The 57,671-nt window shown below is 57.7% G+C and carries 51 protein-coding genes (2 of these 51 running past the window's edge); 13 read left to right on the forward strand and 38 right to left on the reverse strand.

Features of this window, described 5'->3' with window-relative positions; translation table 11 throughout:
- The 3 genes in view from feoA to feoC are tightly spaced (at most 25 nt apart) and all read left to right on the forward strand, a layout consistent with a single transcriptional unit that may run on beyond the window.
- Positions 1-178, forward strand: the 3' portion of a protein-coding gene (gene feoA, locus ET34_RS0110390; protein WP_031521805.1) for a ferrous iron transporter A. The gene continues 47 nt to the left of window position 1, outside the view; 178 of the gene's 225 nt are visible here — the last part of the coding sequence; the start codon falls outside the window, past its left edge; its stop codon occupies positions 176-178.
- A gap of 25 nt (positions 179-203) precedes the next feature.
- The gene (gene feoB, locus ET34_RS0110395) at positions 204-2,501 is read left to right on the forward strand and encodes a Fe(2+) transporter permease subunit FeoB (protein WP_031521806.1); all 2,298 of its coding nucleotides are present in this window, start codon (positions 204-206) and stop codon (positions 2,499-2,501) included.
- 10 nt (positions 2,502-2,511) lie between these two features.
- Positions 2,512-2,751 (forward strand): [Fe-S]-dependent transcriptional repressor FeoC, encoded by a 240-nt coding sequence (gene feoC / locus ET34_RS0110400; protein ID WP_031521808.1) that lies wholly within the window; start codon positions 2,512-2,514, stop codon positions 2,749-2,751.
- 32 nt (positions 2,752-2,783) lie between these two features.
- Here the strand turns inward: feoC and ET34_RS0110405 are convergent, their stop codons facing one another.
- Both ET34_RS0110405 and bioH read right to left on the reverse strand, forming a co-directional pair.
- Positions 2,784-3,053: a YdgH/BhsA/McbA-like domain containing protein gene (locus tag ET34_RS0110405; protein WP_031521810.1), complete on the reverse strand. Its 270-nt coding sequence runs from the start codon at positions 3,051-3,053 to the stop codon at positions 2,784-2,786.
- Between the two features lie 135 nt (positions 3,054-3,188).
- Positions 3,189-3,965: a pimeloyl-ACP methyl ester esterase BioH gene (gene bioH / locus ET34_RS0110410; RefSeq protein ID WP_031521811.1), complete on the reverse strand. Its 777-nt coding sequence runs from the start codon at positions 3,963-3,965 to the stop codon at positions 3,189-3,191.
- 39 nt (positions 3,966-4,004) lie between these two features.
- On the opposite strand from bioH, the gene gntX reads away from it, so the two are divergent.
- Together gntX and nfuA are read left to right on the forward strand one after the other, a co-directional pair.
- Positions 4,005-4,688: a DNA utilization protein GntX gene (gene gntX, locus ET34_RS0110415; protein WP_031521813.1), complete on the forward strand. Its 684-nt coding sequence runs from the start codon at positions 4,005-4,007 to the stop codon at positions 4,686-4,688.
- A 58-nt stretch (positions 4,689-4,746) separates the two neighbouring features.
- Entirely contained in the window at positions 4,747-5,322 is a 576-nt protein-coding gene (gene nfuA, locus ET34_RS0110420) for a Fe-S biogenesis protein NfuA (RefSeq protein WP_031521814.1), read from the forward strand.
- Between the two features lie 72 nt (positions 5,323-5,394).
- Here the strand turns inward: nfuA and malQ are convergent, their stop codons facing one another.
- Positions 5,395-7,479 (reverse strand): 4-alpha-glucanotransferase, encoded by a 2,085-nt coding sequence (gene malQ, locus ET34_RS0110425; protein WP_031521816.1) that lies wholly within the window; start codon positions 7,477-7,479, stop codon positions 5,395-5,397.
- Between the two features lie 9 nt (positions 7,480-7,488).
- Entirely contained in the window at positions 7,489-9,891 is a 2,403-nt protein-coding gene (gene malP / locus ET34_RS0110430; protein WP_031521817.1) for a maltodextrin phosphorylase, read from the reverse strand.
- Between the two features lie 611 nt (positions 9,892-10,502).
- On the opposite strand from malP, the gene malT reads away from it, so the two are divergent.
- Complete coding sequence (gene malT / locus ET34_RS0110435) at positions 10,503-13,208, forward strand: HTH-type transcriptional regulator MalT (protein WP_031521819.1); 2,706 nt, start codon at positions 10,503-10,505, stop codon at positions 13,206-13,208.
- A 31-nt stretch (positions 13,209-13,239) separates the two neighbouring features.
- On the opposite strand, the gene ET34_RS0110440 is transcribed toward malT, so the two are convergent.
- The 5 genes from ET34_RS0110440 to glpE all read right to left on the reverse strand — a co-directional run bounded on the left by ET34_RS0110440 (position 13,240) and on the right by glpE (position 16,070).
- On the reverse strand, positions 13,240-13,569 hold the full coding sequence (locus tag ET34_RS0110440; protein ID WP_031521820.1) for a helix-turn-helix domain-containing protein: 330 nt from the start codon (positions 13,567-13,569) through the stop codon (positions 13,240-13,242).
- A complete protein-coding gene (locus ET34_RS0110445; protein ID WP_031521822.1) occupies positions 13,559-13,945 on the reverse strand; it encodes a type II toxin-antitoxin system RelE/ParE family toxin in 387 nt (128 codons plus the stop codon). Before ET34_RS0110445 ends, ET34_RS0110440 begins: the two co-directional genes overlap by 11 nt.
- Positions 13,946-14,051: 106 nt before the next feature.
- A complete protein-coding gene (locus tag ET34_RS0110450) occupies positions 14,052-14,810 on the reverse strand; it encodes a DeoR/GlpR family transcriptional regulator (protein ID WP_031521823.1) in 759 nt (252 codons plus the stop codon).
- A 35-nt stretch (positions 14,811-14,845) separates the two neighbouring features.
- On the reverse strand, positions 14,846-15,676 hold the full coding sequence (gene glpG / locus ET34_RS0110455) for a rhomboid family intramembrane serine protease GlpG (RefSeq protein WP_031521825.1): 831 nt from the start codon (positions 15,674-15,676) through the stop codon (positions 14,846-14,848).
- A gap of 64 nt (positions 15,677-15,740) precedes the next feature.
- Complete coding sequence (gene glpE, locus ET34_RS0110460; protein WP_031521827.1) at positions 15,741-16,070, reverse strand: thiosulfate sulfurtransferase GlpE; 330 nt, start codon at positions 16,068-16,070, stop codon at positions 15,741-15,743.
- A gap of 212 nt (positions 16,071-16,282) precedes the next feature.
- Here glpE and glpD point away from each other — a divergent pair, with 212 nt between their 5' ends.
- Positions 16,283-17,791, forward strand: coding sequence for a glycerol-3-phosphate dehydrogenase (gene glpD, locus ET34_RS0110465; protein WP_031521828.1), 1,509 nt, complete (start codon positions 16,283-16,285; stop codon positions 17,789-17,791).
- Positions 17,792-17,863: 72 nt separating this feature from the next.
- Here the strand turns inward: glpD and glgP are convergent, their stop codons facing one another.
- The 6 genes from glgP to asd form a co-directional block, all read right to left on the reverse strand.
- Positions 17,864-20,311 carry a glycogen phosphorylase gene (glgP, locus tag ET34_RS0110470; RefSeq protein ID WP_031521830.1) on the reverse strand — a complete coding sequence of 816 codons (2,448 nt, stop codon included), beginning with the start codon at positions 20,309-20,311 and terminating at the stop codon, positions 17,864-17,866.
- Between the two features lie 103 nt (positions 20,312-20,414).
- The gene (gene glgA, locus ET34_RS0110475; protein ID WP_031521832.1) at positions 20,415-21,848 is read right to left on the reverse strand and encodes a glycogen synthase GlgA; all 1,434 of its coding nucleotides are present in this window, start codon (positions 21,846-21,848) and stop codon (positions 20,415-20,417) included.
- Between the two features lie 147 nt (positions 21,849-21,995).
- Entirely contained in the window at positions 21,996-23,279 is a 1,284-nt protein-coding gene (gene glgC, locus ET34_RS0110480) for a glucose-1-phosphate adenylyltransferase (protein WP_031521833.1), read from the reverse strand.
- A 12-nt stretch (positions 23,280-23,291) separates the two neighbouring features.
- Positions 23,292-25,268: a glycogen debranching protein GlgX gene (gene glgX, locus ET34_RS0110485; RefSeq protein ID WP_031521835.1), complete on the reverse strand. Its 1,977-nt coding sequence runs from the start codon at positions 25,266-25,268 to the stop codon at positions 23,292-23,294.
- Positions 25,265-27,451: a 1,4-alpha-glucan branching enzyme gene (gene glgB, locus ET34_RS0110490; protein WP_031521836.1), complete on the reverse strand. Its 2,187-nt coding sequence runs from the start codon at positions 27,449-27,451 to the stop codon at positions 25,265-25,267. The genes glgX and glgB overlap by 4 nt, the downstream gene beginning before the upstream one ends.
- A gap of 261 nt (positions 27,452-27,712) precedes the next feature.
- Complete coding sequence (gene asd, locus ET34_RS0110495) at positions 27,713-28,819, reverse strand: aspartate-semialdehyde dehydrogenase (RefSeq protein WP_031521838.1); 1,107 nt, start codon at positions 28,817-28,819, stop codon at positions 27,713-27,715.
- Between the two features lie 177 nt (positions 28,820-28,996).
- On the opposite strand from asd, the gene ET34_RS0110500 reads away from it, so the two are divergent.
- Positions 28,997-29,590, forward strand: a complete 594-nt coding sequence (locus ET34_RS0110500; RefSeq protein WP_031521840.1) for a YhgN family NAAT transporter — start codon at positions 28,997-28,999, stop codon at positions 29,588-29,590.
- Positions 29,591-29,613: 23 nt separating this feature from the next.
- Here ET34_RS0110500 and ET34_RS22515 read toward each other — a convergent pair whose 3' ends face one another.
- The 6 genes from ET34_RS22515 to ET34_RS0110535 all read right to left on the reverse strand — a co-directional run bounded on the left by ET34_RS22515 (position 29,614) and on the right by ET34_RS0110535 (position 35,271).
- Positions 29,614-30,048 (reverse strand): hypothetical protein, encoded by a 435-nt coding sequence (locus ET34_RS22515; protein WP_152548381.1) that lies wholly within the window; start codon positions 30,046-30,048, stop codon positions 29,614-29,616.
- A 231-nt stretch (positions 30,049-30,279) separates the two neighbouring features.
- A complete protein-coding gene (gene gntU, locus ET34_RS0110515) occupies positions 30,280-31,620 on the reverse strand; it encodes a gluconate transporter (protein ID WP_031521846.1) in 1,341 nt (446 codons plus the stop codon).
- A 9-nt stretch (positions 31,621-31,629) separates the two neighbouring features.
- Entirely contained in the window at positions 31,630-32,151 is a 522-nt protein-coding gene (gene gntK / locus ET34_RS0110520; RefSeq protein ID WP_031521848.1) for a gluconokinase, read from the reverse strand.
- A 144-nt stretch (positions 32,152-32,295) separates the two neighbouring features.
- Positions 32,296-33,291 (reverse strand): gluconate operon transcriptional repressor GntR, encoded by a 996-nt coding sequence (gene gntR / locus ET34_RS0110525; RefSeq protein WP_031521850.1) that lies wholly within the window; start codon positions 33,289-33,291, stop codon positions 32,296-32,298.
- Between the two features lie 99 nt (positions 33,292-33,390).
- A complete protein-coding gene (locus ET34_RS0110530; RefSeq protein WP_031521851.1) occupies positions 33,391-34,086 on the reverse strand; it encodes a pirin family protein in 696 nt (231 codons plus the stop codon).
- Between the two features lie 147 nt (positions 34,087-34,233).
- Positions 34,234-35,271 (reverse strand): oxidoreductase, encoded by a 1,038-nt coding sequence (locus ET34_RS0110535; RefSeq protein ID WP_031521854.1) that lies wholly within the window; start codon positions 35,269-35,271, stop codon positions 34,234-34,236.
- A 395-nt stretch (positions 35,272-35,666) separates the two neighbouring features.
- Here ET34_RS0110535 and ET34_RS0110540 point away from each other — a divergent pair, with 395 nt between their 5' ends.
- The gene (locus ET34_RS0110540; RefSeq protein ID WP_051640516.1) at positions 35,667-36,167 is read left to right on the forward strand and encodes a bactofilin family protein; all 501 of its coding nucleotides are present in this window, start codon (positions 35,667-35,669) and stop codon (positions 36,165-36,167) included.
- A 274-nt stretch (positions 36,168-36,441) separates the two neighbouring features.
- Complete coding sequence (gene yhhY, locus ET34_RS0110545) at positions 36,442-36,939, forward strand: N-acetyltransferase (protein WP_031521857.1); 498 nt, start codon at positions 36,442-36,444, stop codon at positions 36,937-36,939.
- 200 nt (positions 36,940-37,139) lie between these two features.
- Here yhhY and ggt read toward each other — a convergent pair whose 3' ends face one another.
- Positions 37,140-38,888, reverse strand: coding sequence for a gamma-glutamyltransferase (ggt, locus tag ET34_RS0110550; protein ID WP_031521859.1), 1,749 nt, complete (start codon positions 38,886-38,888; stop codon positions 37,140-37,142).
- 126 nt (positions 38,889-39,014) lie between these two features.
- Here ggt and ET34_RS0110555 point away from each other — a divergent pair, with 126 nt between their 5' ends.
- Complete coding sequence (locus tag ET34_RS0110555) at positions 39,015-39,413, forward strand: DUF2756 family protein (RefSeq protein ID WP_051640525.1); 399 nt, start codon at positions 39,015-39,017, stop codon at positions 39,411-39,413.
- A gap of 13 nt (positions 39,414-39,426) precedes the next feature.
- Here ET34_RS0110555 and ugpQ read toward each other — a convergent pair whose 3' ends face one another.
- The 10 genes from ugpQ to livK all read right to left on the reverse strand — a co-directional run bounded on the left by ugpQ (position 39,427) and on the right by livK (position 49,617).
- Positions 39,427-40,164, reverse strand: coding sequence for a glycerophosphodiester phosphodiesterase (gene ugpQ / locus ET34_RS0110560; RefSeq protein ID WP_031521862.1), 738 nt, complete (start codon positions 40,162-40,164; stop codon positions 39,427-39,429).
- Positions 40,161-41,231, reverse strand: coding sequence for a sn-glycerol-3-phosphate import ATP-binding protein UgpC (locus ET34_RS0110565; RefSeq protein ID WP_031521864.1), 1,071 nt, complete (start codon positions 41,229-41,231; stop codon positions 40,161-40,163). The genes ugpQ and ET34_RS0110565 overlap by 4 nt, the downstream gene beginning before the upstream one ends.
- Before the next feature lies 1 nt (position 41,232).
- A complete protein-coding gene (gene ugpE / locus ET34_RS0110570; RefSeq protein ID WP_031521866.1) occupies positions 41,233-42,078 on the reverse strand; it encodes a sn-glycerol-3-phosphate ABC transporter permease UgpE in 846 nt (281 codons plus the stop codon).
- A complete protein-coding gene (ugpA, locus tag ET34_RS0110575; protein ID WP_031521868.1) occupies positions 42,075-42,962 on the reverse strand; it encodes a sn-glycerol-3-phosphate ABC transporter permease UgpA in 888 nt (295 codons plus the stop codon). Before ugpA ends, ugpE begins: the two co-directional genes overlap by 4 nt.
- Before the next feature lie 205 nt (positions 42,963-43,167).
- A complete protein-coding gene (gene ugpB / locus ET34_RS0110580; protein WP_031521870.1) occupies positions 43,168-44,484 on the reverse strand; it encodes a sn-glycerol-3-phosphate ABC transporter substrate-binding protein UgpB in 1,317 nt (438 codons plus the stop codon).
- 253 nt (positions 44,485-44,737) lie between these two features.
- Positions 44,738-45,451, reverse strand: a complete 714-nt coding sequence (gene livF / locus ET34_RS0110585) for a high-affinity branched-chain amino acid ABC transporter ATP-binding protein LivF (RefSeq protein ID WP_035891205.1) — start codon at positions 45,449-45,451, stop codon at positions 44,738-44,740.
- 1 nt (position 45,452) lies between these two features.
- Positions 45,453-46,220 (reverse strand): high-affinity branched-chain amino acid ABC transporter ATP-binding protein LivG, encoded by a 768-nt coding sequence (gene livG / locus ET34_RS0110590; RefSeq protein WP_031521873.1) that lies wholly within the window; start codon positions 46,218-46,220, stop codon positions 45,453-45,455.
- Positions 46,217-47,494: a high-affinity branched-chain amino acid ABC transporter permease LivM gene (locus ET34_RS0110595; protein ID WP_031521875.1), complete on the reverse strand. Its 1,278-nt coding sequence runs from the start codon at positions 47,492-47,494 to the stop codon at positions 46,217-46,219. Before ET34_RS0110595 ends, livG begins: the two co-directional genes overlap by 4 nt.
- Positions 47,491-48,417: a high-affinity branched-chain amino acid ABC transporter permease LivH gene (livH, locus tag ET34_RS0110600; RefSeq protein WP_031521877.1), complete on the reverse strand. Its 927-nt coding sequence runs from the start codon at positions 48,415-48,417 to the stop codon at positions 47,491-47,493. The genes ET34_RS0110595 and livH overlap by 4 nt, the downstream gene beginning before the upstream one ends.
- 66 nt (positions 48,418-48,483) lie before the next feature.
- On the reverse strand, positions 48,484-49,617 hold the full coding sequence (gene livK / locus ET34_RS0110605) for a high-affinity branched-chain amino acid ABC transporter substrate-binding protein LivK (RefSeq protein ID WP_031521878.1): 1,134 nt from the start codon (positions 49,615-49,617) through the stop codon (positions 48,484-48,486).
- 432 nt (positions 49,618-50,049) lie between these two features.
- Between livK and panM the strand changes: the two genes are divergently transcribed.
- Entirely contained in the window at positions 50,050-50,439 is a 390-nt protein-coding gene (panM, locus tag ET34_RS0110610) for an aspartate 1-decarboxylase autocleavage activator PanM (protein ID WP_031521880.1), read from the forward strand.
- A 274-nt stretch (positions 50,440-50,713) separates the two neighbouring features.
- Here panM and ET34_RS0110615 read toward each other — a convergent pair whose 3' ends face one another.
- The 6 genes from ET34_RS0110615 to ftsY all read right to left on the reverse strand — a co-directional run bounded on the left by ET34_RS0110615 (position 50,714) and on the right by ftsY (position 57,095).
- Positions 50,714-51,349, reverse strand: coding sequence for a hypothetical protein (locus ET34_RS0110615; RefSeq protein WP_031521882.1), 636 nt, complete (start codon positions 51,347-51,349; stop codon positions 50,714-50,716).
- A gap of 131 nt (positions 51,350-51,480) precedes the next feature.
- Positions 51,481-52,584: a branched-chain amino acid ABC transporter substrate-binding protein gene (locus ET34_RS0110620; protein WP_152548382.1), complete on the reverse strand. Its 1,104-nt coding sequence runs from the start codon at positions 52,582-52,584 to the stop codon at positions 51,481-51,483.
- A gap of 243 nt (positions 52,585-52,827) precedes the next feature.
- The gene (gene rpoH / locus ET34_RS0110625) at positions 52,828-53,685 is read right to left on the reverse strand and encodes an RNA polymerase sigma factor RpoH (protein WP_031521886.1); all 858 of its coding nucleotides are present in this window, start codon (positions 53,683-53,685) and stop codon (positions 52,828-52,830) included.
- 248 nt (positions 53,686-53,933) lie between these two features.
- Positions 53,934-54,989 carry a permease-like cell division protein FtsX gene (gene ftsX, locus ET34_RS0110630; protein ID WP_035891259.1) on the reverse strand — a complete coding sequence of 352 codons (1,056 nt, stop codon included), beginning with the start codon at positions 54,987-54,989 and terminating at the stop codon, positions 53,934-53,936.
- Positions 54,982-55,650, reverse strand: coding sequence for a cell division ATP-binding protein FtsE (gene ftsE, locus ET34_RS0110635; protein ID WP_031521889.1), 669 nt, complete (start codon positions 55,648-55,650; stop codon positions 54,982-54,984). The genes ftsX and ftsE overlap by 8 nt, the downstream gene beginning before the upstream one ends.
- Before the next feature lie 2 nt (positions 55,651-55,652).
- The gene (gene ftsY, locus ET34_RS0110640) at positions 55,653-57,095 is read right to left on the reverse strand and encodes a signal recognition particle-docking protein FtsY (protein WP_031521891.1); all 1,443 of its coding nucleotides are present in this window, start codon (positions 57,093-57,095) and stop codon (positions 55,653-55,655) included.
- A gap of 182 nt (positions 57,096-57,277) precedes the next feature.
- Here ftsY and rsmD point away from each other — a divergent pair, with 182 nt between their 5' ends.
- A protein-coding gene (gene rsmD, locus ET34_RS0110645) for a 16S rRNA (guanine(966)-N(2))-methyltransferase (RefSeq protein ID WP_031521893.1) crosses the window boundary here: on the forward strand, positions 57,278-57,671 show its 5' portion. The gene runs 203 nt beyond the window's last position; only the first 394 of its 597 coding nucleotides appear in the window; the start codon lies at positions 57,278-57,280; its stop codon lies off the right edge, out of view.

A 57,671-nucleotide genomic window follows, 5' to 3' on the forward strand; every position in this document is an offset into this window, starting at 1 on the left:
CGCTATTAGCCCGGCGTATCGTCAGAAGCTATTATCGCTCGGCATGTTGCCCGGCGCGTTATTTAATGTCGTGCGCGTCGCCCCCTTTGGCGATCCGATTCATATCGAGACGCGACGCGTTAATCTGGTATTACGCAAAAAAGACCTCGCATTATTAAACGTGGAAGCCAGCGGCTAAATTCGGCTTTTCAGAGTGCACCATCATGAAAAATATTACTATCGGCCTTATCGGTAATCCTAACGCCGGGAAAACGACGCTGTTTAATCAGCTCACCGGCGCGCGCCAACGCGTGGGCAACTGGGCTGGCGTCACCGTCGAGCGCAAAGAGGGCAACTTCACGACTACCGATTGCGCGGTGCGGCTGGTGGATTTACCCGGCACCTACTCCCTGACCACCATCTCGTCCCAGACCTCACTCGATGAGCAGATTGCCTGCCACTACATCCTGAGCGGTGAGGCAGACATGCTGATTAACGTGGTGGACGCCGCCAACCTTGAGCGCAACCTTTACCTGACGCTGCAGCTGCTGGAGCTGGGCATTCCCTGCGTGGTGGCGCTCAACATGCTGGATATCGCCGAAAAGCAGGGCATTCGCATCGATACGGAGGCGCTCTCCGCACGGCTGGGCTGTCCGGTAGTGCCGCTGGTGTCAACGCGCGGTCGGGGTATTCAGGCGCTGAAGCTGGCGATTGACCGTCATACCGGAAACACCCCGACCGAACGCGTGCACTATGCCGCGCCACTTCTGCGCGAAGCCGCGCAGCTGGCGGCAGCGATGCCTGCCACATTGAGCGAGGAACAGCGGCGCTGGCTGGCGATTCAGATGCTGGAAGGCGATATCTACAGCCATGCCCGATCAGGCGACACTACAGATGCGCTGGCTGCCGCCCGGAACCGGCTGGAACATGAGATGGACGATCCGGCGCTGCACATTGCCGACGCGCGATACCAGAGCATCGCCACTATCTGCGAGGCGGTTAGCAACAGCCTTACCGCCGAACCGCACCGCCTGACGGCCGCGCTCGACCGCGTGATCCTCAACCGCGTGCTCGGCCTGCCGATCTTCCTGTTGGTGATGTACCTGATGTTCCTGCTGGCCATCAATATTGGCGGCGCGCTGCAACCGCTGTTTGATGGCGGCTCGGTGGCACTGTTTATTCATGGTCTGCAGTGGCTGGGCGCCACGCTGCACTTCCCCGCCTGGCTGACGATTTTCCTCGCTCAGGGGATTGGCGGCGGCATCAACACCGTGCTGCCACTGGTGCCGCAGATAGGGATGATGTACCTGTTTCTGTCGTTTCTTGAAGACTCCGGCTACATGGCGCGCGCCGCGTTTGTGATGGACCGTCTGATGCAGTCTCTCGGCCTGCCGGGGAAATCCTTCGTGCCGCTGATTGTGGGCTTCGGCTGCAACGTGCCGTCGGTGATGGGCGCGCGTACTCTGGATGCACCGCGCGAGCGGCTGATGACCATTATGATGGCACCGTTTATGTCCTGCGGCGCGCGGCTGGCGATTTTCGCCGTCTTCGCCTCGGCCTTTTTCGGACAGCGCGGCGCGCTGGCGGTGTTCTCGCTCTATCTGCTGGGCATCGTGATGGCAATCCTCACCGGCCTGATGCTTAAATTCACGCTGATGCGCGGAGACGCGACGCCGTTCGTGATGGAGCTGCCGGTGTACCACGTGCCGCATCTTAAAAGCCTGCTGCTGCAAACCTGGCAGCGTCTGAAAGGCTTCGTGCTGCGCGCCGGGAAAGTCATCGTGGTGGTGAGCGTGTTTATCGGTGCGCTGAACAGTTTTTCGTTTAGCGGCCAGCCGGTGAACAGCATCAACGACTCGGCGCTGGCATCGGTCAGTAAAGTGCTGACGCCGCTGCTCAACCCGATCGGTGTGTCGCAGGATAACTGGCAGGCCACGGTGGGCCTGTTTACCGGTGCGATGGCGAAAGAAGTGGTGGTCGGCACGCTCAATACGCTCTACACCGCCGAGGACATTCACGACGCCGAATTCGACGTTAACCAGTTCAGCCTGCTGGATGAGCTGTCCGGCGCGGTCAACGATACCTGGGAGAGCCTGAAAGCCACCGCCAGCCTGAGCGTGCTGGCAAATCCGATTGAAGCCAGTAAAGGCGATGGCGAGATGGCAACCGGTGCGATGGGCATTATGAGCAGCAAGTTCGGCAGTCAGGCGGCGGCGTACAGCTATCTGATCTTCGTGCTGCTCTATATTCCCTGTATTTCGGTGATGGGCGCGATCGCCCGCGAGTCGAGCCGCGGCTGGATGACGTTCTCCATCTTCTGGGGGCTGACTATCGCGTACAGCCTGGCGACCGTGTTTTATCAGGCGGCGACCTTCCGCGAGCATCCCCACACCAGTGTGGTGGCGATGCTGTGCGTGGTGACGTTTAACCTGGTGCTGATCACCGCCCTGCGCCGGGCGCGTAGCCGGGTGAACGTCTCGCTGTTCACGGCGGATAACTCGCCGCAGCGGCAGTGCCACTGAGGAAGATGTCATGACAAGTCTGATGGCGATACGCGACATGTTAGCGCTGGAAGGGCGGCTACAGGCGGCGCAGATCAGTCAGCGCACCGCAACGCCGCTGCCGCTGGTGGAAGCGATGCTGATGCGTCTGGAGGCGATGGGCCGGGCGACATGTGTTGCCGTTGAGGTAGATGGCTGTTTTAGCGGGCAGTGTCGGACATGCCCAGAGGGGAAAGCCTGCCAGCCGCGCTGGTGGATGCTGCGCCAGTAAATAAGGCGGGAACTCCCGCCTTTGTACCGTTCTTACTTATACACTTCGGCGGTGGCGTGGATGTCTTTGCCGTGTTTCTGGCCGCTGGTGATGACGTAATATTTTCCGCCCAGCTCATCCGCTTTTTTGGACAGCTCTTCTTTGGCGTCCATCGGCGCTGAACCTTCCGCGATAGAGATATCCCCGACCTTGGTCAGATTCATCTCTTTAACTTTATCCTTCTGCAGCTCTTCTGCGGCATACGCGCCGGCAGACAGTGAGCCGATGAGCAGTGCTGCGACAATACCTGTTACACGTTTCATAGCCATGACTCTCCTTGAAATGGGTAATTGCGATGGGGCACCCTTGCCCTTCGTACCTGCTACGCAGGCAGAACGGCAGGCGATGCTCTTTTGAGTATTGTTTCACCAGGCGATATTTGCAACGCGGACGCTTTCTTAATTGCCGATGCGGCTTTTCAGCGCGGTCAGCGCCTCGCAGAACAGTTCAGGGTGCGAAATAAACGGCGCGTGCGCGGCTTTAGGGAAAATATGCGAGCTGCTGTGCGGCAGGCGCTCGTCCAGCAGCGGGGAGATAGCGCGCGGGACCAGCCCGTCCAGCCGTCCATAGAGCCGTAAAAATGGCAGCGTCAGGTTTTCCAGCGGCGCGCGCAGATCGGCGGTTTTCAGGATCTCCAGCCCGGCATTCAACACTGCCAGCGACGGAGCAGGCTGCGCCAGCACCACGTTTTTCAGCGCTCGCGCATCCTGACGCGCCGTTTCCGTACCAAGTGTTTGCAGCGCCAGGAAACGCTCCACCGTGCGCTGGAAATCCTCACTCAGCTGCTGCTGGAAGTTAGCCAGCACCTCTGGCTTGATGCCCGGCCAGTCGTCGCGGGCGCTAAAGCAGGGGGACGAGGCTACAGTTACCAGCGCCTGTACGCGCCCGGGATAGCGCAGCGCCACGCTGCTCGCCACCAGCCCGCCGAGGCTCCAGCCCAGCCAGATTGCCTGTTCCGGGGCGTGTTTCACCACGCAATCCGCCATCTCATCAAGCGACAGCGCACCGAATCCCTGACTGCGGCCATAGCCGGGCAGATCGACCAGATGCAGCGTGAAATGCGAGGCGAGTTCCTCAGTAATGCAATGCCATACCTCGGCATTCAGCCCCCATCCGTGCAGCAGCACAAGATGACATTTTCCCTCTCCTTTGGTCTGCCACCAGATGTCGTTCATCAGTTACTGTTCTCATTATTTCAAGCAAGGAAGCGCGTCATGCTATCAGTACCGGGGCTGTGCTGGCTATGCCATCTGCCGCTGCGGCTGGCGCAGTGGGGGATCTGCTCGTGCTGTGCCGCCGCGCTGCGTGCCCTCCCGTGCCTCTGCCCGCGCTGCGGACTGCCCTCGGCACATGCCAGGCACGCGTGCGGACGCTGTCTGCAAACGCCGCCACCGTGGGAGCGTCTGGTGTGCGTGAGCGATTACGCTGCGCCGCTCAGCGGGCTGGTGCAGCACTTTAAGTTCCACAATACGCCGGCGCTGGCCCCTGCCCTCGCCCGGCTGCTGGCCCTGCGGGTACTGGCGGCGCGGCGTGAATCCGGGCTGGGGCAGCCCGATATGATGGTGTGCGTCCCGCTGCATCGTCGGCGCGGCTGGTCACGCGGTTATAACCAGAGCCATCTGCTCGCGGCGTGGCTCAGTGCGCGGCTGTGCTGTGATTACGCGCCCGACGCGCTGACGCGCGTTCGCCCGGCAGCGGTCCAGCATCAGCTCAGCGCCAGGCTCAGGAAAAACAACCTGAAAAACGCCTTCCGCCTTGAATTGCCGGTAGCGGGTCGCCATATGGTTATCGTGGATGATGTCGTAACCACCGGCAGCACCGTCGCGGAAATCACGCGCCTGCTTAAGCGCAACGGCGCGGCGACGGTCCAGGTGTGGTGCCTGTGTCGAACCTTGTAGACCCTCGATGATGGGCGTATTATAACCAACTAAAATAGTCAACTATTAGGCCATTGCTATGATTCGTATTTCCGATGCAGCCCAGGCTCACTTCGTAAAACTCCTGGCAAACCAGGAAGAAGGAACGCAGATCCGCGTTTTCGTGATTAACCCGGGTACCCCTAATGCCGAATGCGGCGTCTCTTACTGCCCGCCGGACGCGGTTGAAGCCAGCGATACCGAGCTGAAATTCGAGCAGATCACCGCCTACGTGGATGAGCTGAGTGCCCCGTACCTTGAAGACGCCGAGATTGATTTCGTCACCGACCAGCTGGGTTCTCAGCTGACGCTGAAAGCTCCGAACGCCAAAATGCGCAAGGTGGCTGATGATGCACCGCTGATGGAGCGCGTGGAGTATCTGCTGCAGTCGCAGATCAACCCGCAGCTGGCAGGCCACGGCGGTCGCGTAACGCTGATGGAGATCACCGATGAAGGCTACGCCATCCTGCAGTTCGGCGGCGGCTGTAACGGTTGTTCGATGGTGGATGTGACGCTGAAAGAAGGGATCGAAAAGCAGCTGCTGAACGAGTTCCCGGAGCTGAAAGGCGTGCGCGATCTCACCGAGCACCAGCGCGGCGAGCACTCTTACTACTGAGTTATCGCCCGCCCGGCAGACAAAACGCCCGCTTATGCGGGCGTTGTTATTTCTGAAGCCTGACCGGCTGGCTTAGTGTTTCTTACCTGCGGCGCGGCGGTGTTTATCCAGATCCCTGAGCAGGCGGTTGATCGCCTCATCCGAGAACATCGCTTCCAGCGAGGTGGTGAGCTTACGCCGCCAGTTTTTATACTGATCGCTGGTGCCAGGCACGTTGACCGGTGCCGCCATGTCCAGCCAGTCTTCCGGCTGCAGCCCCAACAGCGCGCTTTGCGTGTCGGCAATATAGCGCTGCATCGCCCGGTTCAGCGTCGGCGTCATTTTCATACTCTTCGCCCGATGGCCGGTGCGTTTGGGCAGACAGCCCGCCGCGTGCAGCGCCTCCAGCAGCCCCTGCTTTGCCCGCTCACGGTCTGCATGCAGCCCGCGCAGCACTTCTTCATCAGGATAAAGACCCAGGGTTTTACCCAGCGTCAGATCGCCGCTCTCCCAGTATCCGCGCAACGTGGGCAGATCGTGAGTGGTCGCGACCGCCATTGACTGTGCAGGCCACGCTTCAGGCGCGCGGAACTGCGTGTTGTCGTTTTCAAAGTAGAGCACTTTGTAAGAGTACACGCCGCTGCGGCGCAGTTTGCCGACAATCTCCACAGGCACGGTACCGAGATCTTCGCCGATCACCATGCACTGATGACGCTGGCTCTCCAGCGCGAGGATCGCCAGCAGATCGTCCACCGGATAGTAGACGTAAGCGCCCTTATCCGCCGTTTCTCCGTAGGGTATCCACCACAGGCGCAGCATCGACATCACGTGATCGATGCGCAGTGCCCCGCAGTGGGTCATGTTGGCGCGCAACAGAGCGATGAACGGCTCATAGCCTCGCGCGTTCATGACGTGCGGGTCCATCGGCGGCAGCCCCCAGTTCTGGCCCAGCGGCCCCAGAATATCCGGCGGCGCGCCAACCGAGGCTTTCAGGCAGTAGAGCTCGCGGTCGCACCAGGTTTCCGACCCGCCCTCGGCGACGCCAACCGCCAGGTCGCGGTAGAGGCCAACCGGCATCCCATGCTGTTGGCTGGTTTCCCAGCAGGCCTGGAACTGGCAATACGCCAGCCACTGCAGCCACAGGTAAAACTCCACGTCATCCGCGTGCTGCTCGCAAAATGCCTGTACTTCCGGGCTGGAGGTGCGCTGCAGGGCTTCCGGCCATGCCGGCCATCCCCAGCGCAGCGGGTCCTGTTTCACCTGATGGGCGTGCAGCGCGTCAAAGGCGGCCTGCCAGAACAGGCCTTCGCCTTCGCGCGCCGCAAAGTCGCGGAACGCCGCTTTCTGTTCATCATCGGCACCGCGCAGGGCAAACTGCGTCCACGCCATGCGCAGCGCGGTGAGCTTCAGCGCCGTCACCGCCGCGTAATCGACCCACTCCGCTTCACGCGCCTGCCTCAGCGCCTGCTGCGTGGCGGGCTTTTTCCACCACGCCTGGGCCGGCTTACTGTGGACAAAATCCTCAACCGCATTAACGTCGATATAGATCACGTTGAGCCAGCGGCGCGACGACGGGCTGTAAGGGCTGGCGCTCTCCGGGTTGGCCGGATAGAGCGCATGAATCGGGTTCAGGCCGATAAACGCCCCGCCGCGCGCGCCGACATCATCCAGCATCGCTTTCAGATCGCCGAAGTCGCCGATACCCCAGTTTTTTTCCGAGCGCAGGGTGTAAAGCTGCACGCAGGCACCCCAGATTTTTTCGCCGTTGCGCAGCGCCTGCGGCTCGTAGCAGCGTTTCGGGGCGATAATAATGCGGCATTGCCACTGCTGTTTTTTTCGGGTCAGCGTCAGGGTGTGATACCCCTCCGGCAGACGCGCCGGCAGCAAGAGATCGCTTCCCGCTGAGGCGTCGCCGCTATGCTGCTTGCCCTGTTCGGTCGTCAGCTGCCAGCTGAAGTCGCCCTTTCCCTGCAACGGTAACGCCATTTTCGCGCCGCGGGTGAATACCCGCACGGGCGGCAGCGGCGCGGTAGCCTCTTTAGCCGCCGGGCGGTGCATGGCGTCCAGCAAACGCTGACGGCTGTCATCCGGAACCGCCTGCGGCTTGCCGTGCGCGTTGATATACGTTGGGCTGATACCTGCCGCCTGCGCGGCTTTTTCCAGCTGTTTGCTGTCCATGGCGGTTCCTTAGCGTTTGGCCTGCCAGATTCGTTGCTGATAGTCGCGGATCGAGCGGTCAGAACTGAACATGCCGCAGCGGGCGGTATTCAGAATGGCAGCCCGGGTCCACGCCTCCTGGTCGCGGTACAGCGCATCGACTTGACGCTGCGCTTCGACATATGCGCTGAAGTCCGCCATCACCAGATAAGGATCGCCGCCCTGCTTACCGATGCTGTGCAGCATCTGATCGAAAGCGTGCTTATCGCCGTCGCTGAATGTGCCGCTTTCCAGCGCCTTCAGCACTGCGTCCAGCGCCTTATCTTTTTTGCGCCACTTCACCGGGTCGTAACCTTTGGCTTTCAGGGCTTTCACCTGCTCCACGGTGTGGCCGAAAATAAAGATATTGTCTTCGCCTACCTGTTCGGCGATCTCAACATTAGCACCGTCGAGCGTGCCGACCGTGAGCGCCCCGTTGAGCGCCAGCTTCATGTTGCCGGTGCCGGACGCTTCTTTCCCCGCTGTGGAGATCTGCTCCGAGACGTCTGCCGCCGGGATCATGACTTCCGCCGCCGAGACGCAGTAGTCCGGCAGGAACACCACTTTCAGCGCATCCCCCACTTTCGGGTCGTTGTTAATCACGTCCGCTACTTTATTAATGGCATAGATGATGTTTTTTGCCAGGTAATAACCCGGTGCAGCTTTGGCACCGAACAGGAAGACGCGGGGAACGCGGTTCGCCTGCGGGTTGTCGCGAATTTCATGATACAGCGCCACGATGTGCAGCAGGTTCAGGTGCTGGCGCTTGTATTCGTGCAGGCGTTTGATCTGAATATCGAAAATGGCGTCGGTGTTAATGTCGATTCCGGTACGCGCCTTAACAAACGCGGCCAGCTTCACCTTGTTGTCATGTTTGATGTCGCGGTAGGTCTGGCGGAATGCGGCGTCATCCGCATACTTCTCCAGCCCCTGCAGCACATCCAGATCGTTGGCCCACTCTTTTTTCAGCGTCTTATCCAGCAGCGCGGCCAGTGCCGGGTTGCACTGCTTGATCCAGCGACGCGGCGTGATGCCGTTGGTGACGTTATGGAACTTGTTTGGCCACAGCTGGTGATACTCCGGGAACAGATCCTTCACCACCAGATCCGAGTGCAGTGCCGCCACGCCGTTCACCGCAAAACCGCTCACCACGCACAGGTTCGCCATACGGACCTGCTTGTTATGCACCACAGCAAGCTTCGCCCATACCGCGTCATCCCCAGGCCAGGTCTGGTTAACCTGCTTTTTGAAGCGCTCGTTAATCTCTTTGATGATAAGCATATGGCGTGGCAGGAGCTGGCGCACCAGGCGCTCGTCCCAGCACTCCAGCGCTTCCGGCATCAGGGTATGGTTGGTATAGGCAAAGGTGCGGCTGGTGATGGTCCAGGCCGCGTCCCAGTCGAGCTGATGCTCATCGAGCAGCACGCGCATCAGTTCCGGAATGGCAATGGTCGGGTGCGTATCGTTCAGCTGAATCACTTCGTAATCCGGCAGCGCATGCAGTTTGCGTCCCGCCTGATGATGACGGCGCAGAATGTCGGCCACGGAACAGGCGCACTGGAAATACTGCTGCATCAGGCGCAGCTTTTTCCCGGCCTGATGGTTGTCGTTCGGATAGAGCACTTTAGTGAGCTTTTCAGCGTCAATGCCCTGCTGCTCGGCTTTCAGGAACTCGCCGTCGTTGAACTTCGTCAGGTCGAACGGGTGAGCGTGCGTCGCCTGCCACAGGCGCAGCGGCTGCGCGACGCCGTTACGATAGCCGAGCACCGGCAGATCCCATGCCTGGCCGACCATCACAAAACCCGGCTCCCAGCGCAGGCTGCGGCCGTTTTTCACCACTTTGCCGCCGACGCCGACCTGCACATCCAGCGCGCTGTTATGGCGGAACCACGGATAGCTGCCGCGGTGCCAGTCGTCCGGCGCTTCCTGCTGCTGCCCCTCTTTGAAGGACTGGCGGAACAGGCCGTACTGGTAGTTCAGCCCATAACCGGTCGCGGGCTGGCCGACGGTGGCCATTGAATCAAGGAAGCATGCAGCAAGGCGCCCAAGGCCGCCGTTGCCGAGCGCCGGGTCCACTTCTTCTTCCAGTAGATCGGTCAGGTTCACGTCATGTGCTTTCAGCACGTCGCTTACCGCCTGATACCAGCCGAGATTGAGCAGGTTGTTACCGGTGAGACGGCCAATCAGAAACTCCATCGAGATGTAGTTCACATGACGCTGCTGCGCCACAGGCTGGTTTACTGGCCGGGCGGCGAGCAGTTCCGCCAGCGCGCCGCTAACCGCATGCCACCACTGCTGCTGCGTCATCTCCGCAGCGGTTTGCAGACCAAAACGCTGCCACTGACGCGTCAGTGCAGCCTCAAATTGCGCGTTGTTGAAATCAGGCTGAGACATAGGGAACGGGAGTCCTGTTAAAAGTGAAATTGAGCATTGCGCCTAGTGTGCCTGGCGGCCCGAAATGCGTCCTCATCCTGGCCCGGATTAGACAGGGATGAGCAGCGGGGAGGAGCCGTCCCGATCGCATGTGAAATACCCTGCAATGAAGCAGTAATCGTACCGGAAATAAGCGCTGCGCCCGGTAAACAGTAATACGAAAAAAAACGAGCATAACCGCGCATCATTTACGAAATATGAAAACGCGTTTTATAAATAATAACCACAGGATTAACAGTACTGACAAAAAATTACCAAACGGCACAGATTCGCCGTCTCTTTTCACCGTTGACTACGTAACAAAAGTATATTCTCGCCCTGCTCAGGCGCTGCGCTTGCCTGAAACAGCGCAGCGGTTAATAAACCTCCAGCCCTTACGCCATGCGCCTCTGACGGCAAAACCAACAATTTATTCATGTCGCTAATAGAAATGTGACAGAGTGCAAATTCGAACCGCGCAGATCCAGACATAACTTGCAATAAAGAGAAATCTGGCCGACCTTAATTACTAATTAATTACGAAGCGCAAAAAAAATCATTATTTCCGTTCCTGCACAGTGAAGTGACTGACTATGTTGATCCCATCGAAATTAAGTCGCCCGGTCCGTCTTGAGAATACTGTGGTTCGCGATCGCCTGCTGGCAAAATTATCTTCCGCCAATAATTACCGTCTGGCATTAGTGACCAGCCCGGCAGGCTACGGAAAAACCACGCTGATCTCCCAGTGGGCTGCGGGAAAAACCGAGCTTGGCTGGTACTCGCTGGATGAAGGCGATAATCAGCAGGAGCGCTTCGCCAGCTATCTCATTGCCGCCCTTCAGCAGGCAACGGACGGCTACTGCGCCAGTAGTGAAGTGATGGCGCAAAAACGCCAGTACGCCAGCCTGACGTCCCTGTTCTCTCAGTTATTTATCGAGCTTGCCAACTGGCAGCGCCCGGTTTATCTGGTGATTGATGATTACCATCTGATTACCAATCCGGTGATCCACGAAGCAATGCGCTTTTTCCTGCGCCATCAGCCGGAGAACCTGACGCTGGTAGTGATGTCGCGCAATCTGCCCCAGCTCGGCATCGCCAACCTGCGCGTGCGCGATCAGCTACTGGAGATCGGCAGCCAGCAGCTGGCGTTTACCCATCAGGAAGCCAAACAGTTTTTTGACTGCCGTCTTACGTCGCCCATTGAGCAGGCAGAAAGCAGCCGCCTGTGTGATGACGTTGCCGGCTGGGCGACGGCGCTGCAGCTGATTGCGCTGTCTGCACGCCAGAGCAGCCATTCGGCCCATCAGTCGGCACGCCGCCTCGCCGGCATTCAGTCCAGCCACCTGTCGGATTATCTGGTGGATGAGGTGCTGGATAACGTTGATATCGCTACCCGCCACTTCCTGCTGAAAAGCTCGCTGCTGCGCTCGATGAACGATGCGCTGATCGTACGGGTTACCGGAGAAGAAAACGGCCAGATGCGGCTGGAAGAGATTGAACGCCAGGGTCTGTTTTTACAGCGCATGGATGACTCCGGAGAGTGGTTCAGCTATCACCCGCTGTTTGGCAGCTTCCTGCGCCAGCGCTGCCAGTGGGAGCTGGCGATGGAGCTACCCGATATTCACCGCGCCGCAGCGGAAAGCTGGATGGCGCAGGGCTTCCCGAGCGAAGCTATCCACCACGCGCTGGCCGCAGGCGACGCCAGTATGCTGCGCGATATTCTGCTCAATCACGCCTGGGCGCTGTTCAACCACAGCGAACTGACGCTGCTGGAGGAGTCGCTGAAAGCGCTGCCGTGGGACAGCCTGCTGGCGAATCCGAAACTGGTGCTGCTGCAGGCGTGGCTGATGCAGAGCCAGCATCGCTACAGCGAAGTGAATACTCTGCTGGCGCGTGCTGAGCAGGAGACCGGCGGCATCATGGACGACACGCTGCATGGCGAATTCAATGCCCTGCGCGCCCAGGTTGCCATTAACGACGGCGACCCGGAAGAGGCTGAACGGCTGGCGATGGTGGCGCTGGAGATGCTACCGCTCTCCAGCTTCTACAGCCGCATCGTCGCTACGTCGGTGCATGGCGAAGTGCTGCACTGTAAAGGCGACCTCACCAAATCGTTGTCGGTGATGCAGCAGACCGAGCAGATGGCGCGTCGCCACGACGTGTGGCAGTACGCGCTCTGGAGCCTGATTCAGCAGAGTGAAATTTTGTTTGCCCAGGGCTTTTTGCAGGCCGCCTGGGAGACGCAGGAGAAAGCCTTCGTCCTGATCCGCGAACAGCATCTTGAGCAGCTGCCGCTGCACGAATTCCTGCAGCGCATCCGCGCTCAGCTGATGTGGGCGTGGTCGCGGCTTGATGAAGCAGAGGCCGCTGCCCGCAGCGGAATGGACGTGCTGGCGACCTATCAGCCACAGCAGCAACTGCAGTGCCTGGCGATTATCGTCCAGTGCTCGCTGGCGCGTGGCGATCTTGATAACGCGCGCAGCCATCTTAACCGTCTTGAGAACCTGCTCGGTAACGGGCAATACCACAGCGACTGGGTGTCCAACGCCGATAAAGTGCGGGTGATTTACTGGCAAATGATCGGCGATAAAAAGTCGGCAGCTAACTGGCTGCGCCTGACGCCGAAACCGGAAGTGGCAAACAACCACTTCCTGCAAAGCCAGTGGCGCAACATTGCCCGCGCCCAGATCCTGCTGGGGGATTTTGACCCGGCGGAGATGGTGCTTGAGGAGCTGAACGAGAACGCGCGCAGCCTGCGTCTGATGAGCGACATCAACCGCAACCTGCTGTTGCTGAATCAGCTTTACTGGCAGGCAGGCCGTAAAAGCGATGCCCAGCGCGTGCTGATTGAAGCCCTGGCGCTGGCGAATCGCACCGGGTTCGTCAGCCACTTTGTGATTGAAGGCGAGGCGATGGCGCAGCAGCTGCGCCAGTTAATTCAGCTTAATACCCTGCCGGAGCTTGAGCAGCATCGCGCCCAGCGCATTCTGCGTGATATTAACCAGCATCATCGCCACAAGTTTGCACACTTTGATGAAGGTTTCGTTAATCGTCTGCTGACGCACCCGGACGTGCCGGAGCTCATTCGCACCAGCCCGCTAACCCAGCGCGAGTGGCAGGTGTTAGGGCTGATTTATTCCGGCTACAGCAACGACCAGATCGCCGGCGAGCTGGCCGTGGCCGCGACCACCATCAAAACCCATATCCGTAATCTCTATCAGAAGCTCGGCGTGGCGCACCGTCAGGATGCGGTCCAGCACGCGCAGCATCTGTTGAAAATGATGGGGTATGGGGTGTAACCAGCCAGAGCCGGCTGAGACGCCTGCCACCTCAGAGGGCAAAAACCTCCGGGCCTTTCGCTGCCAGCGTATTCAGAATACGCAAGGCAGGTCCACTTGGTTTGATCTCGTTACGTTCCCACTTCGACACGCTCTCTTTCGACATTCCCAGCATATGTGCCAGAAGCGTTTGTGAAAGCCCAAAACGCACCCGCAAGGCCTTAATCTCTTCCCCACTCATCGCTTTTACCTGTGCAATGCGTTCAGCCATAGCGCGCGCCGTTACCAGATTTTCAATCTCCGTCACGTCAGCATCGGACATCACGCCAAGCGCCTGAAGCTCTCTGGCATGAGCCAGCATGTTGTTGAGTTTAGTACTCATCGTTCACCTCAAATAACAGTCCGCTGGCCATTAGCGTGGATAGCTCAGCCTCGCCATAGCCCAGATAAACCGCAGCAAATTTCTTATAGGCGATAAGTTCATCATCGTCGATTTCTTTGGCACCCTTACCGCTGACGGCACTTTTGGCCCACCCATCAAAATAAAAAAGATGGCTTCCCGATCTAAAAAAGACAATGGTGCGCGCTCCGCCGCTTTTCCCCAGTTGAAGTGGCACGCGCTTTTTAATCACACCGCCCCCCAGGTCAGCATCAAACAGGCCGGAGATCACCTCACATGCCGCTTTCTTCAATGCCGCCTCGCTAATCCCAAGCTTTTTTGTACTGCCATTAAACATCCTTGTGCGGTAGACCGCCATATGCCGCCTCACGTAGTAATGGTTACTATAGTAATCATTACCATATCGTGCTGCAAAAAAATAAAAAACCCGCCGTAGCGGGTTTCAGACACTGGCGCGGTAATTATCAACACAGCTCCAGCTGCACGTTGTGATCCTGTATCACTTTCAGCACGCCAGCGGGCGGGCTGGCGTTGGTATAGACGGCGTTTACCATGCTGATGCTGCCCATGTTGACCATCGCGTTGCGGCCAAACTTGGAGTGGTCCACCACCAGCATCACGTGGCGGGAATTTTCAATAATCGCGCGCTTGGTGCGCACTTCGTGGTAGTCGAACTCCAGCAGCGAGCCGTCGCTGTCGATGCCGCTGATACCAAGAATGCCGAAGTCGAGGCGGAACTGGGAGATAAAATCGAGTGTCGCTTCGCCGATAATACCGCCGTCGCGGCTGCGCAGCTCCCCGCCGGCGAGGATGATGCGGAAGTCGTCCTTCACCATCAGCGTGTTCGCCACGTTAAGGTTGTTGGTCACAATGCGCAGGTTTTCGTGGTCGAGCAGCGCGTGGGCTACCGCTTCCGGCGTGGTACCGATATCAATAAACAGCGTCGCGCCGTTCGGGATCTGGCTCGCCACTTTCCAGGCGATACGCGCTTTTTCGGCAGTTTGCGTCGCTTTGCGGTCATGCCACGGGGTATTCACCGAGCTGGAGGGCAGCGCTGCGCCGCCGTGGTGGCGCAGGATCATGTTCTGTTCTGCGAGGTCGTTCAAATCGCGGCGGATGGTCTGCGGACTGACGGCGAACTGCTCGACCAGCTCCTCGGTGCTGACGTATCCCTGCTTCTTTACCAGCTCAATAATCGCATCATGACGTTGTGTTTGCTTCACACGCTTCTCCTGAAGACATCAGCGGATATCTGTTTTTATGTTCGTTTTCGCACATTGAGAGTATCGGTCAACGCCATCGCCAGGCCGACGGCAAGGCCGGTGACGTGCGCCGCATTGGCAATGGAAAGACCGAAAAGATCGAACCAGCCGGCGATAAGCCAGATCAGCGCAAACGCAATCAGCCCGCGCGGCATGCTGATACCGCTGTCCGGATCGCGCTCGCCGCGCAGCCAGACATAGCCCATCAGCGCATAAACGACGCCGGACAGGCCACCGAACCAGGCACCGCTAAACTTCTCCTGCACAAAGCCGCTGAGCAGGGCCGATATCAGGGCAATGACCAACAGCTTACCGCTGCCCAGCCGCTTCTCCACCGGGCCGCCAAGATACCACCACCACATCAGGTTAAAGACGATATGCAGCAGCGAGAAGTGCAGCAGCGCATGGCTGAAGTAGCGCCAGAATTCAAATTTCAATGAGGGATCGAACGGCCAGGCCAGCCAAACCATCACCGCCTGGTCACCGGCAACCTGCATAATGATATAGACCACAATACAGGCCACCATCAGCGCGAGCGTCAGCGGCCCGGCTTTCTGACGCAGCGTGGTCAGGAAAGAGTAGCGGCGATATTCGAGGCCGCTGTTGGTCTGGCCTGACTCCCAGCTTGCCGCCAGATAGCGGGGATGTGAAGGGTCCTGCAGGAACTGTTCAAGCGCCGATCTGACGCGCGTTTCCTGACTGGCATCTGCCAGCCAGACTTCGCTCTGCGCCGACCGGGACAGGGTCAGGGTGATCCCCTGGGTCGCCATATAATCCACGAAAGCCTGGGCCATTCGCGGGTTGGCAAAAGTAGTAATCATCAACATGGCGACTGCCGTTTTTCCATACAAAGAAAAACAGTATACCCGGACAACGTGACGGGACGCGACATCAACCCTCTCCGCGCGCCACTTCCGCCGGGAAATGACGGTGCCAGGCATCGAACCCGCCATCAACGCTGTAAACATTATCGAAGCCCTGCTGCAGCAGGTACTGCGCCGCGCCTTTGCTGCTGTTGCCGTGATAGCACATCACCATCACCGGCGTTTCAAAATCATGGTTCTGCATAAACGGCAGCAGCGTGTCGTTGGTGAGATGAAAGGCACCCGGTGTGTGGCCCATGGCGTAACTTTGCGGATCGCGAATGTCGACCAGCACTGCCGCTCCCTGATGCAGTTTCTGATGCGCTTCTTCTACGTTGATACATTCAAAATGATCCATGGTGCTCTCTTTATGCAGTGACGTCTTACGGTTTGCCGCATGGGCGGCGGCTTCATTTTAGCGTCAAGTGTACGTCTTACGCTGACCGTAACGCCATTATGTTATGCATATCACGCGAAAATGTTTTTTTGATGTTACCAAAAGCGCGATTCCTTGCTATTATGAGCGATAACGAACATTTATGAGCTTTAACGAACATCTGCGAGGCCAGCATGGAAACCAAAGATCTGATTGTGATTGGGGGCGGTATTAACGGTGCCGGGATAGCGGCAGACGCTGCCGGGCGTGGGCTTTCCGTCCTGATGCTGGAAGCGCAGGATCTGGCGTGCGCCACTTCATCCGCCAGTTCCAAACTGATCCACGGCGGGCTGCGCTACCTTGAACACTACGAGTTCCGCCTGGTGAGCGAAGCGCTGGCCGAGCGTGAAGTGCTGCTGAAAATGGCCCCGCACATCGCGTTCCCGATGCGTTTCCGTCTGCCGCACCGTCCGCACCTGCGCCCGGCGTGGATGATCCGCGTGGGCCTGTTTATGTACGATCACCTCGGGAAACGCACCAGCCTGCCAGGCTCTAAAGGGTTGCGATTTGGCGCAGCGTCTGTGCTGAAGCCGGAAATCGTGCGCGGTTTCGAATATTCTGACTGCTGGGTAGACGATGCCCGTATGGTGCTGGCGAATGCGCAGATGGTGACCCGCAAAGGCGGCGACGTCATGACCCGCACCCGCGCCACCTCTGCACGCCGTGAAAATGGTCTGTGGATCGTGGAAGCGGAAGATATCGATACCGGCGAAAAATTCAGCTGGAAAGCGAAAGGTCTGGTGAACGCCACCGGTCCGTGGGTTAAAAACTTCTTCGATGAAGGCCTGCAGCTCAAATCCCCTTACGGTATCCGCCTGATCAAAGGCAGCCACATTGTGGTGCCGCGCGCGCATGCTGAAAAACAGGCGTACATCCTGCAGAACGAAGATAAGCGTATCGTGTTTGTCATCCCGTGGATGGATGAGTTCTCCATTATCGGCACCACCGACGTTGAGTACAAAGGCGATCCAAAAGCAGTGAAAATCGATGACAGCGAGATCGACTATCTGCTGAACGTTTACAACGCGCACTTCAAAAAGCAGCTGGGCCGCGAGGACATCGCCTGGACCTACTCTGGCGTGCGTCCGCTGTGCGATGATGAATCTGACTCCCCGCAGGCCATCACCCGCGATTACACTCTCGACATTCACGATGAGAACGGCAAAGCGCCGCTGCTGTCAGTTTTCGGTGGGAAGCTCACCACCTACCGTAAGCTGGCCGAGCACGCAGTGGAAAAACTGTCTGGCTACTACGATCGCATCGGGCCGGCGTGGACCAAAGACTGCGTCCTGCCGGGTGGTGAAATTGGTAAAGATCGCGACAGCTATGCCGCCATCCTGCGCCGCCAGTACCCGTTTATCAGCGAAGCGCTGGCACGCCATTACGCCCGCACCTATGGCAGCAACGCCACGTTAATTCTGGATGACGCCACCTCCATCGGCGCGCTGGGCGAAGACTTCGGTCACGAGTTCTACGAAGCCGAGCTGCGTTATCTGGTCGAACATGAGTGGGTGCGTCATCTTGATGATGCCATCTGGCGTCGTACCAAGCTGGGTATGTGGCTGACCGATGAACAGCAGGCGCGTGTCGCGCAGTGGCTGGCGCAACATGGCGCGAAACATCAGCTCTCTCTGGCGTCGTAATCAGTAAGCAGCCAGTAAAAAGGCGGGTGCCTCAGCAACCCGCCTTTTTTATTTCCCGCGCTCAGCGCGGTGCTACAACCGCACCGGCGTGATGTGCCAGATATTATCTGCATACTCCTGAATGGTTCGGTCAGACGAGAAGTAGCCCATATTGGCGATGTTGTTCATGGCGGTGGTCGTCCACTGTTCCGGCTGACGATACAGCTCGTCCACCTTGTCCTGACAGTCCACATAGCTGCGGAAATCCGCCAGAACCTGATAGTGATCGCCGAAGTTAATCAGTGAATCCAGCAGGTCGCGATAGCGCCCTGGCTCGTCAGGATTGAACACGCCGGTGCCAATCTGCGTCAGCACCTGGTGCAGCTCCTCATCCTGCTCGTAGAACTCACGCGGTTTGTAGCCCTCGCGCCGCAGCGTCTCGACCTCCTCAGCGGTATTACCGAAGATGAAGATGTTTTCCGCCCCGACGTGCTCCAGCATCTCGACGTTGGCCCCATCCAGCGTACCGATGGTCAGCGCGCCGTTGAGGGCAAACTTCATGTTGCTGGTGCCTGAGGCCTCGGTCCCGGCCAGCGAAATCTGTTCGGAGAGATCGGCCGCCGGAATAATGATCTGCGCCAGGCTGACGCTGTAGTTGGGAATGAACACCACCTTCAGCCGATCGCCAATCACCGGATCGTTGTTGATCACCTTCGCCACGTCATTGATCAGATGAATAATGTGCTTCGCCATGTAGTACGCCGAGGCGGCCTTACCGGCGAAGATATTCACCCGCGGCACCCAGTCGGCGTCCGGGTCGGCCTTAATCCGGTTGTAGCGCGTGATAACGTGCAGCACATTCATCAGCTGTCGTTTGTACTCGTGGATACGCTTAATCTGCACGTCAAACAGCGCTTTCGGGTCCACCACCACGTTCAGATGCTGCGCAATGTAATGCGCCAGCCGTTTCTTGTTTTCCAGCTTCGCCTGGCGCACGGCCTGGTTTACCAGCGGGAAATCAATATGCTGGCTGAGTTCGCTCAGCTGACTGAGATCGGTGCGCCAGGTGCGTCCGATATGCTCGTCCAGCACTTCAGAGAGCGGCGGGTTGGCGAGCGCCAGCCAGCGGCGCGGCGTGACGCCGTTGGTCACATTGCAAAAACGCATCGGGAAGATGGCGGCGAAATCAGCGAACAGCGACTGCACCATCAGGTTCGAGTGCAGCTCCGACACGCCGTTCACTTTGTGGCTGACCACCACCGCCAGCCAGGCCATGCGCACCCGGCGCCCGTTGGTTTCATCGATAATGGAGCAGCGGCTCAGCAGACCGGTATCGTTGGGATACTGATCCTTAAGCGTCTTCAGGAAGTAGTCGTTGATTTCGAAAATAATCTGCAGATGGCGCGGCAGAATTTTACCCAGCATGTCTACCGGCCAGGTCTCCAGCGCCTCGCTCATCAGCGTATGGTTGGTGTAGGAGAATACCTGGCAGGTCACTTCCAGTGCTTCATCCCAGCTAAATTTATGATCGTCGATCAGCAGCCGCATCAGCTCCGGAATCGACAGCACCGGGTGGGTGTCGTTCAGGTGAATGGCGATCTTGCCCGCGAGGTTGCTGTAGGTTTTATGCAGCATATAGTGACGATTGAGGATGTCCTGAATCGTCGCCGACACCAGGAAATACTCCTGACGCAGGCGCAGCTCGCGGCCAGAATAGGTGGAGTCGTCCGGGTAGAGCACGCGCGACACGTTCTCGGAGTGGTTTTTATCTTCCACCGCTGCGAAGTAATCACCCTGGTTGAACTTGCCGAGGTTGATCTCGCTGCTCGCCTGGGCATTCCACAGGCGCAGCGTGTTGGTAGCGTCGGTGTCGTAGCCCGGCACGATCTGATCGTAGGCTACGGCCAGAATCTCTTCGGTCTCTACCCAGCGGGTTTTCTTACCTTCCTGCTGGATGCGACCGCCGAAACGCACCTTATAGCGGGTGTTGTGGCGCTTGAACTCCCACGGGTTGCCGTACTCCAGCCAGTAGTCAGGCGACTCTTTCTGGCGGCCATCAACGATATTCTGCTTAAACATGCCGTAGTCGTAGCGGATGCCGTACCCGCGGCCCGGCAGCGCAAGGGTGGCGAGGGAGTCGAGGAAGCAGGCCGCCAGACGCCCCAGGCCACCGTTGCCGAGGCCGGGATCATTCTCTTCGTCGATCAGCTCTTCCAGATCAAGCCCCATCTCTTCCAGCGCGTTTTTAACATCGTCATAAATCCCGAGCGACAACAGCGCATTGGAAAGGGTGCGGCCAATGAGAAATTCCATCGACAGGTAATAGACCTGGCGGGTTTCCTGGGAGAGCTGCGCCCGGTTGGAGCGTAGCCAGCGTTCCACCAGGCGATCGCGTACCGCAAACAGCGTGGCGTTTAGCCATTCATGCTTGTTGGCGATGGCAGGATCTTTGCCGATGGTAAACATCAGCTTGTAGGCGATAGAGTGCTTCAGCGCCTCGACGCTGAGCGTCGGCGAGGCATAGGTGAAGGGTGCGTTCATATCAGTGGCTCCACAGTACAAGGAACGTGTCCATCAGACGCCATAAGTAACGCCCGCCTGGTAGGCCAGGAGGGCGTACTGTATCGCCTGTCAGATCCGCTACTTACAACAAGCGTTGATAGAGATCGCGATAGGATTGCGCCGCGACCTGCCAGCTAAAGTCCATACCCATCGCCTGACGCTGAACGAAACGCCACAGTGACGGACGGGACCACAACACGAAAGCGCGCCGGATCGCGCGGAGCAGCGACCAGGCATTACTGTCCTCAAACACAAAACCGCTGGCGATGCCGTCCGCCAGGTTCTCCAGCGAGCTGTCAGATACGGTATCCGCCAGCCCACCGGTGCGCCGCACCAGCGGCAGCGTGCCGTATTTCAGCCCGTAAAGCTGGGTCAGCCCGCAGGGTTCAAATCGGCTCGGCACCAGAATAACGTCGGCACCACCCATAATGCGATGCGAAAATGCCTCGTGATAGCCAATCTGCACCCCAACCTGGCCGGGATGCTCAGCCGCCGCGGCAAGGAAGCCCTCCTGCAGCACCGGATCGCCCGCGCCCAGAATCACCAGCTGACCGCCCTGCTCCAGCAGGCCGGGCAGCGCCTCCAGCACCAGGTCCAGCCCTTTCTGGCTGGTCAGGCGGCTGACTACCGCAAACAGCGGCATTTTTTCGTTAACTTTCAGCCCCATCGCAATTTGCAGCTGGCGCTTGTTTTCGGCTTTCTCTTCGAGCGTATCGCGGTTGTAGCGCGCGGTAAGCAGCAAATCATGCGCCGGGTCCCAGATCTTGCCATCAACGCCGTTAAGGATACCGCTCAGACGTCCTTCCAGCTGGCGCTGCTTCAGCAGCCCTTCCATGCCGTAGGCAAATTGCGGTTCGGTGATCTCCCGGGCATAGGTCGGGCTGACGGCAGTAATATGATCAGCATAGAAGAGTCCGGCCTTCAGGTACGAAATTTGACCATTAAATTCCAGGCCATTCATATCGAAGAAGGACCAGGGCAGATCGATATCGTTCATATGATGGGCGTAGAACATGCCCTGATAGGCCAGGTTGTGCACCGTAAACACCGTCTTTGCCGGACCTCCGCGCGCGGCGATATAGGCCGGTGCCAGCCCGGCGTGCCAGTCATGCGCGTGCACAATGTCCGGTTTCCAGAGCGGATCGAGTCCAGACGCCATCTCCGCAGCCACCCACCCGAGCAGCGCGAAGCGCAGCACGTTATCCGTATAGGCGTAGAGGTTAGTGTCGTGGTACGGGCTGCCGGGGCGCTCATACAGGTGCGGGGCATCAATCAGGTAAATGCCCACGCCGTTAAAATGCCCGAACAGCAGCGTATAGTCCCCGGCGAAGCTTTCGCCTGTCGCCACCGCTTTAGCATCCGCCACGCCACGCAGAATATCCGGGAACGCAGGCACCAGCACGCGCGTATCCACCCCGCCCTCAATTTGCGCAGCAGGTAACGCGCCGATCACATCCGCCAGTCCGCCGGTTTTCAGCAGAGGAAAAATTTCAGAACATACATGTAAGACCTGCATTATCGCTCCCGTTCGATAAGCCAGGCATCCGGTACGCTGCAAAAGGCAGCGCTTGCCGGTAGCCCCACTTTGTGTCCCGACACAGCCTGCGTGCCGAAGGCGAAAAACACAGCGCGCAAACCTTTTGCGCGCGGTCACTCTTGCGCGTCAGCCCTGCAGTTTTGCCAGCATTTCGCGCGTTACCAGAACAATCCCCTCCTCCGACCGGTAGAACCGGCGGGCGTCTTCTTCAGCGTTCTCACCAATGACCATGCCTTCAGGAATAACGCAGGCGCGATCGATGATGCAACGGCGCAGGCGACACGAGCGCCCTACCCAGACATCCGGTAGCAAGACGGTGGAATCAATGTTGCAAAATGAGTTCACCCGCACCCGCGGGAACAGTACCGACTGCACCACCACCGAACCGGAGATAATGCAGCCGCCGGAAACCAGCGAGTTCAGGGTCATGCCGTGGCTGCCTGAGCGGTCCTGGACGAACTTAGCGGGCGGCAGCGACTCCATATGGGTGCGGATAGGCCAGTTCTGGTCATACATATCCAGTTCCGGCGTGACCGAGGCGAGATCGAGGTTCGCTTTCCAGTAGGCTTCGAGCGTACCCACATCGCGCCAGTACGGCTCGGCATCAGCATCTGACTGCACGCAGGAGAGCGGGAACGGGTGCGCAAACGCCTGCCCGTCGCGGGTCACTTTCGGGATAATGTCCTTCCCGAAGTCGTGGCTCGATTTGTCGTCCTTGTCATCCTCTTCAAGCAGCTCGTAGAGGTAATCGGCATCAAAGATGTAGATCCCCATGCTGGCCAGCGCTTTGGTGTCGTCCCCCGGCATGGTCGGCGGATCGGCCGGTTTCTCAACGAAGGCGATCACTTTGTCGCTCTCGTCTACCGCCATCACGCCGAAGGCGGTGGCTTCATGTTTCGGCACCGGCAGACAAGCCACTGTGCAGCGCGCGCCTTTTTCGACGTGGTCGATCAGCATGCGCGAGTAGTCCTGCTTGTAGATGTGATCCCCGGCGAGGATCACCACGTACTCCGCTTTGTAGCGCCGAATAATGTCGAGGTTCTGGGTCACGGCATCAGCGGTGCCGCGATACCAGTTTTCACCGTGTACGCGCTGCTGGGCGGGCAGCAGATCGACAAACTCGTTCATCTCTTCACTGAAGAAGGACCAGCCGCGCTGGATGTGCTGCACCAGGGTGTGTGACTGGTACTGCGTGATCACGCCCACCCGACGAATGCCGGAGTTGATGCAGTTAGAGAGCGCAAAATCGATAATGCGGAACTTACCGCCAAAGTGAACGGCAGGCTTGGCGCGAGTCGCAGTCAAATCTTTAAGTCGGGTACCACGTCCGCCGGCCAGGATCAGGGCAACGGATTTCATCGGCAACTGTCTTGCCAGCATCAGGGGGTCGTTCTTTTCAAACCTAACCATGACTGACTCCTTTTATGACTTGTGGAATACGCACACGCCGTGCGCGGGGCCATGCCATAACGCCATTACCACCGGGTTGTCCTCAGCGGCGAAAGGGGGAACGGCACGCCATTCCCCGTCAGGTAACACTATGTCAGCCACGTCGTGACCGCCGTTAAGCGCAATCAGCCAGCGGCCTGACAGCTCAATTTGCAGCTGCAAAGCCCCGGCGTGCCACGCACCGGCGTCCATCGGTCGCGCCTGAGCGTCGAGCCAGCGCACATTGCCATCGCCCTCTTCCCACCACTGATTACGGGTCAGCGCCGGGATCTGCTGGCGAAGGTGCAGTAACGCCGCCACAAAGGAGGTCAATCCTTGATGCGCTTCCTGCCAGTTAAGCCACGTCAGGGCGTTGTCCTGGCAGTAGGCGTTGTTATTACCATGCTGGCTGTGACCATGCTCATCGCCGGCCAGCAACATCGGGGTTCCCTGGGACAGCAGCAGCGTGGTCAGCAGCGCATGTACACTGACGCGCCGCTGCTCGCCGATACGAGCGCCAGCGCCCACGCCTTCAAAACCATGATTATTGCTATGGTTATTATTTGTACCGTCCTGATTGTCTTCGCCGTTAGCCTCGTTGTGCTTATGGTTGTAGCTGACGCAGTCGCGCAGCGTAAAACCATCGTGCGCCGTCACCAGATTGACCGTCGCATGAGGCAGTCGCCCGTTGCGGCGGAACACATCGGCGGACGCGGCAAAGCGGCCCGCAAACTCCCCCAGCGACAGGTCGTTTTGCATCCAGAAACGACGCATCGCGTCGCGATAATGGTCATTCCACTCAGCGAACAGCGGCGGAAAGTTCCCCACCTGATAGCCGCCCGCGCCAATGTCCCAGGGTTCGGCAATCAGCTTCACCTGCGACAGCAGCGGACAGTTTTTAATCGCCTCAAACAAAGGGGCATCCTGACGATAGTCAGGCGTGCGTCCAAGCACAGAGGCCAGGTCGAAGCGGAAACCGTCTACGTGACAGGTCTCCACCCAGTAGCGCAGGCACTCCAGCGCGTACTGCACCGTGTCGGGCTGGCTGAGGTTGAGCGTGTTTCCGCACCCGGTCCAGTTCTGGTATTCCCCACTGTCACTTAACCAATAATAGCTACGGTTATCGATTCCGCGCAGGGAGAAGGTCGGGCCTTCAACGTCGAGTTCCGCGCTGTGGTTAAGCACGATATCGAGGATCACCTCAATACCGGCGCGATGCAGGCTTTTCACCGCATCACGAAACTCGTTGAGCGCGTTGATTGGGTCCGCCGCGTAGCGTGGGTCGAGACTCCAGTTAGCCAACGGGTTGTAGCCCCAGTAGTTACTCAGGCCCAGCCGCTGCAAACGCGGTTCGCTGGCAAAATGCATCACCGGCAGAAGTTCAATGGCGGTGATACCCAGTTTTTTCAGGTAGTCCACCATCACCGGATGACCGAGCGCGCGGTACGTGCCGCGTATCGCTTCCGGCAGCGCCGGATGCAGTTGCGTCAGGCCTTTAACGTGCGCTTCGTAGATCACCGTCTTGCCCCAGGGCGTGCGCAACGGGGTATCGCCTTCCCAGTCGTACTGCTCGTTGACCACCACCGCCTTTGGTGCAATGGCCGCGTTATCGTGCGGGTCGGGCTGGTCAATGCCGCCGTGCAACAGCGGGTTATCGTCCGTGCTGCCCGCCACCTGACGTGCGCAGGGGTCAATTAACAGCTTCGCCGGATTAAAACGATGGCCCTGCGTCACGTCCCAGGGGCCGTGTACCCGATAGCCATAGCGCTGACCGGGACGTACGCCAGCGGCATAGCCATGCCACAGGTTGCCGGTACGCGCCGGCAGATCGTGGCGCTGCTCATTACCTTCGTTATCGAACAGGCACAGCTCTACGCGCTCAGCATGGGCGGAAAACAGGGTGAAGTTCACCCCGCTCCCGTCGTAGCGTGCGCCGAGCGGGCTGGCTGCGCCTGCCGATAAGCGGCTCATTCCCCCTCCCGCACCAGCCAGATCGTCGCCAGCGGCGGCAGCGTCAGACTCAGGGAGTGTTCACGCCCGTGGGACGCAATGGCATCGGTATGCACCGCACCACCGTTCCCGGCATTGCTGCCGTGGTAGTGGATCGAGTCGGTATTCAGCTCTTCACGCCACTTTCCGGCCTGGTTTACGCCGATGCGATAACCGTGGCGCGGCACCGGGGTAAAGTTGCTGACCACGATAATCTCGTTGCCGTTACGATCCCGACGCACGAAAGCGAAAATGGAGTTTTCGCTGTCTTCCACCACCAGCCACTCGAAGCCGTAGCTGTCGAAGTCCAGCTCGTGCAGGGCTTTGTGATGACGGTAGGTAAAATTGAGATCCCGCACCAGGCGCTGGACGCCGTGATGCCAGTTATCACCGCCTTCCAGCAGATGCCAGTCGAGGCTGCTGTCGTGGTTCCACTCGCGCCCCTGAGCAAATTCACCGCCCATAAACAGCAGCTTCTTGCCGGGGAACGCCCACATCCACGCATAGTAGGCGCGCAGGTTGGCGAACTTCTGCCAGGCATCGCCCGGCATACGGTCCAGGATCGATTTCTTGCCGTGAACCACTTCGTCGTGCGACAGCGGCAGCACGAAGTTCTCGGTGTGGTTGTAGACCATGCCGAAGGTCATTTTGTGGTGATGATGCTTGCGGTACACCGGGTCGAGCTTCATGTAGTCGAGGGTGTCGTGCATCCAGCCGAGGTTCCATTTGTACCAGAACCCGAGGCCGCCCATCGCGGATGGACGGGACACGCCCGGGAAGTCGGTGGACTCTTCCGCGATCGCCACCGCACCCGGCACCTGCTCGCCGAGCGTGCGGTTGGTGTTGCGCAGAAATTCGATGGCTTCCAGATTCTCACGCCCGCCGAACTCATTGGGGATCCACTCCCCCTCTTTACGGCTGTAGTCGCGATAAATCATTGAGGCGACCGCATCCACGCGCAGGGCGTCGATGCCGAAGCGCTCCACCCAGTAGAGCGCGTTGCCCACCAGATAGTTGCTGACTTCGCGCCGGCCATAGTTGTAAATCAGGGTTTTCCAGTCCTGATGGAAGCCTTCGCGCGGATCGCTGTGTTCGTACAGCGCGGTGCCGTCGAAGCGGGCCAGGCTGAACTCATCGGTCGGGAAGTGGCCCGGCACCCAGTCCAGGATCACGTTCAGCCCGGCGGCGTGCGCGGCGTTCACGAAGTGGCGGAACTCGTCACGGGTGCCGAAGCGGCGCGTCGGCGCATACAGGTTGGTCGGCTGGTAACCCCAGCTGCCGTCAAACGGATGCTCGTTGATCGGCAACAGCTCGATATGGGTGAAGCCCATCTCTTTGACGTAAGGGATCAGCTGCTCGGCCAGCTCCTGATAGCTGAGCCAGAAATTATTGTCGGCATGGCGACGCCAGGAGCCGAGATGTACCTCATAGATAGAAATCGGCGCATCAAAATCGTTAGCGCGCTGACGCGCTTCGGTTTGCAGAATTTTATCCGGCAGGCCGCAGATCAGCGAGGCGTTGTCCGGGCGCATCTGGCTCTCGAACGCGTAGGGATCGGCTTTGATACGCAGGTTGCCGTTGGCGTCGAGCAGCTCAAATTTGTAGAGCTGACCGTTAAGCGCGCCGGGAACAAACAGCTCCCAGATACCACTTTCGCGGCGCAGACGCATCGGATGGCGGCGGCCATCCCAGTAGTTGAACTGCCCGACCACCGATACGCGACGTGCGTTCGGTGCCCAGACGGAAAAGCGCGTGCCGACAATGCCGTCCAGCGTACAGGCGTGTGCCCCCAGGGTTTCATAGGGGCGCTGATGGGTGCCTTCGGACAGCAGCCAGATATCGAGATCCTGAGTCAGGGTGCCGAAACGGTACGGATCGTCAATCAGGTTTTGTTGGCCGTGCCACATCACCGCCAGCTGATAGCGAAACGGGTTCTTACGCCGCGCCATCAGGCCGCTAAAAAATCCGCGCGAGTCGAGGCATTCCAGCTTACCCACTTTGCGGCCGGTTTTGGTTTCAATAACCCAGACTTCTGTGGCGTCAGGCAGCAGCGCGCGTACCTCAACGCCCTGGCCGGTAACGTGCATTCCCAGCACCGAGAAAGGATCGGCAAAATGACCGGCAATAAGCGCATTGATCACGTCTCTATCAATATGATGGGACATGCTATTTCATCCTGTTTTAATAGCGTCACACCTATCCAGCCTTACGCCTGTGCGTCCGGTGGTGACACTTTTGTGATGACCTGAACGGGCTACGCGTTTCGTTCCTTTTCTGGCTCCGTTCAACCTTCTGGCAGAGCGCACTGAGATCGCCCTGAACTAATCATAGTCAAGGGTTTAGCGGACTATTCAAAAATTAGGTGAATTATGGATATTTCATATTGCGGGCATAAAAAAAGGGAGGCGCTAAGCCTCCCTTGATTATTACGCCAGCTGCCGTAGCAGACGGCGCAGCGGTTCAGCCGCGCCCCACAGGAGCTGATCCCCCACCGTAAAGGCGGAGAGAAAATCATTGCCCATGTTGAGCTTACGCAGGCGGCCCACCGGGGTGGTAAGCGTGCCGGTGACCGCAGCTGGCGTCAGTTCGCGCATGGTGATGTCGCGGTCGTTCGGGATCACTTTCGCCCACGGGTTATGCGCCGCCAGCATCTCTTCGATGCCGGAAATCGACACATCTTTTTTCAATTTGATGGTAAACGCCTGGCTGTGGCAGCGCAGTGCACCAATGCGCACGCAGAGGCCATCAACCGGGATCGGCGCAGCGGTGTTGAGGATTTTGTTGGTTTCAGCCTGGCCTTTCCACTCTTCACGGCTCTGACCATTATCAAGCTGTTTGTCGATCCACGGGATCAGGCTGCCCGCCAGCGGTACGCCGAAGTTATCCACCGGCAGCTCGCCGCTGCGCGACAGCGCGGTGACCTTGCGTTCGATATCGAGAATTGCCGATGCCGGGTCCGCCAGCTGGTCCGCCACGTGATGGTGCAGCGCGCCCATCTGCGCCAGCAGTTCACGCATATGACGCGCACCGCCGCCGGAGGCCGCCTGGTAGGTGGCAACCGATACCCACTCCACCAGATCTTCCGCGAACAGACCGCCGAGTGACATCAGCATCAGACTGACGGTGCAGTTGCCGCCGACAAAAGTTTTGATGCCGTTGTTCAGGCCGTCAGTAATAACGTGCTGGTTAACCGGGTCGAGAATAATAATCGCATCGTCTTTCATGCGCAGCGAAGAGGCCGCATCAATCCAGTAACCCTGCCAGCCGCTTTCACGAAGCTTTGGATAGATTTCGTTGGTATAATCGCCGCCCTGGCAGGTCACGATAATATCGAGCGCCTTAAGGGCATCGATAGAGTAAGCATCCTGCAACGTGCCGCCGGTATGCTGACCAAAGGCCGGTGCCGGCTGGCCGAGCTGGGAAGTTGAAAAGAAAACCGGGCGGATAGCGCTAAAATCGTTCTCTTCTACCATGCGCTGCATGAGTACAGAGCCGACCATACCGCGCCAGCCGATAAAACCAACATTTTTCATAGCGAGTAATTCCTGCGAGATGTGCGTTGTGCAAGCCAGTAGGTAAGCGACTGGACAATATCATCCACCTTACAAAAAGCAGCCAAAGTCGCAAGTGAATTTAATCTATGATTTGCCGACAATTAGAAATAACGCTAATTAGTCGCGTTAATTTATCAAGCATCAGGGATACGTGTAATGAGTGAAATAATTTCTGCGGCGGTACTGCTGATCCTGATTATGGACCCGTTAGGAAACCTGCCGATTTTTATGTCGGTGCTGAAACATACCGAGCCAAAGCGCCGTCGGGCCATTATGATCCGCGAGTTGCTCATCGCCCTGCTGCTGATGCTCATCTTCCTGTTCGCCGGGGAGAAGATCCTCGCATTCCTTAATCTGCGTGCGGAAACGGTATCGATTTCCGGCGGGATTATCCTGTTCCTGATCGCCATCAAAATGATTTTCCCCAGTAACGAAGGCAATGCCACCGGTCTGCCGGCAGGCGAAGAGCCGTTTATCGTACCGCTGGCGATCCCGCTGGTGGCTGGCCCCACCATTCTGGCTACCCTGATGCTGCTCTCGCACCAGTATCCGAACCAGATGGGGCATCTGGTGATTGCGCTGATGATTGCCTGGGGCGGTACCGTCGCCATTCTGCTGCAGTCGTCGCTGTTCCTGCGTCTGCTGGGTGAGAAAGGCGTTAACGCGCTGGCGCGCCTGATGGGCCTGGTGCTGGTGATGCTCTCAACCCAGATGTTCCTCGACGGCATTCGGGCGTGGATGAAAGGCTGAATCATTGCCTGCGCAGGGACGCGCTATTTCCAACTCTCCGGGGCGATGCTTTGACTCAGGCGCAGGGTCGTAAGGCAGAGCTGGTTTATATTCCAGCTCAGGATCCTGCACACCGGTTCCCACAGATTATATTTCGATATCGCTTCATGCAGATATAACGCGCCGATACGCTCCAGCGTCAGCGGGCTGGTAGCCTGAAGATAATAGTGCTGCCAGGGTTCAGTCCCCGCCGTGGAATTAAGCCCGATTATCGCCGGGGAGTGGATTTGCGCGACCACGTGGTGATCCCGCTTGCGCCGCAGCACCGCGCTGCCACGATGGAACAACAGGCATTCGCCGTCCCGCTGGCTGTCAAAATGTATTATCTGTTGGTTAACGGGCCGCTCCTGATGGCCTGCGCAGGTGAGATGCTTAATAACAAAAATGATGTCTTTCAGTGGCTTGCCATTACCGACCATGATTATTCCCTTAATTAATGATGAGATATCCTGAGCGGCATTATCGCAGGGTGAATAATCATTGATACGCTAAAGCAGTCTCTTTTTGGAGGCAGGCAGCAACAGGCGATATATTCAGAATTCGTCCACGTTTTATTAGCGGTATCCGGCGCGACGCAAAAATGTATGTCCCCGAACGCCGGCAATAAAAAACCCGGCGCAGGCCGGGTTTGAGATTACTAAGGCGCGGGGTTAGCCGAGCAGGCTGAAGGCAATCATGCCGACAATCGCCCCGGTGGTGCCGAGAATGGTTTCCATCATGGTCCAGGTTTTCAGCGTCTGGCCTTCTGTGGCACCAGTAAATTTGCCGAACAGCCAGAAGCCGGCGTCGTTCACATGGCTGACCACGATAGAGCCGCCGGCGATGCAGATGGAGAGCGCGGCCAGCTGGGCGCCAGAGTAGTTAAGCTGCTCGATAACCGGCATCACCAGCCCGACGGCGGTGAGACAGGCGACGGTGGCAGAACCCTGAATAATGCGCACCGCCGCAGCCAGCACAAAGCAGGTTATGGCGACAGGAAGGCCCATGCCGGTCAACGCTTCACCCAGTGCCGGACCCACCCCCGAGTCCACCAGAATCTGTTTGAAGACGCCGCCTGCGCCAATAACCAACAGGATAATCCCGGCCGGCTGCAGCGCGTGGCCGCAGATCTCCATTACCTTCTCTTTCGCCATCCCCTGACGGTACGCCAGGCCATAGATCGCCACCAGACAGGCCACCAGAATGGCGGTAAACGGATGACCGATGAACTCCAGCCACTCATAGAGCGTAGTGCCTTCGGTGATGAAGCGGGCCGCGATGGTTTTCAGCCCCACCAGCACCAGCGGCAGCAGGATCAGCGACAGGCTGAAACCAAACGACGGCAGTTTGCCTTCGCCCAGGTGCGGCTCGGAGATATCGTCCGGGATTTTTAACTCAACAAACTTGCTGATGAAGTTACCGTACAGCGGCCCGGCAATCAGCATGCCGGGAATGGCGGCGCACAGCCCGATGAGGATCATCCAGCCGAAGTCGGCATGCATCTGTGACGCCAGCAGCATCGGTGCCGGCCCCGGCAGCAGGAATGCCGCGGCGGCGGCAACACCGGCAAACAGCGGGATCACCAGCTTCACCAGGTTAGTCCCGGTATGACGCGCCATGGAGAACGCCACGCTAATCAGCAGCACAATTGCCACTTCAAAGAACAGCGGCAGCGCGCAGATCAGCCCGGCCAGACCAATGGCATAGTGAGCGCGGCTGTGACCAAACGACTTCAGCATCTTGACCGCAATCTGGTCTACCGCACCCGTTTCATGAAGAATTTTGCCGAACATCGCGCCGAGCGCGACAACGATCGCCAGGAAGCCCAGCGTACCGCCCATCCCTTTTTCCATCGTGGCCGCAATTTTCTCAAGCGGCATTCCGGAAAACAGCCCTGCACCAATCGACACCACCATCAAAGCCAGAAAAGCGTGCATTCGTGCTTTCATGACTAAAAACAGCAGCAGTAAAACCGACCCTGCCGCTGTTAAAACCAGCGTTAATGTACTCACGTTACTGCCTTATTTTTTTATTAACTTAATCATATCCGCAACAACCGCATCTACCGGCTGGTTGATATCCACCACCAGCACATCCGCTTCGTCTGCGCCCGGCTCTTCGAGCGTGGCGAACTGGGTTTGCAGCATCTGCGGCTTGAAGAAGTGTCCTTTGCGCGCCTTCAGGCGCTCGCCGATGGTGTCCATATCCCCTTTCAGATAAATGAAAGAGAGATTCGGGTTACCGTCGCGCAGCTGGTCGCGATAGTGCTTTTTCAGCGCCGAGCAGACAATGAGCGACACTTCATTGGTGCGCTGCATAGCAAAGGCGGCATCGTTCAGCGCCTGCAACCACGGCTTACGGTCGTCGTCGTTCAGCGGTTCGCCGGAAGACATTTTCATAATGTTGCTGCGCGGATGGAGAAAATCGCCATCCAGGAAAGCGGCCTGCAGCTTGTACGCCACTTCACGGGCAGTAACGGATTTACCGCTGCCGGAGACACCCATCAGGATGTAAATATGGTGGTCATGATTCGTCGTGCTCATCGCATCGCTCCTGGTGGCACAGTCGTTAATATCGAATGTTACGGGTAACAGTTATCGGTAACATTGTCATGCTGGCTGACAGGCTAAGCAACAACCCGGCGGAGGGAAAGTGAATAAGTGTGAACTACATCAAATTTGTGGACGTCAGATCGATCCGCCCGGTGACAACGTGAAACCTAAATCTAACATCTTCGGCGAGACGATTTCACCGCGCACGCGCGCCAGCAGACGCTCGGCACCGATACGCCCCATGCGCTCGCGCGGCGTCAGCACGCTGGCCAGCAGCGGCTCCATCACCTGCCCGATGTCATGCCCGTGGAAACCGGCGATGGCGACGTCGTGCGGAATGCGCAGCCCAAGACGCTGGCACTCAAACGCCGCGCCCACGGCGAGGTCATCGTTGGTACAAAAGATGCCGTTCAGCTCCGGATATTCGCGCCGCGCCCGGCGAAACAGCTCAATCCCGGATGAATAAGACGACGAGTGCTCATCCATCACGCTGTTGGGTGCCAGACCCGCGTCGCGCATTGCCTGCTCGTATCCCAGCTGTTTAATGATAGTGCGTTCATCCAGACGCGCGCCCAGATAGGCCACATTGCGATGCCCGCGGGCGATGATAGCGGCGGTCATCTGCCGCGCGGCCTCAAAGTTATCGAAGCCCACAGCAATATCCAGGCAGGGCGACACGCTGTCCATCAGCTCCACCACTGGAATTCCCGCCACTTCGATCATTTTCAGGGTGCGTGGCGTGTGGGTGCGCTCGGTGAGCACCAGCCCGTCGATATTCCATGACAGCATCGACTCCAGACGCTTCTCTTCCAGCTCGGGCTTATAGCCGTAGTGCGCCAGCATCGTCTGGTAGCCGTGCGCATCGGTCACGCTTTCGATCCCGCGCAGGACTTCAGCAAAGACCTGGTTGGTCAGAGAGGGAAGGAGCACGCCGATAGCGCGGCTGGTGGCATTAGAGAGAATATCGGGGGCGCGATTGGGAATATAGCCAAGCTCATCCAGTGCGGCGGCGATCTTGCTGCGCAAGGCCACCGAGACCTGTTCCGGATTGCGCAAAAAACGGCTGACCGTCATTTTGGTCACGCCTACGCGATCTGCCACATCCTGAAGTACCGGTCTTTTCTTTTTCATCGTCCTGAATGACTTAAAAGGGAAGGATTTCCTCAGTTTATCATGGACAACGAACAACCTCCCTTTTTGCAAAGGGAGGTTGCGGATTTATTTCATTACTCAGACCGGCGGCAGATCGAACAGCAGAATTTCACTGTCGCTGTCGGCATGGATGGAGAGCGCCTGCTCGTCCCAGATGGCCAGACCGTCGCTGGTGGTGGCTTTGGTGCCGTTAATGGAGACGTTACCTTTTACCACCTGGATCCAGACGCGGCGTTCTGCGGCAATCTGGTAAACATTCTGCTCGTCTTTAATCATCGCCCAGCGCGACAGCTCCATATCCTGATGCACTTTCAGCGACCCGTCGCGGGCATCCGGAGAGAGCACCAGCTGGCGACCCTGCGCTGCATCAAAGCGGCGCTGCTCGTAGCGCGGGGTGATGCCGGTTTCTTCCGGAATGATCCAGATTTGATACAGGCGCAGACGGTCGGTCTTGCTCGGGTTGTACTCAGAGTGACGTACCCCGGTACCGGCGCTCATAATCTGGAACTCACCGGCGGGCACCTGCTCTTTATTGCCCATGCTGTCTTCATGCTCTACCGCGCCTTCCAGCACATAAGTCAGGATCTCCATGTCTTTGTGCGGGTGCGTACCGAACCCCTGGCCCGCTTCGACGATGTCATCGTTGATGACGCGCAGTGCGGAGAAGCCCATGAAATTCGGGTCGTAATAGTTGGCGAAGGAAAAGGTGTGCCATGAATCCAGCCAGCCATGATTTGCGTGACCACGTTCTTCAGCTTTGCGTAAGAAAATCATCTTTTATACCCTCGTGTAACCTGAGCCATCAGGTCGTTGTTCGTTGCGATGGATGTAGTGTGGACGTGAACGGCCCAGGATGATAGAGGGTGAAAATTGACTCCTCTGTTCAAATTTTATGAACAAGTACAGAGGAGCCTGCTGAGCTTATCTGTCTAAGGTCAACGTGGCAGGTGATGGCTGCTCAAAGCCGCGTTCGAGGATATCAAGGTTGGTCAGAACATCAGTTTCCCTGATGTAGTTTTCGGCCCCATGAAGAATGGCATCGTAGAGCGCATCATAGACCCGGCCATAGTCTCCCGTTTCCGGTTTAACCTGCTCGCGCACCGTCTCGCCCGCGTCATTAACGTACTCCAGCTCGCCCACCGAATCGTCAGCCGCAAAGCCCGGTTCGCCCGGCATAATTCCCGCTTTCAGGCTGGTCTCCTGCTGATCGATACCGTATTTGATAAACGAACCGCGAGTGCCGTGCACAATAAACTTCGGATAATCAATTTTCACCAGGTGGCTGGTTTTGACGATGGCTTTCAGACGCCCGTAAAACAGCTGTGCTTCAAAGGTATCATCCGGGTTCGCCGGATTACGCAGGCTGCGAATGTCATACGAGACGTGCTGCGGTCGCCCGAACAGCGAGATGATCTGATCGAGCGTATGCACGCCGAGGCCAAAGAACATGCCGTCCTGCGGCTGGCCCGGCTTCGTCTCGGCCTCAGGGCGGTAATAGTCGAAGTGGCTCTCAATTTCGACAATCTCGCCCAGTTTGCCGCTCTCGATCACCTTCTTCGCCGTCAGGAAGCAGGCATCAAAGCGGCGGTTCTGGTACGGAGTCACTATCAACCCCTTGCGCTGCGCCAGTTCAAACAGGGTGCGCGCTTCGGCAAGGGTCATGGTGAACGGCTTTTCCACCAGCACGTTTTTGCCGGCTTCCAGCGCCCGGCGCGCGTAGTCGAAATGGCTGTCCGCATGGGTACAGACCACCACCAGCTGCACGGCGGGATCGGTGAGGATGTCGTCCAGATTACTGGTGAAGTGGATGCCCTGATACTGCGGCTCCTGTTCCGCCGGCTTTTCATGGCGGCGATAGATGTGGGCGACGTGAAGCTTATCTTTGCGGTTGAGCACGTAGGGCAGATGGTAACGGGTGGTGCTTTTGCCAAATCCAATCCAGGCGCAGTGAAGTGTCATCGCATATTCCTTATTTTATGTCCTCCAGCAACCTTAGCCACAATCTCATTATGATGCCACCCTGGTCGCAATTGCCGGAATAAGGGCTATTAATTCGTTGTATTCCCGCTAATAATATCGCAGTCTATTTTTGGCTTTATTATCGTTAGGCATTGCCCGTCCTGCATGCTAGTCTGCCGGCCAGACTGATTCTGGCATTACCCTTTATATAGCAGCGCACAGGCTGCGATCGGATTAACATGGTACGAGTTCATTATTTTTTAAACGCGGGGCTGTGTTGCTGGTCGCTGGCGCTATTTTTCTGGTGCGTTTACGCCACGCCCTGGGCAATTTTTCCCGGCGTGCTGGCGCTTATCGCCTTCATACTTCATGGCTTTCAACAGCGAGTTTTTACTATGTTTGGAAAAAATAAGAGTCCCACCACCGAGCCGCAAAATAGCGTGATGGTTACCCCGGTAGCGCCAGAAAAAGAGACACCGCGCGAAGAGAAACAGAATAATACCGTTATCTCCAGCGACGTACGCTTTGAAGGCAATATTATCGCCAGCGGCCAGGTGTACATTTACGGTGAAGTTCACGGCAATATCGAGTCCAACGGCGGCATTATCAAAATCATGCGCAACGGTCTGGTGCAGGGCAACATCGTGTGCCGCGAGCTGATTGTTGACGGCACCGTCAATGGCGAATGCAAATCGGAGAGCATCGATATCTATGAGAACGGCACGCTGAACGGCGCCATGAGCTATGCCTCACTGGCGATCAAAAAAGGCGGCGTGTTTATCGGGAAATCGCTGGCGCAGCAGATGACCGAGAAGAAAACCAATGTGATTGATCTGACCCCTGAGCCAGGCACCGACGAGCCGGTTGCCATTCAGAAGAGCCGTCAGAAGAGTTAACCCGCCCGTGGCCGGGCCATCATGCCCGCGCCCCTGCCTCCTGCCCCGAATTGCGGGCAAAAAAAAGCCAGCACCCGGCTGGCTAAGAAATACTGGAAGCAATGTGAGCAATGTCGTGCTTTCAGGTTCTCCGTTGGGGTATCCCTGAACGCATGGCAATAATAATCATTATCATTCGCATGTGTCCAGCATTTTTTTCAAAAAAATGCATTGACTGCAAAAGTAAAGTCAATGATGTTTAAAGGGATTTCTGTAACTCATTGAGGAGAAAAGGATGTGTGAGATTGTGATTCGCCATGCAGAGAAAACGGACGTAGCGGCAGTGCATCACCTGTTTACGCTGCCCGAGGTCATTCGCAACACCCTGCAGGTGCCACATCCTTCTCTGCATATGTGGGAAGAGCGTATGCATCCACTACCGAGCGATCAACGGCAGCTGGTGGCCTGCATTGACGGACGCGTGGTCGGGCATCTGGCGATGCACATGCCTCCCCGCCCGCGCCGCAGCCATACCGCCAGCTTTGGTATTTGCGTCGATCCCGCGTTCGGCAACCGCGGCGTTGCCAGCGCGCTGCTGAGTGAAATGATCGACCTGTGCGACAACTGGCTGCGCGTGGAGCGCATTGAGCTGACGGTATTTGTCGATAACGCGCCGGCGATTGCCGTTTATCGCAAATTTGGCTTTGAAATCGAGGGCACTGCTAAAGGCTATGGCCTGCGTGAGGGCGAATATATTGATGCTTATTATATGGCACGTCTGAAAGCGGGCTAAATTAACCGGCCGGGGATATTTTCTTCAGCCTGATGCGAAGTATCCCGCGCCGGAATAAACAAACCCGGCGCGGATTTACCTTAAATACACCTGAGGCTGCGTCAAATACTTTCCCCCGGCATTAATATGCGTCCTGATTAATAATCAGGACTAATTGTTAATCTAAAAATAATAACGCCCCGGTGCGGGGGCGTCAGGCATTAATATCCAGCCGTCAGGCCATCAACGGTACGGGGATCGGAAGCGCCATATTTAATGCCGTCCGGCCCCAGCATTATGCTCTGGGTGCTTCCCATCACGTCTTTCACTTCCACCTTCTGCCCTTTATCGCGCAGCAGTTTCAGCGTGTCCGGGCTGAAGCCCTTCTCCACGCGCAGCTCATCCGGCAACCACTGATGATGGAAGCGCGGCGCGCTGGTCGCCTCGGCTACGTTCATGCCGAAATCCACAGTGTTGATTATCATCTGCAGCACGGTAGTGATAATGCGGCTGCCGCCAGGGCTGCCGGTGACCAGCCAGGTTTTGCCATCCTTCACCACAATGGTCGGTGACATCGACGACAGCGGACGCTTGTTCGGCCCCACGGCGTTCGCGTCTCCCCCCACCAGCCCATAAACATTCGGCACGCCAGGCTTGGCTGAGAAGTCGTCCATCTGGTTATTCAGCAGGATACCGGTATTTCCCGCCACGATGCCCGAACCGAAGTTGGTATTCAGCGTGTAGGTGACCGCGACCGCGTTGCCCTGCTTATCCACCACCGAGAAATGCGTAGTCTGGTTGCTTTCATAAGGAGCCAGATTGCCCGGCTTGATGGTTTCTGAAGGCAGCGCCTTGTTGAGATCGATTTTCTGCGCCAGGGATTTGGCATAGGCTTTGCTGGTCAGCGCCTGCCACGGCACCTTCACGAAATCAGGGTCACCGAGGTACTCCGAGCGGTCAGCGTAGGCAAATTTTTCCGCTTCGGCGATGGTCTGTATCGCGTCGGCACTGCCAAAGCCGTACTTCGCCAGATCGACGTTTTCGAGAATATTGAGGATCTGCACGATATGGATCCCGCCAGAGGACGGGGGCGGCATGGAGAAGATTTCATACCCGCGATAGGTGCCGCTGATCGGCGTGCGCTCCACCGCTTTATAGGCTGCCAGATCTTCCCGGGTAATAAGCCCGCCGTTTTTTGCCATTTCGTCGGCGATCTGCGTGGCGATCTCGCCTTTATAGAACGCATCTGGCCCCTGCTCAGCAATCATCTCCAGGCTGTGAGCAAGGTTCTCCTGCACCAGCTTGTCGCCTTTCTGCAGCGGATTGCCGCCGACGTGCCAGAAAATGGCTTTGCTGTTGGCATGATTCGCCAGGTTCTCCACCCCGTAGGTGTTGAGGTCGAAGGCTAACGCATCGTTGACCCAGATACCGTCCCGGGCCAGGGTAATCGCCGGTTGAATCACCTTATTCAGCGGCAGCGAGCCGTACTTTTCGATCGCCAGCGCGAACCCGGCGACGGTGCCCGGCGTACCGGAAGCCAGATGCGAGGTCAGCGATTTTTTGCTGTCGGCGTCGCCCTTCTCATTGAGGAACATATCGCGCGTAGCCTTTGCCGGTGCCATTTCGCGGAAATCGATCGCGGTGGTTTTCCCGTCGGCGGTACGCAGCATCATAAACCCGCCGCCGCCGAGATTACCGGCCTGCGGATGGGTAACCGCCAGCGCAAACCCGACGGCGACCGCGGCATCTACCGCATTACCGCCCTGTTTGAGGATCTCCACCCCGACGCGCGTCGCGGTGGCATCCACCGTCGAAACCATGCCGTTGTGGGCTTCCACCGGGTGGAAAATGTCTTTCTCAACGCCATAGGAAACCGGTGCTGGCGCGGTCGGCGCCGCCGTTACGCTAAAGCATCCCCCTGCCGTCAACATCACAATGGCGACCAGCCGCGCCACGCTGCGCTTTATCATCATTCATCTGCTCCTTAAGCCAGGGGAGGCTTTCCCCGCTTCAAGTCTGGTTCACAACTCTGAAAAGATCATCGTTATGGCGCAGAAGGGATACACTTAAGGGATCTTCCTGAAGGAGGAATGACCATGAAAAAGCTAATTTTACTGGCAGCGCTGATGCCGCTGACGGCCCTCGCTGCGCCGTTGGATAATCCGACTAACAGCCCGAATCGCCCGGGTTATCAGAACCCGACCCAGCAGCGGATGCAGACGCAGATGCAGTCTCAGCAAATCCAGCAGAAAGGGATGCTCAACCAGCAGCTCCAGACGCAAACCCGGACGCAGCAGCAGCATCTGAATACGCAGATAAACACCAACACGCAGAGAATTCAGCAGGGGGAGCTCAACCCCCGGTCTCAGCAGCTCCTGCCCAACAGCCAGGGCGGAATGCTGAGCGGGGGAAGCAGCAATAGCGCAGGCGCGCTGAGCGGTGGCGAACAGCACATGATCCAGCCAAAAACCAACGGCGATATGCTGCGCCGCTAGAGCGAGCTGGCTTTTACGCGCTGAAATCCGGGCCGATCTCGTCGATGCGGTCGGTGCAGATACAGTCAACGCCCCAGCCCAGCAGCGTCGCGGCGCGCTGGGGATCGTTGACGGTATAGACCAGGATACGTAGCCCGGCGGCTTTCAGCTCGCTGACGCGCGATTTATCGAGCAGCCGGTGGTTAAGGTGGATCGACACGCACGCCAGCCCGTCGGTCAGGTCGCGCCAGTCATCGCGCCACTCATCAAGCAGCAGACCACGCGGCAGTTCCGGTACAGCGGCCTGGGCGGCTTTCAGCGCATCGATGTCAAACGATGACAGCAGCGGTGCGGTCATGCCCTGCCACAGCTCGCGTGCTGCCAGCGCCACTACGCGTCCGGTTTCCGGGCCGGTGCCGGTGGTCGGTTTTATTTCGATGTTCGCCATCATCTGGTGCTGGCGGCAACGCGCCGCTACCTCAGAGAGCAGCGGCAGCTTTTCGCCTTTGAACGCCCCGCCGTACCAGCCGCCAGCGTCCACTTTCAGCAGATCATCCCACGCCAGCGCTCCCGCCACGCCCCAGCCATTGCTGGTGCGCTCCAGCGTGTCGTCGTGCAGCAGGAAGATCTGCCCGTCTTTCGAGAGCTTGACGTCAAACTCAATCATGGTGTGACCGTAGTGCGCCCCGACGTCGATTGCCGCCAGGGTGTTTTCCGGTGCCAGTTTGCCGCCGCCGCGGTGGGCGACGATGCGAGGATAGGGCCAGTTCATAGACGTTGTCCTGTTTCACCATCGAAGAAGTGCAGGTTCGCTTCAGGAAGCTGCAGCCACAACGTACTGCCCGGCTGCGGACGCTCCTGATGCGCCAGGCGCGCCACCACTTTCTGGCTGCCCCAGCGACCATGCGCGAGGTTGTCGGCCCCCAGCATTTCCAGGGTGTCCATCACCAGCGGAATGCCGCCTGCGGCCTGTGAGCTTAGCGCAATATGTTCCGGGCGGATACCCAGCGTCACCTTGCGGCCCGCCAGGCTGAGGCGCTGCTGGCCCAGCGGCAGCGTGATGCCATCATTCATCTCAAAATGGCTACCCGACACGCCGATACGCCCTTCCAGCAGGTTCATCGCCGGGGAGCCGATAAAGCTCGCCACGAAGCGGCTGGCCGGCTTCTCATACACTTCCACCGGAGTGCCGATCTGCTCGGCGATGCCCTTGTTCATCACCATCACGCGCTGCGCCAGGGTCATGGCCTCCACCTGGTCATGGGTGACGTAGAGGCTGGTGGTTTTCAGGCGGCGGTGCAGGTGTTGCAACTCCAGACGCATCTGCACGCGCAGTTTGGCATCAAGGTTAGAGAGCGGTTCATCGAAAAGGAACACCGCCGGATCGCGCACGATGGCGCGGCCCATCGCCACGCGCTGACGCTGCCCGCCGGAGAGCTCGCGCGGACGACGTTTCAGCAGCGCATCCAGCTCCAGAATACGCGCCGCCTCCCGGACGCGCTCCTCGATGTGCGCTTTACCCATCCCGCGAATTTTCAGTCCCCAGGCCATGTTCTCTTCCACGCTCATGTGCGGATAGAGCGCATAGTTCTGGAACACCATCGCGATGCCGCGCTCTTTTGGCTCCAGATTAGTGACACGCTGATTGTCGATCCAGATATCACCGGCCGAGACCTGCTCCAGCCCGGCGACCATGCGCAGCAGTGTCGATTTGCCACAGCCGGACGGCCCGACCATGACGATAAACTCTCCGTCCGCGACGTCCAGCGTCAGCGGCTGAATGACCTGGGTTTTGCCATCCCAGCTTTTGGTTACTGCCTGTAATTTCAGTCCGGCCATTTTATTTCTCACTGTCCACTAAACCACGCACGAACGCGCGCTGCATGGCTAAAACGATAACGATGGGGGGGATCATGGTGAGCAGCATCGCTGCCATCACCTGATTCCACTGGGTACTGCCGTCGCCGGTGGCGATCATCCCTTTGATACCTGCCACCGCGGTGCCCAGGTCCGCATCACTGATAATCAGCAGCGGCCACAGGTACTGGTTCCAGCCGTAGATAAAGGTGATCACGAACAGCGCCGCGAGGTTGGTTTTCGACAGCGGCAGCACGATGTCGCGGAAAAAGCGCATCGGCGAGGCGCCATCAATGCGCGCCGCTTCCATTAGCTCGTCCGGCAGCGTCATAAAGAACTGGCGGAACAGGAAGGTCGCGGTCGCCGATGCCATCAGCGGCAGCGTCAGGCCGGTATAGCTGTCGAGCAGATCCAGCCTGGCAATCACTTCCACCGTCGGGAAGATACGCACCTCAACCGGCAGCATCAGGGTGATAAAAATCATCCAGAAGAACAGGTTACGCAGCGGAAAGCGGAACCAGACGATGGCAAAGGCCGACAGCATCGATACCGTGATTTTGCCCACGGTGATCGCCAGCGCCATGATGAAACTGTTGAGCAGCATCAGGCTGAACGGCGTACCGCTGCCGGTCACGCCCTGGGTCCAGATGTGCGACAGGTTTTCCCACAGGTGGCCGCCTGGGATCAGGGTCATCGGCGTCTCAAACACCGCTTTGCTGTCGAGAGTGGCCGCCACCACCGCGACATAGAGCGGAAACAGGATGGCGGCAATGCCAAGAATGAGCAGGGTATGGCTGAAAATCGTCAGCCCGCGACGGTTCTCGATCATTGATAGCGCACCTTACTTTCCACGTAGCGGAACTGCACCACGGTCAGGACAATCACCAACGCCATCAGCACCACCGACTGCGCGGCAGACGATGAGAGATCCAGCCCGGCAAAGCCTTCGCGGTAGATTTTGTAGATAAGCGTGGTAGTGGCCTGCACCGGGCCGCCTGCGGTCGCCGCGTCGATCACCGGGAAGGTGTCGAAGAAGGCGTAGACGAGGTTAACCACCAGCAGGAAGAAGCTCACCGGCGCAATCAGCGGCAGTGACAGCTTAAAGAAGCGGCGCACTGGCCCGGCCCCGTCGATAGCGGCAGCTTCCACCAGCGAACGCGGGATAGATTGCAGCGCAGCGAAGAAGAACAGGAAGTTATAGCTGATCTGCTTCCACACCGAGGCGAAGACCACCAGGAACATCGCCTGCCCGCTGTTCTGGGCGTGGTTCCAGCCATAGCCGAATTCGCCAAGAAAATGGGTGATCAGGCCGCGCCCGGGGTTAAACAGGAAGATCCACAGAACCGCCGCAACGGCAGGGGCAACGGCATAGGGCAGCAGCATCAGCGTCTGGTAAAGACGGCTGCCGCGCACCACGTAATCGACCAGCGCCGCAAAGAACAGCGACACCAGCAGCCCGGAAACGGTGACCATGGCGCTGAATTTAATGGTGGTCCAGAAGGCGTCGAGGTAGTAACTGTCGTTGAACAGGCCGACAAAGTTATCGAGGCCGACAAACTGGCTGGACAGCCCGAACGGATCGACGCTTTGCACCGAATACCATAGCGCTTCGCCCGCAGGCCAGATAAAGAAGATGATAGTGATGATGAGCTGCGGGGCGACCAGAAGATAAGGCAGCCAGCGCGAGCGGAACACCGGACGGGATGATGACATAGAGAAACGCTTTCCTGAAAAAATGCCGGGTGCGGCTTCGCCTTACCCGGCCTACATAAGGCATATTACAGGCCCGCGAAGCGAAGCCGACTCGTCAATCCTGTGCAGAGCGGGTAAGGCGAAGCGCCCCCCTGTACCAACCCGGCAATCCCTGCCGTAGGGCGGGCAAGCAAAGCGCGCCCGCCAGGCCAATCCGCCGTCGGGATTACGACTTAGTAGACTGCTCGAAGCGGCGCAGCAGCGCGTTGCCACGCTCAACCGCAGAGTCCAGCGCCTGCTGAGGGGCTTTTTTACCGGTCCAGACGCTTTCCAGCTCTTCATCCACGACGGTGCGGATCTGCGGCATGTTGCCCAGACGCAGACCTTTGGTGAACGGCAACGGCGGCTTGTTCAGCATCTGACGGGTCGCGATGTCGGCACCCGGGTTTTTGTCATAGAAGCCCTGCTCGCGGGTCAGGTCGTAAGCGGCTTTGGTGATCGGCAGATAGCCGGTCTTCTGGTGCCACTCCGCCGCGTTTTCCGGCTTCGCCAGGAAGTCGAGGAATTTGGCTACGCCCTGATAGGTCTCTTTATCTTTGCCCTGCATCACCCACAGGCTGGCACCGCCGATAATGGCGTTCTGCGGGGCGCCTTTCACGTCGGCGTCGTATGGCATCATGCCAACACCGTAGTTGAATTTGGCGTAGTGACGGATATCCGCCAGCGAGCCGGATGACGCGGTAGTGATAGCGCAGTCACCGCTATAGAACTTCTCGGTCGACTCATCCTTGCGCCCGAAGTAGGTGAAGTCGCCCTTCTTGTTCATCTCCTGCAGCATGGCGATGTGCTTTACCTGCTCAGCTTTGTTGAATTCCAGTACCGCGTCGGTGCCGTCGAAGCCGTTATTTTTGGTCGCCACCGGCAGACCGTGCCAGGCGCTGAAGTTTTCAATCTGGATCCAGCCCTGCCAGCCGCTGGCGTAGCCGCATTTCATCCCGGCTGCTTTCAGCTTCGCGGTGTAGGCCGCCAGATCCTGCCAGGTTTTCGGCGGCTGCTCCGGATCTAAACCGGCTTTTTTGAAGGCGTCTTTGTTGTAATACAGCACCGGCGTGGAGCTGTTGAACGGCTGGGAGAGCAGATGACCGCTTTTCGCATCGGTGTAGTACCCGGAAACGGTCGGCACGAACTGGGATTCATCAAAGTTGATGCCCGCATCCTTAAACACTTCGTACACCGGCTTGATCGCTTTGGAGGCCATCATAGTGGCGGTGCCGACTTCATACACCTGCAGGATGGCCGGCGCGTTGCCGGTACGGAAAGCCGCAATGCCCGCCGCGAGGTTCTGTTCGTAGTTACCTTTATAGACCGGCACAATCTTGTAGTCGGGGTTCGCCTGGTTGAAACGGCTCGCCAGGGATTCCACTTCCTTACCTAACTCCCCTTCCATTGAGTGCCAGAACGGAATAGAGGTTGCAGCCATCGCCTGCCCGGCAAATGCCATGCTCAGCGCCAGCCCCAAAGCAGTGTGTCGTAATGATGTCATTCGGGTTATCTCTCTTGTTGTGCCGGATGCGCGAAACCACGCGTTTTGTGCTCGCGAGGTAACATGACATGCGCGAATGACAGAAAAATAACTTTTTATTTACAGTCTTGTGACAGGATGGCGGCGGAAGCGTGATGGAATGATGAAGGTATTATGGCGAAAATTATGGAGTGCGGCCTGACGCCCCCACCCACGTTTTCCGTAATAGAGGGGAAAGAGTAAAAGGCAGCATACGCCGCCTTTTAGTTGATACTTAACCGCCCAGATAGGCGCTGCGCACGGCTTCGTTGGCGAGCAGCGCGTCACCGGTATCTTCCAGCACCACATGACCGTTTTCCAGCACATAGCCGCGGTCGGCGAGCTTCAGCGCCTGGTTAGCGTTCTGCTCGACGAGGAAGATAGTCATGCCCTCCTGGCGCAGCTGTTCAATGGTATCGAAAATCTGCTGGATGATGATCGGTGCGAGGCCCAGCGAGGGTTCATCCAGCAGCAGCAGACGCGGCTGGCTCATCAGCGCGCGGCCAATCGCCAGCATCTGCTGCTCACCGCCGGACATGGTGCCCGCGCGCTGAATGCGGCGCTCGTGCAGACGCGGGAACAGATCGTATACCCGCTGGATACGCTGATGGTACTGCGCGCGCTCGGCAAAGAAACCGCCCATCGCCAGGTTCTCTTCCACCGTCATACGCGAAAAGACGCGGCGGCCCTCCGGCACAATCGCCACCGCTTCACGCATGATGCGTGCGGTCTGCCAGTCGGTGATCTCCTTGCCATCGAACACAATTTTGCCGCTGCTGGCGCGCGGGTCGCCGCACAGGGTGCCGAGCAGCGTGGTTTTTCCCGCGCCGTTCGCGCCGATAAGCGTCACGATCTCGCCCTGCTTAATCGTCAGGCTGACCTCATGCAGCGCCTGAATCTTGCCGTAGTGCGCACTCACCCGGTCAAACGACAACATTACCTTTTCCATCTTATGCCTCGCCCAGGTATGCACGGATAACATCCGGGTTGTTACGGATCTGCTCCGGGGTGCCGTTCGCCAGCGGCGTACCCTGGTTTACCACGTAGATACGATCCGAAATGCCCATCACCAGCTTCATATCGTGCTCAATCAGCAAAATGGTGGTGTTGTGGTGGTCGCGCAGCTCGACGATCAGCTCGTCCAGCTCTTTGGTCTCTTTCGGATTGAGGCCCGCAGCAGGCTCATCGAGCATCAGGATTTCCGGCTGGGTCACCATGCAGCGGGCGATCTCCAGACGACGCTGATCGCCATAGGCCAGGTTGCTGGCCTGACGGTTAGCGTGCGCCAGCAGACCGATACGCTCAAGCCAGGTGGCGGCGCGGTCCAGCGCCTCACTGTGGGTCTTGCGAAACGCCGGGGTTTTCAGCAGACCGGAGAACAAGCCGGTTTTCAGCTGCTGATGCTGGGCGACCAGCAGGTTTTCAATCACCGTCATCTCGCGGAACAGCCGCACGTGCTGGAAGGTGCGCACCACGCCCATGCGGGCAATCTGCTGGCCCGCCAGCCCTTCGAGATGCTGGTCACGCAGCATGATAGTGCCGCCGGTCGGTTTATAGAAACCGGTCAGGCAGTTGAAAACCGTGGTTTTCCCCGCACCGTTCGGACCAATCAGCGAGACGATCTCCTGCGGATGCAGATCGAGGGCGACGTTGTTCACCGCCAGCAGGCCGCCGAAGCGCATCATCAGGCCGTTTACCGATAATAAGGGCTGACTCATGCCTGCTCTCCTTTCACTTGCTCTGCTTTCAGCTTCAGCTGCGGACGCGTCATCGGCAGTAAGCCCTGCGGACGCCAGATCATCATCAGCACCATCAGGCCACCCAGCATCAGCATGCTGTATTCGTTAAAGTCACGCATCAGCTCGCGGGAAACCACCAGCAGAATGGCAGCAAGGATCACGGCGAACTGCGACCCCATCCCGCCTAACACCACGATCGCCAGCACAAAGGCCGATTCGGCGAAGGTAAAGGATTCCGGGCTGACGAAGCCCTGGCGCGCGGCGAACAGCGTACCGGCGAAACCGGCAAACGCGGCGCTGATGGTAAAGGCCGTCAGCTTGATGCGCGTCGGGTTGAGGCCCAGCGAGCGGCAGGCGATCTCATCTTCGCGCAGCGCTTCCCAGGCACGGCCCAGCGGCATCCGCAGCAAACGGTTGATCACAAACAGCGTCAGCACCACCAGCAGCAGCGCCACCAGGTAGAGGAAAATGATACGGTCGCTGGGATCGTACTTGATGTTAAAGAAGTTGCTGAAGGTGTCCCAGCCACCTTCTCGTGCGGTGCGGCTGAACTCCAGGCCGAACAGCGTTGGTTTAGGGATCTGGCTGATACCGTTCGGCCCGCCGGTGATTTCGGTGTTATTGAGCAGCAGGATACGCACGATTTCACCGAAGCCGAGCGTCACAATCGCCAGATAGTCACCGCGCAGGCGCAGCACCGGGAAGCCAAGCAGGAAACCCGCCGCCGCCGCGACCAGGCCCGCCAGCGGCAGACAGGTCCAGAAACCCAGCCCGTAGTAGTGATTCAGCAGCGCAAAGGTGTAGGCGCCGATGGCATAAAAGCCGCCGTAGCCCAGCACCAGCAGACCGGACAACCCCACCACCACGTTCAGGCCAAGACCAAGAATGATGTAGATCATCGTCAGCGTGGCGATATCCACGGTGCCGCGCGAAACCATAAACGGCCACGCCACCGCAACCACCAGCAGCGCAATGAGGAACAGCTTTTGCTTCACCGTCGAGCCGTCAATTGCCGGCAGGATAAACTTCGGCCCGGAGACCTTTTTCAGGCTGTGCTGGAACGCAGGACGCAGCAGCTGGAAGAAGAAGACGATGGCGGTGCCGATGAAAATCCACTGCCAGCGGATTTCCGACGCGCTACCGACCACCAGTTTTGTGCCGTCGAGGCCCAGCTGGACGCCCATAAACACGCTGGCCAGCAGGAAGAACATGGCCGCTGACAGCAGCGCCATTGCAAAATGCATCGGTTTCATACTTTTTCCACCTCCGGACGGCCGAGGATACCGGTCGGCATCACCAGCAGCACCACGATCAGCAGCGCAAAGGAGACGACGTCTTTATATTCGGTGCTGAGGTAGGCGGAGCAGAGCGCTTCGGTGATGCCGAGGATCAGGCCGCCGATCATCGCCCCCGGAATGCTGCCGATCCCACCCAGTACCGCCGCGGTGAAGGCTTTCATCCCGGCCATAAAGCCGATGTAAGGGTTGATTACGCCGTAGAACTGGCCGAGCAGGACGCCCGCCACCGCCGCCATCGCGGCGCCGATGACAAAGGTCAGGGCAATCACGCGGTCAGTATTGATGCCGAGCAGGCTGGCCATTTTCAGGTCTTCCGCGCAGGCGCGGCAGGCGCGGCCCATCCGGGAATAGCGGATAAACAACGTCAGTGCCAGCATCGCCAGGAAGGTCACTACCCAGATCACCAGCTGCATGGTGTTGATGGAAGCGGCGAAGTTGCCGCTGCTGCCGATGACCCACTGGCCGTCAAAGAGGTTCGGCAGGGCGATGTCGCGCGAACCTTCGGTGAGGCTGACGTAGTTCTGCAGGAATATCGACATCCCGATGGCGGAGATCAGTGCAATCAGGCGTTTGGAGCTGCGCACCGGGCGATAGGCCACCCGCTCAATACTCCAGCCGTAGGCGCTGGCGACCACGACCGCACCGATAAACGCCGCGCCGACCAACAGCCAGCTGGCGTCGATCCCCATCATCATTAACGCCGCGATAATCATGAAGGAGACATAGCTGCCGATCATGTAGACCTCGCCGTGGGCGAAGTTGATCATGCCGATAATGCCGTACACCATGGTGTAACCGATGGCGATCAGCGCGTAGGTGCTGCCCAGCGTGACGCCGTTAAACATCTGCTGGAGAAAATAGAGGAACTGCTCGGACATAACGTAACCTTTTAGTAACCGGTCAGATCAGGGCGAGCGCTGCGCGACCGGGGCCGCAACAGCACATTATTTCGCAACGACAGACGAACCGTGCTGAGCAACGGTAGACGACCCGTCGGCGTGCCACTGGAAGACGCCAAATTCAAATCCTTTCAGATCGCCTTTTTCATCCCAGTTCAGCGGCCCAATCACGGTATTCGCACCGTGCGTTTTTAAATCTTTCACCAGATCAACCGGCTCGGTACTGCCGGTGCGCTCCAGCGCCGTCGCCAGCGACTGCACCGCCGCATAGGTGATCCAGACGTACGGGCCGCTCGGATCTTTCTTCTGCGCTTTCAGAGCATCCACAATACCTTTGTTGGCCGGATCCTGGTCATAGCGCTTCGGCATGGTCACCAGCATCCCTTCCGCCGCATCGCCGGCAATGTTCGACAGCGAGGCGTTACCTACGCCTTCCGGGCCCATAAAGCGGGTTTTCAGGCCGGTGGTACGCGCCTGACGCAGCATCTGGCCCATTTCCGGGTAGTAACCGCCGTAGTAAACGAAATCGATATTCTCTTTCTGCAGGCGTGCCACCAGCGCGGAGAAATCTTTCTCCCCGGCGGTGATACCGTCGAAGAACACCACGTTCGCGCCGCCCTTCTTCAGACCATCCTGAACCGAGCGCGCCAGGCCTTCGCCGTACTGCTGCTTGTCGTGGATAATGGCGATACGCTGGGGCTTCACACTCTCCAGAATGTATTTCGCGGCGGTCGGCCCCTGAGAGGAGTCGAGACCCGCCGTGCGCATGATGGTCTGATAGCCGCGCAGGGTCAGTTCCGGATTAGTGGCCCCTGGGGTAATCATCAGGATGCCTTCATCCTCGTAAATATCTGACGCCGGTTGGGTCGATGAGGAGCAGAGGTGACCGATGACATACTGAATGCCATCGTTAATAATTTTGTTGGCGACCGCCACGGCCTGTTTGGGATCGCAGGCGTCGTCATACTCCACGCCCACCAGCTTGTCGCCGTTGATGCCGCCTTTAGCGTTGATGTCGCTGATGGCCTGACGGGCACCGTTAAATTCCATATCGCCCCACTGTGCTACCGGGCCCGACATGGCACCGACCACCGCCACTTTAATATCGTCTGCCATCGCGGCGTGAGAGATTGCTAACGCTACCATCCCCGCGATTAACGTCTTCGCGTGTTTACTCATCCGTAGAAATCCCCGTTCGTGATGTTTCATCGTGTGTTTATATTTTGTTTTATTATGGTTAAAAAGCATTCTGTACTTTTATTGAACAACGCTATTTTTACCAATGCCTTTAATGGTTTAGCGAGGCTTTCCGTGAAAAAGCGCGCTAAAATCTCTATTTTTCAGGCGATTAAGCAAAGATAATATTCTGAAACACACAGCAGATAAACAAAAAAAAGCGCAGGTTGCAGCATAAAATAGCGAAACATTACGTGGAATAAATCGCTATGTTTTAGCGAATTCCACTGTCTGTTTTTCATTCTGTGATGTTAAAAGCTGAATATGCCCGCTGTTAAAAAGTAATCACCTGACACGGCGACGAAAAAAGAGAAAGCGCGGCAGGTGCTGAATTGGGTACACTTTCCTTCTCTTCGTTTTTTGGAAGGCGGTTCTATGAAACTTACCATCCTTCGTCTGGAAAGCTTTTCGCCACAGGATTTAACCGATCTCGGGAAGATCTGGCCGGAATATTCCAGCAACACCTTAAAGGTGGATGAGACGCACCGGATCTATGCTGCGCGCTTCAACGACCGACTGCTAGCCGCCGTGCGCGTCACGCTGTCTGGTGCGCAAGGCGCTATGGATTCGCTGCGCGTCCGGGACGTCACGCGTCGCCGCGGCGTCGGCCAGTATCTGATTGAAGAAGTGATGCGCGAAAACCCGGCGGTGCGCCACTGGTGGATCTCCGACGTCGGCGTTGAAGACCGCGGCGTAATGGCCGCGTTTATGCAGGCGCTCGGCTTCAGCGCCCAGACCGACGGCTGGCATAAGCAGCAGGATTGACTGTCGAAAGCGCTGCATCTTAATTCACTTTAGCCTGCCCTGGCAGGCTATAAGTAATCCTGATCGAGTCGGTCATCGTAAATGTGACGTATTGCGAAGCGATAGAGTCGAAAGGACAAAAAGCCGAGCAATAGACAGCAACCCACCATCCAGAATCTGTATTCATTTTCAGAAAAGCAAGAGAACCAGACTGCACTAAATGCAGCGATCCCCAGAAAGGATGTTGCAACACCTTGAAGAAGGCGAGACAAAAAAAATAACATGCTTTTTTTGGTCACTGTAGCCCCTCAAAAAATAGCTTACAAACGCGGTCAAATTCGTTTTTGTCTGGTATTTCGCAGGCATCAATAAATGGTTGTACGCGCTCTTCTACGAGAAAATAGAGCAGATCAAGATTCCCCTTTGCCTTTAATTCTTGCTGTATTATTGGGTATTTAAGCGCCAACGCACGTGAGGTATAAATGGCCCTTGAGCTTTCACCACCTATAGCGATGACAGTGCCAAAGACAAGACCTGAAACAATTGCGACAGACAGCCGATTCGATATAACTTTCCCGAGGTTAATGCCAGTGATTGCCGTAAACCCAGTTTTACCTGCGAGGCTTCCTACAGCATATTCCCCAGCATGGGCAAAATTTTTGTAATCCACTCGCTCAAAAAACATCTGCAGAAACGGTCGCGCCGCCTCTTCAAGGCCTTTACGATTAGCGCCACCAGATTTCACAAGCCATGCAAATCGATAAGTGTCATCCTCGTTCAGTCGCGTATTGTCGGTATCCAGCATTCTGTGCCCCAGGTAATATATATCTACCGGAAAAGCGATAAACCCTTTGATAATACCTTCAAGCAACGCATTCGAAATATTGACCGCGTTCAGCATCCGACGAGCCAGAGTATGTGCACTGTCCATAGCATTCCCCCATTTACATTGGATGAATGCTAAGCGACGCGGCACAGGCGGACCAGAGACGCGAAATATTTTAAGATTTCGGCATAAAAAAACCCGCCGGAGCGGGTTTTTGTCAGGTCAGCGAGCTAGCGTTATTTCGCGTCGGTTGCCGTGCCGTTAGCGTGCCAGGTAAAGACGCCGAATTCAAAGCCTTTCAGATCGCCTTTCTCATCCCACGACAGCGGACCCATTACCGTGTCAACGCTGGCCCCTTTCAGGTATTTAGCAATTTCTGCCGGATCGTCGCTCTGGTTCAGGCCAGCCGCCAGCGACTGCAGTGCCGCGTAGGTGGTCCAGACGAATGCGCCGCTGGCATCCTGTTTCTTCGCCTTGATGGCATCTACCACAGGTTTGTTCGCTGGTACCTGATCGTAGTTCTTCGGCTTGGTGACTAACATCCCTTCCGCGGAATCACCGGCGATGTTAGACAGCGACACGTTCGCAACACCTTCCGGGCCCATAAACTGGGTTTTCAGACCCGCCGCGCGTGACTGACGCAGGATCTGGCCCATTTCCGGGTGGTAACCGCCGTAATAGACGAAATCGATGTTTTCTTTCTTCAGGCGCGCCACCAGCGTAGAGAAATCTTTCTCACCGGCGGTGATACCGTCAAAGAACACCACGTTTGCACCGCCCTTCTTCAGCCCGTCCTGCACCGAACGCGCCAGGCCTTCGCCATACTGCTGTTTATCGTGGATCACCGCGATGCGCTGCGGTTTCACTTTTTCCAGAATGTATTTTGCGGCGGTCGGCCCCTGGTCTGAATCCAGACCGGTAGTGCGCAGCACCAGCTGGTAGCCGCGCGCAGTCAGCTCGGGCGCGGTAGCCGCCGGCGTGATCATCAGAATGCCTTCGTCTTCATATATATCAGACGCCGGCTGGGTAGACGATGAGCAAAGATGACCAATCACGTATTTAATACCGTCGTTAATCACTTTGTTCGCTACCGCAACGGCCTGTTTCGGGTCGCAGGCGTCGTCATATTTGACCGCGACCAGCTTGTCGCCTTTGATGCCGCCCTTAGCGTTAATATCGGCGATGGCCTGTTCCGCGCCGGTGAATTCCTGATCGCCGTACTGGGCCACCGGGCCAGACATCGCGCCGACCACGGCAACTTTAATATCTGCCGCCATCGCCGCGTGGCTCATCGCCAGCGCAATACATCCAGCCAGTAACGCTTTGCCCTTCATTTTCATCCTGAGATCCCCATTGCTTGTTGTGATTGCAGTTGTTGTGTTGTTTGGATGACACGTTATTGCGCGCGTTTGCCGCGGCTATGTTTTTGATTACGGTATACGGCGGGTGTCATAGCAGCATACTCTGCTAAAAACATACCCGATTTTGTCTGATTTGGAATAGCAAATTTGTCGGTGGGCGGATTACGGGATGACACGCACAAAAAAACCGCCTCGCGGGCGGTTTTTTACGGTGAAGCGGAATTACGCTTCGATAGCGGCGCGAAGTTTTTTCATCGCGTTCTTTTCCAGCTGACGTACGCGCTCAGCGGAAACGCCATAGCGGTCGGCAAGCTCCTGCAACGTGGACTTGTTGTCCTCATCCAGCCAGCGCGCTTTGATAATCTGCTGGCTGCGCTCATCAAGACCCTGCATCGCGTCGGAAAGTTTATCCGCGGCATGCTCTTCCCAGTTATCGTCCTCAATGCCATCGGCAAAGTTGGAGGTTTTATCCTGGAGGAACAGCACCGGTGCCATTGGCGAACCGTCCTGCGCGTCATCGTCCGGCGACAGGTCAAAGGTCATGTCCTGGGCCGCCATACGCGACTCCATTTCGCGCACGTCTTTGCTGGAAACGCCCAGTTCGCGCGCTACCATTTCGACTTCGTCCTGGTTAAACCAGCCCAGACGCTGCTTGGTTTTACGCAGGTTGAAGAACAGCTTACGCTGCGCTTTGGTGGTCGCCACCTTCACGATACGCCAGTTACGCAGTACGTATTCGTGAATTTCCGCTTTGATCCAGTGAACGGCGAAGGAGACCAGGCGCACGCCCACTTCCGGATTGAAGCGACGCACGGCTTTCATCAGGCCAATATTACCTTCCTGAATCAGGTCAGCCTGCGGCAGGCCATAGCCCGAGTAGTTACGAGCGATATGAACTACAAAGCGCAGGTGAGACAGGATCAGCTTTTTCGCTGCTTCCAGATCGCCCTGGTAATGCAGCTTTTCAGCAAGCTCCCGTTCTTCCTCGGCCGTCAACATCGGCCAGGTGTTAGCGGCCCGGATATAGGATTCCAGGTTACCAACAGGGGCTAGAGCTAAAGTTTGCATTTCTTTGGTCATTCAAATCCTCTCATTAGAAGCGTACTGGCTGAGGTCGTCCCTTTATAAGGCAACGAAGGCGCCAGTTCTTTGTGCAACGAGACGCTATTCAACACTTTTATCAGACAGTGAGGTTATCCACAAGTTCACTGCAACACTGTGAATAATTTACGCACAAATTGTGACATTACAGAAATCGTGCAGCAGGAATTTATGAAGTGGGTCCCTGCCCGGTGTCACTGGCAGGGACTTAGTATATCAAACTATTTTTATTCCGGGGTAAAGTGACGTAAATGTTGCACCGTCGCCAGCCAGGCGGCCAGCCAGCCGATCATGGAACAGACCAGCAGCAGCAGCAGGCACTCATCAAAGGATAACCCACTGATATCAAAGGTAGTGCCAAACACTTTCGCTACGTCAGTCACCGCTGACGAGAGCCGCATCACCAGAATTTCTGACAAAATCAGTGACAGAAAAGCGCCCGAAAAGCCAAGTAATGCCCCGCCATACAGGAACGGACGCAGGATAAAACCGTCGGTGGCGCCGATAAGCTTTTGCACGTTAATGGTATCGCGGCGCGCGAAAATGCTCAGGCGCACGCTATTGCCGATAACGAGGAATACGGCAGCGACCATCAACACGCCAATCATCGCCGAGACGCGCCCGACCAGCCCGGTCAACGCCGCCAGACGCGCAAACCAGCTGTCGTCCATGCGCACTTCATCCACGCCATTCACCTGCGAAACGCGGTCGCGCAGGGTAGTCAGCGCATCGGTGCTCTGGAAGTTGAGATCCGGTTCAATCACCGCCACAGCGGGCAGCGGGTTCTCTTCCAGCATATCCAGCGCGCCGCCAAAGCCTGACCAGTTGCGGAACTCACCCAGCGCTTCGTCTCGCGACAGGTAGTTGACCTTCGCCACGCCCTGCTCGGCCTGCAGCTGGCCAATCACCTGCGCCGCCGCATCGTCATCCAGGGTTTTGCTCAGGTATACCGTGATTTGCGGCGAAGGATAGTACTGGGTCGCCGCCTGGTTTACGTTCTTGTAAACCATGTAGCAGACGCTCGGTAGGGTCAGTGAAATCGCAATCACCATCACGGTAAGGAAGGTGGCCAGCGGTTTGCTGCGCAGATCGGCCAGCGCGCCCTGCCAGGCATAGCGCACCTGCTCGTTGATCCCGCCCTTGCGCGATTTCGCTTTCACATTGTTTGCTTTAGTACGCTTTTGCACAGATCGCCCTGATTCGCCAGACTTATTCAGTTTGTTGAACTTGCTCAGTTTGTTACTAAAGTGCCTGATATTATTCAGCGCATCCTTTTTATTCACCGACTCTGCCTCCATGCAGATGACCTTCGCTGAGGGTCAACACAGGATAGGGTCGGCGTGCGATGAGGCCGGTATCGTGAGTTGCCATCAGAACCGTTACCCCAACGCGGTTGAACTCTTCGAACAGGCGCAAAATCCCTTCCGACAGCGCGTTATCCAGGTTACCGGTTGGTTCATCTGCCAGCAGCACCGCCGGCTTATTCACCACCGCGCGGGCAATGCCGACGCGCTGCTGTTCCCCGCCGGAGAGCTGAATGGGGAAACTCTTCGCTTTATCCAGCAGCCCCACTTTATCCAGCGCCGCCGAAACGCGACGACGGATGTCCTCCACGCTCGCACCGGCGATAATCAGCGGGATAGCGACGTTGTCATACACGGTACGATCCATCAACAGGTGGTGATCCTGGAAGATCATCCCGATCTGACGGCGCAGGAACGGCACTTCGCGGTTTTTCAGGCGGCTGATGTCGTGCCCGCCGAAAAAGATATGCCCGGCGCTGGGCCGTTCAATGCCGCAAATCAGCTTCAGCAGCGTACTCTTACCGGCACCGGAGTGACCAGTAAGAAAAGCCATTTCGCCTGGCCGCATGTGGAAATTCACACCCTGCAGCGCCTGTCTCCCACCACGATAGGCTTTGCTGACGTGTTCAAAGCGAATCATTGTTAATCCTCTCGGGCAAAAAGTGCCTCAATAAAGTCGCCCGCGTTAAACGGACGCAAATCCTCAATGCGCTCACCAACACCGATGTAGCGAATCGGGATACCGAACTGATCGGCGACGGAGAAAATCACGCCGCCTTTAGCGGTACCGTCGAGCTTGGTCAGCGTAATGCCGGTCAGGCCGACGGCCTCGTGGAACAATTTGGTCTGGCTGATGGCGTTCTGCCCGGTGCTGGCATCGATGGTCAGCATCACTTCGTGCGGCGCCTCAACGTCCAGTTTTTTCATGACGCGGACGATTTTCTTCAGCTCTTCCATCAGGTGCGCTTTGTTTTGCAGGCGCCCGGCGGTATCTGCGATCAGCACATCCACTCCGCGCGACTTCGCCGCCTGAATGGCATCGAAGATTACCGACGCGGAATCCGCACCGGTATGCTGGGCGATAACCGGGATATTGTTGCGCTGGCCCCAGACCTGAAGCTGCTCAACCGCCGCGGCGCGGAAGGTATCCCCTGCCGCCAGCATCACCGATTTGCCCTGCTGCTCAAACTGGCGCGCCAGTTTACCAATGGTGGTGGTTTTACCCACGCCGTTCACGCCAACCATCAGAATAACGAACGGGGTTTTCCCTTCAATATTAAGCGGTGCGTCAACTTTCGCGAGAATATCGCTCATCTCTTCTTTCAGCAGGCCATACAGCGCCTCGGCGTCACGCAGCTGTTTGCGGCTCGCGCCTTCTGTCAGATTCGTGATGATTTTGCGCGTGGTTTCCACGCCAACATCGGCAATCAGCAGTTGCTCTTCCAGCTCTTCGAACAGATCATCATCGATTTTCTTGCCGCGGAACAAGCCGATAAATCCGGAACCAAGGTTCTCTTTGGTTTTTACCAGGCTGCGCTTCAGGCGCGCAAAGAAACCCTCTTTGGTCGGTTTTTCCTGCTCGGGAGCTGCTGCAGCCACCGGTTCGGCGATCTCCTCTTCCGGTTCGACCACCGCGTCGTCGGTGTTAGCCGCCGCCAGCGCCTGGGCTTCCAGCTCTTCGTCACTGAGTGCGCCGACGTCCGTCGCCTGCTCCTCTTCCGGCAGCCAGGCTTCCGGCTCAGGCTCCTGCACCGCTACTTCTTCCGGCAGTGGCAGAGTTTCGTGCTCTGGCTCTGGCTCTGGCGCTACCACCGGCTCAATGACCTCTGCCACCTCAGGCTGGGCCTGCTGCTCCGCCACGTTTTCAGTGACGTTAACCACCTCTTCAGCGAACTCATCCGGGTCCGGCGTGGTGGCTGGCGCAGCCGCGATCTCCTCAACAGGCGTAACCTGCTCAGGCTCGTTTTTTTCTTCTGTAACAGTTTGTTGCGTGTCGACCTGCTGGTCGATTTCTTCATCCTGCGCCCGATCTTTTTGACCTAAGCCCAGCCAGGAAAATAAGCCACGTTTTTTATTCTTTGCCATTGGCGACCACACTCCCCGCTATTCATCATGGCGCAGCTCCGGTATTGCGATGCGGAAGCTGAAAATTTTCGAATTAATTCGTGAGTCTACCACTTTCGACCCCTGGCGGCACAGCCTGAGGTTTCACCCACGCGTCTGCCCCGTTAGAATAGCCTCCCGGATTTAACATCGTAGCGATCACCATGAAAAAACCTACCCGCGGCGCAAGCGGCCAGATTCGTATTATCGGCGGCCAATGGCGCGGCCGTAAATTACCCGTCCCCGACAGTCCCGGCCTGCGCCCGACCACTGACCGGGTGCGCGAAACGCTGTTCAACTGGCTGGCCCCCCATATGGTGGACGCCCGCTGTCTGGACTGTTTCGCCGGCAGCGGCGCGCTGGGGCTGGAGGCGTTGTCGCGCTATGCCGCTCAGGCGACGCTTATTGAGATGGAGCGCGGCGTGGCCCAGCAGCTGAGCCAGAATCTCGCTACACTTAAGGCGTCTCACGGTCAGGTGGTGAATGCCAACACGCTGGAGTATCTGAGCAAACCCGGTCAGCCGTTCAACATCGTATTTATCGACCCGCCGTTTCGCA

The organism is Siccibacter colletis (genome assembly GCF_000696575.1).
GTDB classification, from domain to species: domain Bacteria; phylum Pseudomonadota; class Gammaproteobacteria; order Enterobacterales; family Enterobacteriaceae; genus Siccibacter; species Siccibacter colletis.

Excerpts from the sequence above, each read along its gene's own strand:
- feoB (WP_031521806.1), top strand. The coding sequence starts at position 204 with ATGAAAAATATTACTATCGGCCTTATCGGTAATCCTAACGCCGGGAAA.
- feoC (WP_031521808.1), top strand. The coding sequence starts at position 2,512 with ATGACAAGTCTGATGGCGATACGCGACATGTTAGCGCTGGAAGGGCGG.
- ET34_RS0110405 (WP_031521810.1), bottom strand. The coding sequence starts at position 3,053 with ATGAAACGTGTAACAGGTATTGTCGCAGCACTGCTCATCGGCTCACTG.
- bioH (WP_031521811.1), bottom strand. The coding sequence starts at position 3,965 with ATGAACGACATCTGGTGGCAGACCAAAGGAGAGGGAAAATGTCATCTT.
- gntX (WP_031521813.1), top strand. The coding sequence starts at position 4,005 with ATGCTATCAGTACCGGGGCTGTGCTGGCTATGCCATCTGCCGCTGCGG.
- nfuA (WP_031521814.1), top strand. The coding sequence starts at position 4,747 with ATGATTCGTATTTCCGATGCAGCCCAGGCTCACTTCGTAAAACTCCTG.
- malQ (WP_031521816.1), bottom strand. The coding sequence starts at position 7,479 with ATGGACAGCAAACAGCTGGAAAAAGCCGCGCAGGCGGCAGGTATCAGC.
- malP (WP_031521817.1), bottom strand. The coding sequence starts at position 9,891 with ATGTCTCAGCCTGATTTCAACAACGCGCAATTTGAGGCTGCACTGACG.
- malT (WP_031521819.1), top strand. The coding sequence starts at position 10,503 with ATGTTGATCCCATCGAAATTAAGTCGCCCGGTCCGTCTTGAGAATACT.
- ET34_RS0110440 (WP_031521820.1), bottom strand. The coding sequence starts at position 13,569 with ATGAGTACTAAACTCAACAACATGCTGGCTCATGCCAGAGAGCTTCAG.
- ET34_RS0110445 (WP_031521822.1), bottom strand. The coding sequence starts at position 13,945 with ATGGCGGTCTACCGCACAAGGATGTTTAATGGCAGTACAAAAAAGCTT.
- glpG (WP_031521825.1), bottom strand. The coding sequence starts at position 15,676 with ATGTTGATGATTACTACTTTTGCCAACCCGCGAATGGCCCAGGCTTTC.
- glpE (WP_031521827.1), bottom strand. The coding sequence starts at position 16,070 with ATGGATCATTTTGAATGTATCAACGTAGAAGAAGCGCATCAGAAACTG.
- glpD (WP_031521828.1), top strand. The coding sequence starts at position 16,283 with ATGGAAACCAAAGATCTGATTGTGATTGGGGGCGGTATTAACGGTGCC.
- glgP (WP_031521830.1), bottom strand. The coding sequence starts at position 20,311 with ATGAACGCACCCTTCACCTATGCCTCGCCGACGCTCAGCGTCGAGGCG.
- glgA (WP_031521832.1), bottom strand. The coding sequence starts at position 21,848 with ATGCAGGTCTTACATGTATGTTCTGAAATTTTTCCTCTGCTGAAAACC.
- glgC (WP_031521833.1), bottom strand. The coding sequence starts at position 23,279 with ATGGTTAGGTTTGAAAAGAACGACCCCCTGATGCTGGCAAGACAGTTG.
- glgX (WP_031521835.1), bottom strand. The coding sequence starts at position 25,268 with ATGAGCCGCTTATCGGCAGGCGCAGCCAGCCCGCTCGGCGCACGCTAC.
- glgB (WP_031521836.1), bottom strand. The coding sequence starts at position 27,451 with ATGTCCCATCATATTGATAGAGACGTGATCAATGCGCTTATTGCCGGT.
- asd (WP_031521838.1), bottom strand. The coding sequence starts at position 28,819 with ATGAAAAATGTTGGTTTTATCGGCTGGCGCGGTATGGTCGGCTCTGTA.
- ET34_RS0110500 (WP_031521840.1), top strand. The coding sequence starts at position 28,997 with ATGAGTGAAATAATTTCTGCGGCGGTACTGCTGATCCTGATTATGGAC.
- ET34_RS22515 (WP_152548381.1), bottom strand. The coding sequence starts at position 30,048 with ATGGTCGGTAATGGCAAGCCACTGAAAGACATCATTTTTGTTATTAAG.
- gntK (WP_031521848.1), bottom strand. The coding sequence starts at position 32,151 with ATGAGCACGACGAATCATGACCACCATATTTACATCCTGATGGGTGTC.
- gntR (WP_031521850.1), bottom strand. The coding sequence starts at position 33,291 with ATGAAAAAGAAAAGACCGGTACTTCAGGATGTGGCAGATCGCGTAGGC.
- ET34_RS0110530 (WP_031521851.1), bottom strand. The coding sequence starts at position 34,086 with ATGATTTTCTTACGCAAAGCTGAAGAACGTGGTCACGCAAATCATGGC.
- ET34_RS0110535 (WP_031521854.1), bottom strand. The coding sequence starts at position 35,271 with ATGACACTTCACTGCGCCTGGATTGGATTTGGCAAAAGCACCACCCGT.
- ET34_RS0110540 (WP_051640516.1), top strand. The coding sequence starts at position 35,667 with ATGTTTGGAAAAAATAAGAGTCCCACCACCGAGCCGCAAAATAGCGTG.
- yhhY (WP_031521857.1), top strand. The coding sequence starts at position 36,442 with ATGTGTGAGATTGTGATTCGCCATGCAGAGAAAACGGACGTAGCGGCA.
- ggt (WP_031521859.1), bottom strand. The coding sequence starts at position 38,888 with ATGATAAAGCGCAGCGTGGCGCGGCTGGTCGCCATTGTGATGTTGACG.
- ET34_RS0110555 (WP_051640525.1), top strand. The coding sequence starts at position 39,015 with ATGAAAAAGCTAATTTTACTGGCAGCGCTGATGCCGCTGACGGCCCTC.
- ugpQ (WP_031521862.1), bottom strand. The coding sequence starts at position 40,164 with ATGAACTGGCCCTATCCTCGCATCGTCGCCCACCGCGGCGGCGGCAAA.
- ET34_RS0110565 (WP_031521864.1), bottom strand. The coding sequence starts at position 41,231 with ATGGCCGGACTGAAATTACAGGCAGTAACCAAAAGCTGGGATGGCAAA.
- ugpE (WP_031521866.1), bottom strand. The coding sequence starts at position 42,078 with ATGATCGAGAACCGTCGCGGGCTGACGATTTTCAGCCATACCCTGCTC.
- ugpA (WP_031521868.1), bottom strand. The coding sequence starts at position 42,962 with ATGTCATCATCCCGTCCGGTGTTCCGCTCGCGCTGGCTGCCTTATCTT.
- ugpB (WP_031521870.1), bottom strand. The coding sequence starts at position 44,484 with ATGACATCATTACGACACACTGCTTTGGGGCTGGCGCTGAGCATGGCA.
- livF (WP_035891205.1), bottom strand. The coding sequence starts at position 45,451 with ATGGAAAAGGTAATGTTGTCGTTTGACCGGGTGAGTGCGCACTACGGC.
- livG (WP_031521873.1), bottom strand. The coding sequence starts at position 46,220 with ATGAGTCAGCCCTTATTATCGGTAAACGGCCTGATGATGCGCTTCGGC.
- ET34_RS0110595 (WP_031521875.1), bottom strand. The coding sequence starts at position 47,494 with ATGAAACCGATGCATTTTGCAATGGCGCTGCTGTCAGCGGCCATGTTC.
- livH (WP_031521877.1), bottom strand. The coding sequence starts at position 48,417 with ATGTCCGAGCAGTTCCTCTATTTTCTCCAGCAGATGTTTAACGGCGTC.
- livK (WP_031521878.1), bottom strand. The coding sequence starts at position 49,617 with ATGAGTAAACACGCGAAGACGTTAATCGCGGGGATGGTAGCGTTAGCA.
- panM (WP_031521880.1), top strand. The coding sequence starts at position 50,050 with ATGAAACTTACCATCCTTCGTCTGGAAAGCTTTTCGCCACAGGATTTA.
- ET34_RS0110615 (WP_031521882.1), bottom strand. The coding sequence starts at position 51,349 with ATGGACAGTGCACATACTCTGGCTCGTCGGATGCTGAACGCGGTCAAT.
- ET34_RS0110620 (WP_152548382.1), bottom strand. The coding sequence starts at position 52,584 with ATGAAAATGAAGGGCAAAGCGTTACTGGCTGGATGTATTGCGCTGGCG.
- rpoH (WP_031521886.1), bottom strand. The coding sequence starts at position 53,685 with ATGACCAAAGAAATGCAAACTTTAGCTCTAGCCCCTGTTGGTAACCTG.
- ftsE (WP_031521889.1), bottom strand. The coding sequence starts at position 55,650 with ATGATTCGCTTTGAACACGTCAGCAAAGCCTATCGTGGTGGGAGACAG.
- ftsY (WP_031521891.1), bottom strand. The coding sequence starts at position 57,095 with ATGGCAAAGAATAAAAAACGTGGCTTATTTTCCTGGCTGGGCTTAGGT.